Origin of the sequence: Comamonas sp. Z3 (genome assembly GCF_008121565.1) — a bacterium.
GTDB lineage: Bacteria > Pseudomonadota > Gammaproteobacteria > Burkholderiales > Burkholderiaceae_C > Comamonas > Comamonas brasiliensis.
The window spans coordinates 55,828-113,498 of sequence record NZ_VOQU01000004.1 but is presented as its reverse complement, the minus strand read 5'-3'; the positions used below and the strand labels follow the sequence as shown (position 1 = coordinate 113,498).

At 63.2% G+C, this 57,671-nt stretch carries 50 protein-coding genes (2 of these 50 only partly in view); 44 read left to right on the top strand and 6 right to left on the bottom strand.

All coding sequences use genetic code 11. The features are described from left to right. From FSY59_RS12690 to FSY59_RS12665, 6 genes are all read left to right on the top strand, one after another. Positions 1-493, top strand: partial view of a hypothetical protein gene (locus FSY59_RS12690; protein WP_255439393.1) — the 3' portion only. It extends 323 nt beyond the left edge of the window; 493 of the gene's 816 nt are visible here — the last part of the coding sequence; its start codon lies beyond the left edge, outside the window; it ends in the stop codon at positions 491-493. A gap of 988 nt (positions 494-1,481) precedes the next feature. Then, entirely contained in the window at positions 1,482-2,870 is a 1,389-nt protein-coding gene (locus tag FSY59_RS12685; RefSeq protein ID WP_050872443.1) for a sensor domain-containing diguanylate cyclase, read from the top strand. A gap of 45 nt (positions 2,871-2,915) precedes the next feature. Further along, positions 2,916-3,854 carry a membrane protein gene (locus tag FSY59_RS12680; RefSeq protein WP_019042999.1) on the top strand — a complete coding sequence of 313 codons (939 nt, stop codon included), beginning with the start codon at positions 2,916-2,918 and terminating at the stop codon, positions 3,852-3,854. Between the two features lie 151 nt (positions 3,855-4,005). Then, on the top strand, positions 4,006-4,875 hold the full coding sequence (nadC, locus tag FSY59_RS12675; RefSeq protein WP_148729056.1) for a carboxylating nicotinate-nucleotide diphosphorylase: 870 nt from the start codon (positions 4,006-4,008) through the stop codon (positions 4,873-4,875). A gap of 43 nt (positions 4,876-4,918) precedes the next feature. Next, positions 4,919-5,947, top strand: coding sequence for a tripartite tricarboxylate transporter substrate-binding protein (locus FSY59_RS12670; RefSeq protein ID WP_148729252.1), 1,029 nt, complete (start codon positions 4,919-4,921; stop codon positions 5,945-5,947). A gap of 291 nt (positions 5,948-6,238) precedes the next feature. Then, on the top strand, positions 6,239-6,931 hold the full coding sequence (locus tag FSY59_RS12665; RefSeq protein ID WP_019042998.1) for a hypothetical protein: 693 nt from the start codon (positions 6,239-6,241) through the stop codon (positions 6,929-6,931). A 42-nt stretch (positions 6,932-6,973) separates the two neighbouring features. Here the strand turns inward: FSY59_RS12665 and FSY59_RS12660 are convergent, their stop codons facing one another. Then, positions 6,974-7,486: a YqaA family protein gene (locus FSY59_RS12660; RefSeq protein ID WP_003051472.1), complete on the bottom strand. Its 513-nt coding sequence runs from the start codon at positions 7,484-7,486 to the stop codon at positions 6,974-6,976. Positions 7,487-7,641: 155 nt separating this feature from the next. Here FSY59_RS12660 and FSY59_RS12655 point away from each other — a divergent pair, with 155 nt between their 5' ends. The 8 genes from FSY59_RS12655 (at position 7,642) to FSY59_RS12620 (ending at position 15,558) form a co-directional block, all read left to right on the top strand. Further along, positions 7,642-8,433, top strand: coding sequence for a M15 family metallopeptidase (locus FSY59_RS12655; RefSeq protein ID WP_003051475.1), 792 nt, complete (start codon positions 7,642-7,644; stop codon positions 8,431-8,433). Between the two features lie 153 nt (positions 8,434-8,586). Further along, complete coding sequence (dusB, locus tag FSY59_RS12650; protein WP_043375099.1) at positions 8,587-9,651, top strand: tRNA dihydrouridine synthase DusB; 1,065 nt, start codon at positions 8,587-8,589, stop codon at positions 9,649-9,651. After that, entirely contained in the window at positions 9,648-9,881 is a 234-nt protein-coding gene (locus FSY59_RS12645; RefSeq protein ID WP_003051481.1) for a Fis family transcriptional regulator, read from the top strand. Before dusB ends, FSY59_RS12645 begins: the two co-directional genes overlap by 4 nt. A gap of 86 nt (positions 9,882-9,967) precedes the next feature. Next, positions 9,968-11,566 (top strand): bifunctional phosphoribosylaminoimidazolecarboxamide formyltransferase/IMP cyclohydrolase, encoded by a 1,599-nt coding sequence (gene purH / locus FSY59_RS12640; RefSeq protein ID WP_148729055.1) that lies wholly within the window; start codon positions 9,968-9,970, stop codon positions 11,564-11,566. A gap of 182 nt (positions 11,567-11,748) precedes the next feature. Then, positions 11,749-12,201, top strand: coding sequence for a c-type cytochrome (locus FSY59_RS12635; protein WP_003051487.1), 453 nt, complete (start codon positions 11,749-11,751; stop codon positions 12,199-12,201). Positions 12,202-12,315: 114 nt separating this feature from the next. Continuing rightward, positions 12,316-13,014, top strand: coding sequence for a phosphatase PAP2 family protein (locus tag FSY59_RS12630; protein WP_003051491.1), 699 nt, complete (start codon positions 12,316-12,318; stop codon positions 13,012-13,014). 285 nt (positions 13,015-13,299) lie between these two features. After that, positions 13,300-14,784: an amino acid permease gene (locus tag FSY59_RS12625; protein WP_003051494.1), complete on the top strand. Its 1,485-nt coding sequence runs from the start codon at positions 13,300-13,302 to the stop codon at positions 14,782-14,784. Between the two features lie 138 nt (positions 14,785-14,922). Next, complete coding sequence (locus FSY59_RS12620) at positions 14,923-15,558, top strand: DNA-3-methyladenine glycosylase I (protein ID WP_003051497.1); 636 nt, start codon at positions 14,923-14,925, stop codon at positions 15,556-15,558. A gap of 163 nt (positions 15,559-15,721) precedes the next feature. On the opposite strand, the gene hemL is transcribed toward FSY59_RS12620, so the two are convergent. Together hemL and FSY59_RS12610 are read right to left on the bottom strand one after the other, a co-directional pair. Continuing rightward, the gene (gene hemL, locus FSY59_RS12615) at positions 15,722-17,026 is read right to left on the bottom strand and encodes a glutamate-1-semialdehyde 2,1-aminomutase (protein ID WP_148729054.1); all 1,305 of its coding nucleotides are present in this window, start codon (positions 17,024-17,026) and stop codon (positions 15,722-15,724) included. Next, positions 17,010-17,978: a bifunctional hydroxymethylpyrimidine kinase/phosphomethylpyrimidine kinase gene (locus FSY59_RS12610; protein ID WP_003051503.1), complete on the bottom strand. Its 969-nt coding sequence runs from the start codon at positions 17,976-17,978 to the stop codon at positions 17,010-17,012. The genes hemL and FSY59_RS12610 overlap by 17 nt, the downstream gene beginning before the upstream one ends. A 115-nt stretch (positions 17,979-18,093) precedes the next feature. Here FSY59_RS12610 and FSY59_RS12605 point away from each other — a divergent pair, with 115 nt between their 5' ends. From FSY59_RS12605 to FSY59_RS12580, 6 genes are read left to right on the top strand one after another with little or no spacing between them, the layout of a single operon-like run. Next, on the top strand, positions 18,094-18,246 hold the full coding sequence (locus FSY59_RS12605; RefSeq protein WP_034399566.1) for a rubredoxin: 153 nt from the start codon (positions 18,094-18,096) through the stop codon (positions 18,244-18,246). A gap of 51 nt (positions 18,247-18,297) precedes the next feature. Beyond that, positions 18,298-18,702, top strand: a complete 405-nt coding sequence (locus tag FSY59_RS12600; protein ID WP_003051508.1) for a PleD family two-component system response regulator — start codon at positions 18,298-18,300, stop codon at positions 18,700-18,702. Continuing rightward, entirely contained in the window at positions 18,702-19,064 is a 363-nt protein-coding gene (locus FSY59_RS12595) for a PleD family two-component system response regulator (protein ID WP_003051510.1), read from the top strand. The genes FSY59_RS12600 and FSY59_RS12595 overlap by 1 nt, the downstream gene beginning before the upstream one ends. Before the next feature lie 15 nt (positions 19,065-19,079). Continuing rightward, positions 19,080-19,607 (top strand): chemotaxis protein CheW, encoded by a 528-nt coding sequence (locus FSY59_RS12590; protein ID WP_003051512.1) that lies wholly within the window; start codon positions 19,080-19,082, stop codon positions 19,605-19,607. 19 nt (positions 19,608-19,626) lie between these two features. Then, entirely contained in the window at positions 19,627-21,870 is a 2,244-nt protein-coding gene (locus FSY59_RS12585) for a methyl-accepting chemotaxis protein (protein ID WP_148729053.1), read from the top strand. A gap of 59 nt (positions 21,871-21,929) precedes the next feature. After that, entirely contained in the window at positions 21,930-28,631 is a 6,702-nt protein-coding gene (locus FSY59_RS12580; RefSeq protein ID WP_148729052.1) for an Hpt domain-containing protein, read from the top strand. A 201-nt stretch (positions 28,632-28,832) separates the two neighbouring features. Here FSY59_RS12580 and FSY59_RS12575 read toward each other — a convergent pair whose 3' ends face one another. After that, on the bottom strand, positions 28,833-30,323 hold the full coding sequence (locus FSY59_RS12575; protein WP_043375082.1) for a deoxyribodipyrimidine photo-lyase: 1,491 nt from the start codon (positions 30,321-30,323) through the stop codon (positions 28,833-28,835). Between the two features lie 22 nt (positions 30,324-30,345). On the opposite strand from FSY59_RS12575, the gene FSY59_RS12570 reads away from it, so the two are divergent. From FSY59_RS12570 to FSY59_RS12530, 9 genes are all read left to right on the top strand, one after another. Further along, positions 30,346-30,945, top strand: a complete 600-nt coding sequence (locus tag FSY59_RS12570; RefSeq protein ID WP_003051525.1) for a YqgE/AlgH family protein — start codon at positions 30,346-30,348, stop codon at positions 30,943-30,945. Then, entirely contained in the window at positions 30,942-31,454 is a 513-nt protein-coding gene (ruvX, locus tag FSY59_RS12565; RefSeq protein WP_003051526.1) for a Holliday junction resolvase RuvX, read from the top strand. Before FSY59_RS12570 ends, ruvX begins: the two co-directional genes overlap by 4 nt. Beyond that, entirely contained in the window at positions 31,451-31,981 is a 531-nt protein-coding gene (gene pyrR, locus FSY59_RS12560; RefSeq protein WP_003051528.1) for a bifunctional pyr operon transcriptional regulator/uracil phosphoribosyltransferase PyrR, read from the top strand. The genes ruvX and pyrR overlap by 4 nt, the downstream gene beginning before the upstream one ends. Positions 31,982-31,983: 2 nt before the next feature. Beyond that, on the top strand, positions 31,984-32,946 hold the full coding sequence (locus tag FSY59_RS12555) for an aspartate carbamoyltransferase catalytic subunit (protein WP_003051536.1): 963 nt from the start codon (positions 31,984-31,986) through the stop codon (positions 32,944-32,946). Positions 32,947-33,153: 207 nt separating this feature from the next. Beyond that, a complete protein-coding gene (locus FSY59_RS12550; protein ID WP_043375077.1) occupies positions 33,154-34,446 on the top strand; it encodes a dihydroorotase in 1,293 nt (430 codons plus the stop codon). A 189-nt stretch (positions 34,447-34,635) separates the two neighbouring features. Further along, positions 34,636-35,397, top strand: coding sequence for a 1-acyl-sn-glycerol-3-phosphate acyltransferase (locus tag FSY59_RS12545; protein WP_148729051.1), 762 nt, complete (start codon positions 34,636-34,638; stop codon positions 35,395-35,397). Between the two features lie 51 nt (positions 35,398-35,448). Further along, positions 35,449-36,357, top strand: coding sequence for a LysR family transcriptional regulator (locus FSY59_RS12540; protein WP_019042988.1), 909 nt, complete (start codon positions 35,449-35,451; stop codon positions 36,355-36,357). Positions 36,358-36,459: 102 nt separating this feature from the next. Further along, positions 36,460-37,848 (top strand): 8-oxoguanine deaminase, encoded by a 1,389-nt coding sequence (locus FSY59_RS12535; protein WP_003051548.1) that lies wholly within the window; start codon positions 36,460-36,462, stop codon positions 37,846-37,848. A gap of 286 nt (positions 37,849-38,134) precedes the next feature. Further along, the gene (locus FSY59_RS12530) at positions 38,135-39,487 is read left to right on the top strand and encodes a nucleobase:cation symporter-2 family protein (RefSeq protein ID WP_003051551.1); all 1,353 of its coding nucleotides are present in this window, start codon (positions 38,135-38,137) and stop codon (positions 39,485-39,487) included. 18 nt (positions 39,488-39,505) lie between these two features. Here FSY59_RS12530 and FSY59_RS12525 read toward each other — a convergent pair whose 3' ends face one another. Then, the gene (locus tag FSY59_RS12525) at positions 39,506-40,516 is read right to left on the bottom strand and encodes a tripartite tricarboxylate transporter substrate binding protein (protein ID WP_148729050.1); all 1,011 of its coding nucleotides are present in this window, start codon (positions 40,514-40,516) and stop codon (positions 39,506-39,508) included. Between the two features lie 122 nt (positions 40,517-40,638). Here FSY59_RS12525 and arsC point away from each other — a divergent pair, with 122 nt between their 5' ends. The 9 genes from arsC to FSY59_RS12480 all read left to right on the top strand — a co-directional run bounded on the left by arsC (position 40,639) and on the right by FSY59_RS12480 (position 50,407). Continuing rightward, positions 40,639-41,019, top strand: a complete 381-nt coding sequence (gene arsC, locus FSY59_RS12520; RefSeq protein WP_003051556.1) for an arsenate reductase (glutaredoxin) — start codon at positions 40,639-40,641, stop codon at positions 41,017-41,019. Between the two features lie 171 nt (positions 41,020-41,190). Beyond that, positions 41,191-42,726, top strand: a complete 1,536-nt coding sequence (locus FSY59_RS12515) for a Do family serine endopeptidase (protein ID WP_029158496.1) — start codon at positions 41,191-41,193, stop codon at positions 42,724-42,726. A gap of 283 nt (positions 42,727-43,009) precedes the next feature. After that, on the top strand, positions 43,010-44,563 hold the full coding sequence (locus tag FSY59_RS12510; RefSeq protein ID WP_003051559.1) for an ATP-binding cassette domain-containing protein: 1,554 nt from the start codon (positions 43,010-43,012) through the stop codon (positions 44,561-44,563). An 87-nt stretch (positions 44,564-44,650) separates the two neighbouring features. Beyond that, complete coding sequence (locus tag FSY59_RS12505; protein ID WP_003051562.1) at positions 44,651-45,055, top strand: hypothetical protein; 405 nt, start codon at positions 44,651-44,653, stop codon at positions 45,053-45,055. Positions 45,056-45,208: 153 nt separating this feature from the next. Continuing rightward, positions 45,209-45,868, top strand: coding sequence for a response regulator transcription factor (locus FSY59_RS12500; RefSeq protein WP_148729049.1), 660 nt, complete (start codon positions 45,209-45,211; stop codon positions 45,866-45,868). Beyond that, positions 45,865-47,232 carry an ATP-binding protein gene (locus FSY59_RS12495; protein ID WP_003051568.1) on the top strand — a complete coding sequence of 456 codons (1,368 nt, stop codon included), beginning with the start codon at positions 45,865-45,867 and terminating at the stop codon, positions 47,230-47,232. The genes FSY59_RS12500 and FSY59_RS12495 overlap by 4 nt, the downstream gene beginning before the upstream one ends. Positions 47,233-47,388: 156 nt before the next feature. Continuing rightward, the gene (locus FSY59_RS12490; RefSeq protein ID WP_003051571.1) at positions 47,389-48,411 is read left to right on the top strand and encodes a sensor domain-containing diguanylate cyclase; all 1,023 of its coding nucleotides are present in this window, start codon (positions 47,389-47,391) and stop codon (positions 48,409-48,411) included. A 120-nt stretch (positions 48,412-48,531) separates the two neighbouring features. After that, the gene (locus tag FSY59_RS12485; protein ID WP_003051574.1) at positions 48,532-50,001 is read left to right on the top strand and encodes a GGDEF domain-containing protein; all 1,470 of its coding nucleotides are present in this window, start codon (positions 48,532-48,534) and stop codon (positions 49,999-50,001) included. 121 nt (positions 50,002-50,122) lie between these two features. Next, a complete protein-coding gene (locus tag FSY59_RS12480; RefSeq protein ID WP_235214211.1) occupies positions 50,123-50,407 on the top strand; it encodes an MliC family protein in 285 nt (94 codons plus the stop codon). A gap of 127 nt (positions 50,408-50,534) precedes the next feature. On the opposite strand, the gene FSY59_RS12475 is transcribed toward FSY59_RS12480, so the two are convergent. Then, positions 50,535-51,425 carry a LysR family transcriptional regulator gene (locus FSY59_RS12475; protein WP_003051580.1) on the bottom strand — a complete coding sequence of 297 codons (891 nt, stop codon included), beginning with the start codon at positions 51,423-51,425 and terminating at the stop codon, positions 50,535-50,537. Between the two features lie 168 nt (positions 51,426-51,593). Here FSY59_RS12475 and FSY59_RS12470 point away from each other — a divergent pair, with 168 nt between their 5' ends. The 6 genes from FSY59_RS12470 to FSY59_RS12445 all read left to right on the top strand — a co-directional run. Then, positions 51,594-52,592 carry a tripartite tricarboxylate transporter substrate binding protein gene (locus FSY59_RS12470; RefSeq protein WP_050872428.1) on the top strand — a complete coding sequence of 333 codons (999 nt, stop codon included), beginning with the start codon at positions 51,594-51,596 and terminating at the stop codon, positions 52,590-52,592. 79 nt (positions 52,593-52,671) lie between these two features. After that, positions 52,672-53,955, top strand: coding sequence for a hypothetical protein (locus FSY59_RS12465; protein ID WP_148729048.1), 1,284 nt, complete (start codon positions 52,672-52,674; stop codon positions 53,953-53,955). A gap of 342 nt (positions 53,956-54,297) precedes the next feature. Then, positions 54,298-55,656 (top strand): chromate efflux transporter, encoded by a 1,359-nt coding sequence (gene chrA / locus FSY59_RS12460; protein ID WP_148729251.1) that lies wholly within the window; start codon positions 54,298-54,300, stop codon positions 55,654-55,656. Between the two features lie 150 nt (positions 55,657-55,806). Further along, positions 55,807-56,424, top strand: a complete 618-nt coding sequence (locus tag FSY59_RS12455; RefSeq protein ID WP_050872424.1) for a YdeI family protein — start codon at positions 55,807-55,809, stop codon at positions 56,422-56,424. A 224-nt stretch (positions 56,425-56,648) separates the two neighbouring features. Next, positions 56,649-56,993 (top strand): DUF4148 domain-containing protein, encoded by a 345-nt coding sequence (locus tag FSY59_RS12450; RefSeq protein ID WP_050872420.1) that lies wholly within the window; start codon positions 56,649-56,651, stop codon positions 56,991-56,993. 376 nt (positions 56,994-57,369) lie between these two features. After that, positions 57,370-57,671: the beginning of an NAD(P)H-binding protein gene (locus FSY59_RS12445; protein ID WP_148729047.1), read on the top strand. 370 nt of this gene lie beyond the right edge of the window; the window shows 302 of its 672 coding nt (coding positions 1-302); it begins with the start codon at positions 57,370-57,372; the stop codon falls past the right edge of the window.

Genomic DNA, 57,671 nt, shown 5'->3' with positions numbered 1-57,671 from the left:
TTCGGCAGATGCGCAAGCTGTCCTGCAAGGTGCACAACATCTGCCGGCAGACATGATTGCAGCGTTGGTATGGTTCCTAGACCTAGGGCGCTGCGATGTGCCGTGGGTACTGAAGTTTGCCAGGCGGGTGCTGGGTCAAGCCCCTGCGCATGGGCACATCATGCTGGCCATTCAGGAAATAGCCGAGGCCATGGGCCTGAGTGCCAGAGCTTTGGCCAGACGCATCGCGTGGCACGAACGGCTTTATCGGGCATTGGATGATGGGCCTGAACAGCGCCTTGCATGGTGGAGGTGCGTAAAGCGAACCTTGCAGGCTCAACTGACGAATCCCCCAAGCGTCAAACTGCAAGTGCAGGGCGTGACGGAGACTTTGCCGCTGTCACTGGCTGTGCACCTGCGACAAGGGCACCCGATGCTGGCAATTCAGCTGCCTCGTGCGTTTGGTGCCGCACCGGCGTGGCCCAACTTGACCATGGTGCAGCTAAGTCAATAGGGGTGGGGATCAGGGTTGGGCGTGCGCTTACGGCTGCAAGGCGAGGGGGTGCTGTCAGCCAATCTGCAGTTGGCGATCGCCAAACGTTGGAAGGCAGCACAACTGCACCCCCCGGTTTTTGAGCGGCTGAGTGCAGTCAAATGGGAGGTCAGTTGTTGCTGGTGCGATGGGTTGTGGAACCCTTCCTGCATGAGCTTGGCCGACGTCATCGAATGGGGCACGGACACGGCATTACAGGTTTTGGAGCACGTGCTGGCGTTCCAGGGCATGCTCGGTCCTGAAGGTGGTGGTTGACCAGGTGCGAGCCTTGCCATCGATGATCTTTGTTGCCGATCGCTGCATCCAGATTCGAGATGTCTGTAACTGACGTGGGGGCGTGAAGCCGGATGATGGCTGTCTAGCTATGGAATGAGCCGGCGTAGCACCATGCGTGCATCACCTGTCACCCTGCATTGTGGTGATAATGAAGCGATGGTGATCGGCCAGCGAAGGCTCGCTTACTCACTCAGCAATGAGAAGGGTTGGGGTCGCGCAGAGACCAAGCGATGTCACCTATTTTTTAGTGGGTACAAAAGCGGGTATGGATAGAGGTGGTATGACGGAGAATCGAGTGTTTTCAAGGGTTGTGGCCGTTGTCTTCCTGTTTAACGTCTGACGCCTGCTGCGCATTGCAGCGCTAAAAGCCCCGCCAGCCATGGCGGGGCTTTTTTTATGCGGGCTTTCGGCGGCAAGGGCCAGGATGCGGCTGCGTCTGGTCTCTGCCTCAAAGTCTCGCGGACCTCTGGCGGTCCGGGTGTTCTTGGCGCTGCCGAGCCTTGCTGACGCCGCTCAGAACAATATGCAGGGGCCAACCTGGGCTTTCGCCATCCATCAGGGCCGGCGGCGAGGCAGGGACCAGCGGAGCACAGAAATCTTTGATATACGCAAGTGACGCAAAGTAACGAATAATGAGCCCTCACGACTGCACAGCGCGCTCGAGGTCCCCAACATGATTCGTGCCAATGCCACCGCAAAGCGAACGATCACCGGCCAGCTGCTGGAGATCGCCATGGGCCAGTCCTTCTGTGCGGTGATGATTACCGATGCCAGTCTGGGCGGCGAAGGGCCGGTGATCGAGTACTGCAATGCGGCCCTGTGCGAGATGACCGGATATGCCGAAGCAGAGCTGCTGGGCCGCTCGCCGCGCATGCTGCAGGGGCCGCTGACGGACCTGATGGAGCTGCAGCGCCTGCATGACTCGCTGGAGCAGGGTCTGCCGTTCCAGGGCAGTGTGGTGAACTACCGCAAGGACGGCCAGAGCTACCACGTGGAGTGGAATATCTCTCCGGTGCGTGACGAGCGGGGCGTGATCCGGCATTTTGTGGCCGTGCAGCGCGATATCTCGGAGCGTGTGCAGGCCGAGCAGGAGCGCGCGCTGCTGGCCAGGGCCTTGAATGCGGCCAATGATGGCATTCTGATCACGGACCGCCACTCCACCATCGTCTTCGTCAACCAGGCTTTTGAAGCCCTGACGGGCTATAGCGCGGCGGAACTGCTGGGCCAGCCGACCGAGATGCTGCGCTCGGGTCTGCACGAGCCCGAGTTCTACGCCCAGCTGCAGGAGGCCCTGAGTCTGGGGCACAACTTTCGCGCCACCTTCATCAACCGCCACAAAAGCGGTGGCGTGTACTACGCCGAGCAAAGCATTGCGGCCCTGCGCGATGAGTCGGGCCAGGTCAGCCACTATGTGGGGGCATCCAAGGACATCAGCCGCATGGTCAAGCGAGAGATGGAGCTGCGTGAGCGCGCCAACCGCGACAAGCTGACGGGCTTGCTCAACCGCCATGCGGGAGAGGCCGAACTCAAGCGCGGCCAGCTGCAGGCCCAGAACCAGTTGCGGCCCTATGGGGTGATCCTGGGCGATATCGATCTTTTCAAGCAGGTCAACGACCGCTTCGGCCATGTGGCCGGAGACCGCGTGCTCAAGATGGTGGCGCAGGTACTTTCGGGCAAGGTCCGTCGTTATGACCATGCCGTGCGCTGGGGCGGCGAGGAGTTCCTGATCATTCTCTCGGATGCCAGCCTCGGCGTGGCCGTGAGCCTGGCCGAACGCATCCGTTGCGCCGTGGAGGCATGTTCGGACCCCGAGGCCGGGGGCTTCACCATCTCCCTGGGCGTGGGGCTCTGGGAGCCGGGCGAGACCGAGGACGATTTGCTCAAGCGCGCAGATGCCGCGCTCTACCGAGCCAAGCACCGGGGCCGCAATCAGGTAGCCATTGCCACGGGGTCGATGAACATGCCGCTGGTGCAGGCTCCCGAGGCACTTGCGCAGTGCGATGCCCTGAGCTTTTCGGGGCAGAGCCCGGATAAGCCGTGGACAGGGTCGGCCGCACCGTAGAATTTGTCTTTCTTCCCGACCTTGTCTCCAAAGCTTTTGAGTGGTTTGAACAATTCAGAACTGCATTCCGTGCAGGCCGATCTGGTGGCAGTGCTGGTCGCCGTCACGGGCGGCCAGCCCCGTATCCTGACCACCGGGTCCGGGCGGGCCTTGCCTGCCGGGCCCTTTACCAGCAACCACCGCTCGCTGCAGGCCAGCCTGCGCGCCTGGGTGGAGAAGCAGACCCACCATCCGCTGGGCTTTGTGGAGCAGCTCTATACCTTTGCGGATCGCGAGCGCTCGCAGCAACTGGGCATGCATGTCATCTCCATCAGCTATCTGGCGCTGACACAGGAGCTGGACGAGACCGGTGCCGCCCAGCCGGGCTGGCAGGACTGGTACCGCTACTTCCCCTGGGAGGACTGGCGCGAAGGCATGCCCGGCGTGATCGCCGAGCGCATTGCGCCAGCGCTGCATGCCTGGAGCGAAAAAGCTTCGGACAGCGTGGCCAGAAGCGCCAGATGGCAAAGAGCGGCCATGACTTTTGGTCTCGATGAGCACGAGTGGAACGAGGAGTTGGTGTTGCAGCGCTACGAGCTGCTGTTCGAGGCCGCCGTGGTGCCCGAAGCCTGGGGAGAGGGGGAGGGCGATGCTGCCGCTTCGCTGCTGCCCGGTGCGGCCATGGGCAATGACCATCGCCGCATTCTTGCCACCGGCATGGCCCGCCTGCGCGCCAAGATCAAGTACCGGCCCGTGGTGTTCGAGCTGATGCCCGAGGAGTTCTCGCTGCTGCAGCTGCAGCAGACCGTGGAGGCGCTGGCCGGGCGCGGTCTGCACAAGCAGAACTTCCGTCGCTTGATCGAGCAGCAGGCACTGGTGGAGGAGACCGGCCAGGTGACGGCCGTGGGTGCGGGCCGCCCGGCCAAGCTGTTCCGCTTCCGGCGCAATGTGATGCTGGAGCGCGCCATCGCAGGCAACAAGCTGCCGCTGGCAAGAAGTCATTGACGGCCTGATTCCTGCAGTGGATGGGGAACTGTTTTCACTGCGGCGACGGCTTGACTTAAGTAATGCTCAGATTTAGCATAAGTCGGTTTGCGCGAGGCGCGGCAGTGATCCGGATGCCTTCGCGTTTTTTATTGAACCATAAATACTCAAAATGAGCATTAATAAAATTGCGGCCTTGCCCATCCCCTCCTTGCCCGATGTGATGCTGGAGCCGCTGGTGCGCATGGCCTTGCTGGAAGATCTGGGGCGCGCCGGAGACCTGAGCACCGACACCATTGTTCCCGCCGATGCCGTGGATGAGCTGCGCCTGGTGGCCAGGCAGGAGGGCGTGCTGGCCGGACTCGATCTGGCACGCCTGGCCTTCGTGCTGATGGACGCTCGCCTGGAGTTTGACGTTCGCTGCGCAGACGGCACGCGGCTGCAGCCCGGCATGGAGATCGCCCGCATTCGCGGCAAAAGCCGGGCCATGCTCACGGCCGAACGCACGGCGCTCAATTACCTCTGTCATCTCAGCGGCGTGGCCACGGCCACGCATTCGATCGCCGAGGCCATCAAGCCCTTTGGCACGCGGGTGACCTGCACGCGCAAGACCATGCCGGGCCTGCGTGCCTTGCAGAAATACGCCGTGCGGGTCGGCGGCGGCAGCAACCACCGCTTTGGCCTGGATGACGCCGTGCTCATCAAGGACAACCATATCGCGCTGGCCGGCGATGTCGCCACGGCCGTGAGACGCGCCCGCGCCGGCGTGGGCCATATGGTCAAGATCGAGCTGGAAGTGGACACGCTGGCGCAGCTGGACGTGGCGCTGCAGCTGGGCGTGGACGTGGTGCTGCTGGACAATATGGGCCTGGAGGATCTGCGCACGGCGGTGGCCATGTGCAAGGGCCGGGCCATCACCGAAGCCTCGGGCCGTATCACGCCGGAGACCGCGCCGGCCGTGGCCGCCACGGGGGTCGAGCAGATCGCCGTGGGCTGGCTCACGCACAGCGCGCGCGTGCTCGACATTGGCCTCGACGCCTGAGATGGCGCGTCTCGCGGCAGGACCGGCCGCTCGCCGCATCGGGATGACTGCGGCGGCCACGCTGGCCCTGGCCGTCGTGGCTGTGGGCCTGTGGCAATCGCACAGGGGCGCTGCGGCCACGATGCGCTTTGACAAGCCCGTCACCATCGTCGTGACCTTTCCGCCCGGCGGCGGCACGGACCTGCTGGCCCGTCGGCTGGGCACGGCTCTGCAGGAGCGCATAGGCCAGAGCGTGGTGGTGGACAACCGCCCGGGCGCCAGCGGCAACATCGGTGCACGCGAAGTGGCGCGCGCTGCGGCCGACGGCAGCGTGCTGCTCATGGTCAACAGCTCGTTTGCCATCAATCCCGGCGTCTACCGGCAGCTGGATTTCGATCCGCAGCGCGACTTCCGCGCCGTGTTCAACGCGGGCACCATCGCCTCGGTACTGGTGCTGCCGCCGGAGGATGTCGCTCCGAAATATGCCCCGCAGGGCGCTGGCGCACAGAAGGGAGCCGCGCCCACCGGCGCGCAGGCTCTGGCGGATGTGCTGGCCCCGTCCGCGGAAGGGGCTGCCCAGGCCTTTGCGAGCTGCGGCAACGGCACGCCCCAGCACATGGCGGCCGAGATGCTGGCCCAGGCCCTGCACACGCGGCTGCAGCATGTGCCCTACAAGGGCTGCGGCCCGGCGGCCATGGCCGTGGCTGCAGGCCAGGTGCCGCTGGGCGTGGTGACCATCAGCAGCGCCGCGCCGCTGATTGCGGCCGGGCGTCTGCGCGCTCTGGCTGTAACCGGCCCGCAGCGCGTGGCCCAGCTGGCCGGCGTGCCCACCGTGGCCGAGCTGGGCGTGAGGGGTTTTGCCGTGGAGCAGTGGCATGGCCTGCTGGCGCCGGCGGCCACTCCGGATGGCGTGGTGGCGCGACTGCACGAGGAGCTGGCACGCATCCTGAATCAGCCGGCCATGCGCCAGGCGCTTCAGGAGCAGGGCTATGTGCTGGCCTCGGATTCGCCCGCGCAGTTCGAGGCGCGGATACAGGCAGACATGCAGCGCTACGCGGCGCTCGCACAGCATCTGGGGCTGGGGGTGGACTGAGGGTGAACCGATAATTTTGATAGCTGTAATCGCCAATAAATAAACAAATTCAGTTTGTTTTCATATTGAAATTGTTTATCAGAAGGCGACAGAAGCTATTAATTTATTAATCCCTGAGCCGACCAGAGACTTTGCCGTCTGCACATGCCACAGCGGCCCGTCCCTGAATCGGCGCGGCTTTGTTCAGGCCTGCCAAACCTGTGTCACAGTGCGGCGCTAAATTGTCGGGCTCGGAGCGTGAACATGCGCTTGCGCGGCCTCAGAAGAACCTATACAGACCAGGAAGAACCGATGCGCCCCATGACACTGTTGACCGCTGCCATGGCCGTACTGGCCGGCAGCGCCCATGCCGCGCGCCCGATGAACACCGACGATGCGCGCATTGTCGACGCCAAGGCCTGCCAGCTCGAGAGCTGGGTACGCCACCCCAAGGGGCATGCCGAGTTCTGGGCCCTGCCGGCCTGCAATTTCACAGGCAATCTGGAGCTGACCATGGGCGGCGCGCTCACGCGCATGGATGGCAGCACGCGCGCCAGCGCCCAGGTGATCCAGGGCAAGACCCTGTTCAAGCCGCTGGAGACCAACGGCTGGGGCGTGGGCCTGGTCATGGGGCTGGCACGCGACCCGCGCCGCGATGCGGGTGGCGGCCACGATACCTATGCCTATGTGCCGGCCAGCTTTTCCTTCCTTGACGACAAGGTGGTGCTGCACACCAATGTGGGCTGGCGGCGCGATCAGGGCGTGCACAGCAACCGCTTCACCTGGGGGCTGGGTTCGGAGACGCAGCTGACGGGCCGTACCTGGCTGATTGCCGAAACCTATGGCGGAGGCTCGGGCCGGCCCCTGGCGCAGGTCGGGCTGCGCCACTGGCTGGTGCCCGACCGTGTGCAGATCGATGCCACCTACGGCAATCGCTTCGGTGACGGTAGCCAGCGCTGGATCTCGGTGGGCTTGCGCCTGCTGACGGCCCCCTTTCTGCCCTGATGCGGCGGCAACGGCTGCCGGGCTTGGAACGCCAGCAGGTTCTCAGGGGATGAAGTGCAGTATGACCACCGTCATGATCAGATAGCGCAGGAATTTGCCAATGGCCATGTACAGCACGCAGGGCCAGAACGGCAGGCGCAGCCAGCCGGCCACGGCGCACAGCGGATCGCCCACCACGGGCAGCCAGCTCAGCAGGCAGGCCTTGGCGCCGAAGCGCCGCAGCCAGTAGCGTGCCAGACGGTGGTAGCGTGACTGCCTGTGGGGCGGCTTGTGCGGCGGAGCCGGCGCCTCGTCTCCCTGATGGCGGCGGCTTCGGGCCAGCTTCCAGGCCTTGTGGGCGCCCAGGCCCATCCACCAGCTGATGGCTCCGCCCACGGTGTTGCCGGCCGTGGCCACCAGGATGGCCGGCCAGAACAGGTGCGGATTGAGCGTGAGCAGCCCCGCCACCGCAGGCTCCGAACCCAGGGGCAGCAGCGTGGCCGAGACCAGGGCCACGATGAACACGGTACTCAAACCGAACTGCGGCAGGGCCAGCCACTGCAGCAACTGATGCATCCAAGCTTCCATAGGCTGGTGAGTTTAGGCGCTGCGCGATTTCCCTTGGACCGCAGCAGGGCCCGTGGGGCATGGCAGCGCGAGAATATTTTGCGGCGGGCAGGGCATGGGCTGAGGTATGGTGTGCACGCACAAGAACAAAGGAGTGAGTAGGAATGGCTTTCAACACAGCACGCGTGGCGATGGCCGGGCAATGGTTCAAGACGGGCCTGGCGGCCACGGCCCTGGGCCTGATCGCGGGCTGCGTCTCGTTCACGGGCGTGGCGCCGGGCACGCAGGCACCGGTCGATATCGGCACGGCGCGCCTGGTGAAGCTCTCCAGCGTGGCTCCGGGCGTGCGCCAGGATATGCGCTATGCAACACGCCACAACTTCCTGGGCCGTCCCGTGGCCGGCTATGAGGCCGGGGAATGTTGGCTCAGCCGCGCGGCCGCCGAATCCCTGGCCGCCGTTCAACGCGAGCTGGCAGGACAGGGCCTGGCCCTGAAGGTCTATGACTGCTACCGCCCGCAGAAGGCCGTCGACGACTTTGTGCGCTGGGGCCGTGATCTGGCCGACCAGAAGAACAAGGACATGTATTACCCGCGCGTGCCCAAGAGCGAGCTGTTCAAGCGCGGCTATATCGCCGAGAAGTCGGGTCACAGCCGTGCCAGCACCGTGGACATGACGCTGCTGGTGGTGGATGCCAGGCGCGCCAGCAAGTGGGTACGCGGTCCGCTGGCCGACAGCATCGAGGTGGACATGGGCACGCCCTTCGATCTGTTTGACGAGCAGTCGCATACCGACAATGCCCAGCAGTCGCCCGATGTGCAGCACAACCGGCGCTGGCTGCGCAGCCTGATGCAGCGCAACGGCTGGAAGAATCTGCCCGAGGAGTGGTGGCACTACACGCTGGTCGGCGAGCCCTATTCCGAGCAGTACTTCGACATGCCGGTGCGCAGCAACTGAGGCGCCGGGGCCGCAGCGCCTGATAGTGATTCGACCCGCAGGGTGATGCATGGTGTTTGGTTCTGCTGAAATTTTGGGCAGGTATAATCCGGCCCTCTTTTCCAGCGCCCGGTTTGCGCCAGACCCTGTCTGCCGCCGAAGCCAACTTTCTCCATGCCCGCCCTGCACATTGGTCATATTCCATTGGCAAATCGTCTGTTTGTCGCTCCCATGGCGGGAGTGACGGACCGGCCGTTTCGTCAGCTGTGCAAGGCCTTGGGGGCCGGCTATGCGGTCAGCGAGATGGTGACCAGCCGCAAGGATCTGTGGAACAGTCTCAAGACCAGCCGCCGTGCCAACCATGAAGGCGAGCCCGGACCGATTGCCGTGCAGATCGCCGGCACCGAAGCGCTCATGATGGCCGAAGCCGCCGTCTACAACATCGAGCGCGGCGCGCAGATCATCGACATCAACATGGGCTGCCCGGCCAAGAAGGTCTGCAACAAATGGGCGGGCTCCGCCCTGATGCAGAACGAGCCGCTGGCCGTGGAGATCGCCCAGGCCGTCGTGGAAGCCGCACGCCCCTACAACGTGCCCGTCACCCTGAAGATGCGCACGGGCTGGTGCGACACGCACAAGAACGCTGTCTTGCTGGCGCGCCAGTTCGAGGAGGTCGGCATCCAGATGCTGACGGTGCACGGGCGCACGCGCGAGCAGGGCTACAAGGGCTTTGCCGAGTACGACACGATTGCGGCCGTCAAGCAGGCGGTCCGGGTGCCCGTGGTGGCCAACGGCGATATCAACAGCCCCGAAAAAGCCCGCGATGTGCTGGCCTACACGGGGGCGGATGCCATCATGGTCGGCCGCGCAGCGCAGGGCAGGCCGTGGATCTTCCGCGAGATTGCGCACTTTCTGGCCACCGGCGAGCATATGGCTGCGCCTCTGGTGGCCGAGCTGCGCCGCCTGCTGCTCGAGCATCTGCAAGATCACTACAGCCTGTACGGCGAGGGAGTCGGCGTGCGCAGCGCCCGCAAGCATATTGCGTGGTATCTGCGTGCTCTGCCGGGCGGGGAAGAGTTCAGAAAACACATCAACACCATTGAGGACTGTGCGGTGCAATGGCAGGCCGTGGCCGACTATCTGGAGGCCCTCGGGCAGCAGATGGATCGTATCCCGGCGGCCACGGCCGCTGCTGAAGCAAGCAGCGAGCTGGATGAACCGGCAGAAATGACTGCATGAGCCATCAGAATTTAGAACAAGTCGTTCGCGATAGCCTGGAGGGCTATTTCCGCGATCTCGAGGGCGAAACACCGGCCAATGTCTACGACATGGTGATTCGTCTGGTTGAAAAACCGCTGCTGGAAGTGGTGATGGGCCAGGCCGACAACAACCAGTCGCGCGCTGCCGAATGGCTGGGCCTGAACCGCAACACCCTGCGCAAAAAGCTGGTCGATCACGAGTTGCTCTGAACGACGAGGCTACCGAATCCATAGCTGCAAGCGCCGATCCATCTGCACTTGCAGCTTGTTTTTATCCAAACTTTGAATTGACGCCCATGAAAGCTCTGATCTCCGTCTCTGACAAGACCGGTATCGTCGAATTTGCGCAGGCCCTGCACGCTCTTGGCGTGCAGCTGCTGTCCACCGGTGGCACTGCCAAGCTGCTGGCCGACAAGGGCCTGCCCGTGACCGAAGTCGCTGAAGTCACCCGATTCCCCGAAATGCTGGATGGCCGCGTCAAGACCCTGCACCCCATGGTGCACGGCGGTCTGCTGGCTCGTCGCGACCTGCCCGAGCACATGGCCGCGCTCAAGGAACATGGCATCGAGACCATCGACCTGCTGGTGGTCAATCTCTACCCCTTCGAAGCCACCGTGGCCAAGGCGGGCTGCACCCTGGCCGACGCCATCGAGAACATCGACATCGGCGGCCCCGCCATGGTGCGCTCCGCCGCCAAGAACTGGAAGGATGTGGGCGTGGTCACTGCCGCCGACCAGTACGAGGCCGTGCTGGGCGAGCTGAAGGCTGCCGGCAAACTGTCCGACAAGCTGCGCTTTGCGCTGTCCGTGGCAGCATTCAACCGCATCAGCCAGTACGACGGCGCCATCAGCGACTACCTGTCCTCGGTCAGGTTCGAAGACGAGAAGCTCAGCGAAGAATACGTGCCTGCACGTGATCTGTTCCCCGGCCAGAGCAACAGCCAGTTCGTCAAGATCCAGGATCTGCGCTACGGTGAAAACAGCCACCAGCAAGCTGCCTGGTACCGCGACCTGTACCCCGCACCCGGCTCGCTGGCCACGGGCGTGCAGCTGCAGGGCAAGGAACTGAGCTACAACAATATCGCCGACGCCGATGCGGCCTGGGAATGCGTCAAGAGCTTTGACGTGCCCGCCTGCGTGATCGTCAAGCACGCCAACCCCTGCGGCGTGGCCGTGGGTGCGAGCGCCTTCGAAGCCTACTCCAAGGCCTTCCAGACCGACCCCACCAGCGCCTTCGGCGGCATCATCGCCTTCAACCGCGCCGTGGACAAGGCTGCTGCCGAAGCCGTGTCCAAGCAGTTCGTCGAAGTGCTGATGGCCCCCGATTTCAGCGCCGAAGCCCTGGAAATCTTCAAGGCCAAGGTCAATGTGCGCCTGATGAAGATCGCTCTGCCCGCGGGCGGCGCAACCGACTGGGACAACGGCCGCAACGCCATCGAGTCCAAGCGCATCGGCTCGGGCCTGCTGCTGCAGACCTCCGACAACCACGAGCTCAAGCTGGCCGACCTGAAGGTCGTGACCGTCAAGCAGCCTACGCCCGAAGAGCTGCAGGACCTGCTGTTCGCCTGGAACGTGGCCAAGTTCGTCAAGTCCAATGCCATCGTCTTCTGCAAGAACGGCATGACCATGGGCGTGGGTGCCGGCCAGATGTCGCGCCTGGATTCGGCGCGCATCGCCTCCATCAAGGCCGAAGCCGCCAAGCTGTCGCTGCAGAACACCGTCGTGGCGTCGGATGCCTTCTTCCCCTTCCGTGACGGCCTGGACGTGGTGGTCGATGCAGGCGCTACCTGCGTGGCCCAGCCCGGCGGCTCCATGCGCGATCAGGAAGTGATCGATGCGGCCAATGAGCGTGGCGTGGCCATGGTGTTCACCGGCGTGCGCCATTTCAGGCACTAATTGCTCCCCCTGAGGCGCTATCGTGCCTTCCCCCTCTCTGGCGCTGAGCGCCGGAGGGGGGCGACACCCTCGGTGCGCGGCGGCGCTTCCTTGGTGTCTCTGGTTTTAGGGCGCGCCAGTTTTGTGCTTTGTGCTCTGTGGCCGGCATCTGCTGGCCATTTTTTTTCAATCTGGTGCTTGGTATGACAGATCCCATCGACGACGAAGAAAACTATCCGCCCAGGCCGCGCTGGATGGGCTGGCTGATCGGGCTGGTCATGGTGGCTAGCGCCTTAGGCGTGGCCAATATCGGCTGGCGCATCATGCGGGTCAGCACGGCCGAGAAGGCGGCGGATGCGCTGGTGGCTGCCAAGCCCGAGCTGGCGGCGGCCCGAAAGCTGGTGGAGGGCGCAGATTGCATGCGCTGCCATGGTCTGGACCGCAAATTTGTGGGCCCTGGCTTTACGGAGATCGCACAGAAGTATGGCTCGCAAGCCGATGCCCAGAGCTATCTGGCAGACAAGATTCGCAGTGGCAGCGTGGGTGTCTGGGGCAATGTGATCATGCCGCGCCACCCGCAAATCAGCGAGGCCGATTCTCTGCAGATGGCCCGTTGGGTGCTGTCGGCTCAGGCGCCAGCGGCTGCGGCTCAATAAGCCCGGTTGCCGAGATCCTGCGTGAATTCAAAGGCTGCCGGCGCTTTGCGCTGGTGGCCTTTTTTTGCTTTGCAGCCTGCGCAGGGTGGCCGGCCTTGCTTTCATAATCCGCACATGAGAAAACCGCCCGCGCCCGTTCCTGTGCTGAGTCAAGCCGATCAAGCCCTGCACAGGCCTGTGCATGCCCCGGCGCGTCAGCGTGGCTTTGTCTTCTGGGCCATCTGGGTGAATATCGCCACCTACGCGATCTATCCCACGGCCAACTGGCTGGCCAGCCTGCGCGATCAGCGCTATGACTTCATCACGCGCTGGGACGCGATGATTCCGCTGGTGCCGGAATTCATCTTTGTCTATTTCTCGTTTTTCCCGTTTCTGGCCCTGCCGTTCTGGCTGGTGGGCCAGCCCGATACGGCGGCGCTGGGCAAGCGCCAGGTGCTGGCCACGCTGATCTGCGGTCTGGTCTTTGTGCTGTTTCCGGCGAATCTGGCCTTCGACCGCGTGATCCCCGAGGTGGAGCCCTATCGCAGCATTTTCTCGACCATGTTCTTCGTGGACCAGCCGCACAATCTGCTGCCCTCGCTGCACATTGTCTACACGGCGCTGACCTGTCTGGCCATCTGCCAGGCGCAATGGCCGCGCGGTCGCCGCGCGCTGTGCGTGCTCATGGTGCTGTGGAGTGTGGCCATCTGCGCCTCCACCATGCTGGTGCACCAGCACCATGTGCTGGACGTGGTCACGGCATTGCTGCTGACAGCCGTGCTCTGTGTGCTGATTCGCCCGGCCGATGTGCCGCCGCAGCCACCGCGCATCTGAGCTCTCGGGGCAGGCCCGGCCCATTGCGAATCCTGCGTCAGTGATCGCTTGCATGCAGTTCTGCGGCGCTGTTCCTGCGCCCTGTGCAGGCTTCGTGAAGCACGCGACTGGCTAGTCGGTTTTGCGAAGGCTGTGCTGCCAGGCTTGCACAAAACATGCAAACGGACTGGTGATGCTGCAGGGAATCTGCGCGTTATTGGTGGAATCCCTAGGATGCCGTTTTGAACAAAAGGACCGGGCCGAAGACGCCGCACCACCAATGCGGCCAAGAGTCCGGAGATATGCATGCAGTGGCTGAAAACCAAAACCATTGAACAGGCGCTGGCCGATTCGGACGAGCCGGGCCGTCAACTTCAACGCAGCCTGGGCGCGTTCGACCTGATGATTCTCGGCGTGGCCGTGGCCGTCGGTGCCGGCATTTTCTCGGTCGGCGCGCGTGCGGCGGGCAGCTTTGCCGGGCCGGCCGTGATTTTTTCCTTCATCCTGGCGGCCGCCACCTGCGCGCTGGCCACCATGTGCTATGCGGAGTTCGCCTCCAGCGTGCCGGTCACGGGCAGCGCCTATACCTATACCTATCTGACGCTGGGCGAGGGCGTGGCCTGGATCATCGGCTGGAATCTGCTGCTGGAGATGATTGCCGCCGGCGCGGTGATCGCCAAGTACTGGGGCATCTACCTGTCCACGGTGTTTGCCACGGCAGGCGTGGACATTCCCAGCACCCTGCATCTGGGAGCCATCAGCCTGGAGTGGGGGCCGTTCTTCATCGTGGCGGTGTTCACCGGGCTGCTGATCCTGGGCACGCAGGAGTCGGCTCGGGTCAACAATGTGTTCACCCTGATCAAGATCGCCATCACCCTGTTCGTGATCGTGGTGGGCTTCACCTATATGGACCTGAAGAACTTCACGCCCTTTGTGCCGCCGGCCCAGCCGCCCGTGGCAGGTCATGGCGTGACCGCCGATGTCTGGGGCCAGCCCATGCTGGCCTGGCTGTTCGGTGCCCGCCCCAGCCAGTACGGCTGGCTGGGCGTGATCTCGGGTGCATCGCTGGTGTTCTTTGCCTTCATCGGCTTCGACGTGGTCGCCACCTCGGCCGAAGAAGTCAGGGAGCCACAGAAAACGCTGCCGCGCGGCATCTTCGGCGGCCTGGCGCTGGTGACTCTGCTCTACATCCTGGTCACGCTGGCGCTGACCGGCATGGTCCCTTATACCGAGCTGGCCAAGGCCGAGAATCCCTCGCTGGCCACGGCCTTCATCAGCGTGGGCGCCAACTGGGCCGCCCAGGTGATCGCCGTGGGCGTGCTGCTGGGCCTGACCACGGTGGTCATGGTACTGCTCATGGGCTCGGCCCGGATCCTGATGGCGCTGTCGCGCGACGGCCTGCTGCCGCGCAGCTGGAGCGTGACCTCGGCCAGGCGCAAGACGCCGGTACGCCTGCAACTGATGGTGGGTGCCGTGGTCGCGGTCCTGGCAGGGTTCACCAAGGTGGAGCTGCTGGAGGAGATGATCAACATCGGCACGCTGTCGGCCTTTGTGCTGGTCAGCATCGGTGTGCTGCTGCTGCGCAAGAAGCGCCCCGACGCCGGCACCGGCTACCGCGTGCCCTGGGTGCCGGTGCTGCCCCTGCTTTCGGCCCTGCTGTGCTTTTATCTGATGCTGAATCTGACCACGCTGACCTGGCTGCGCTTTGTGGGCTGGATGGCGCTGGGTGCGGTGATCTACATGGCCTATGGCATGCGCCATTCGCGCCTGGCTCAGTCGGATAAAAAGTGAGCTATAAACGCATGATATTGCTTGATTTCAATATGTTTTATATCTGAAATCGTTTTATATCAAGCGTAAGTAGCTATTAATAAGAGAGCTCTGCACGGAACGTCCTGCAGGGCTTTTGCATTGGTTAGAGTGCTGGGCATGAGTACCGAACCCACCGAGACCACGCCGACCCGCTCCCCCACCCAGTCCGCCGAAGATGGCCAGCAGCGCTGCCGCTGGTGTCTGGCCACGCCGGGCTATGTGCACTATCACGACCGCGAATGGGGATTCCCGGTGGACAGCGATCAGCGCCTGTTCGAGAAACTCTGCCTGGAAGGCTTCCAGTCCGGCCTGAGCTGGCTGACCATTCTCAACAAGCGCGAGAACTTCCGGGCCGCCTTTGCGGGTTTCGACTTCCGGCGCGTGGCGCAGTTCGGCGAGGCCGATGTGCAGCGCCTGCTGCAGGACGCGGGCATTGTGCGCCACCGCGGCAAGATAGAGGCCGTGATCAACAACGCCCGGCGGGCCATCGAAATGGTCCAGGCCGAAGGCACGCTGGCCGCGTTCTTCTGGCGCTATCAGCCGGCTGTGCCCTCGACGGGCACGACCATCCAGGCCCAGACGCCGGAGTCGCAATCCCTGTCCAAGGAGCTCAAGAAGCGCGGCTGGAAGTTTGTCGGGCCGACCACCATGTATGCGCTGATGCAGGCCATGGGCATGGTCAACGACCACGCGCCGGGCTGCATCACCAGAGCCGAAGTCGAGCGCGCCAGAGCCGCTTTCCAGCGGCCCTGAGCAACTGCCAGATTGCGCCCTGGCAGCTGTCCCTGGCGTGCAGCTTGCCGGGCATCGAGGGCTGGGCCAGGCTGGCCGGCTGCCGAGGTGTGGTCACCGTCTGCCGCAAAAAACAAAAAGCCCTGCAGACATAGACTGCAGGGCCTGGTGGGCGGGCTGGGAACTACAGTGTCTTGAAGACTTCGCGTGCCGCTTCAATGGTGCGGTCGATGTCTTCGTCGCTGTGCGCGGCGCTGACAAAGCCTGCCTCGTACAGTGCCGGAGCAAAGTAGTGGCCGCGCTCCAGCATGCCGTGATAGAACTTGTTGAAGACCTTGCCGTCGGTCTTCATGACCTGGGCGTAGTGCGTGGGCAGCTCGGGCAGGAAATAGAAGCCGAACAGCCCGCCTTGCCAGTCCACGCTGAAGGGAATGCCGGCGGCATTGGCTTCGGCCTTCAGGCCCTGCATCAGGTGGCCGGTCTTGAGGTGCAGCTCGGCGTGGAAGCCGGGGCGGCTGATCAGCTCCAGCGTCTTCAGGCCGCAGGCCGTGGCAATCGGGTTGCCCGACAGCGTGCCGGCCTGGTAGACGGGGCCCAGCGGCGAGAGCTTTTCCATGATCTCGCGGCGCGCACCGAACGCCGCCATGGGCATGCCGCCGCCGATGACCTTGCCCATCACGGTGATGTCGGGCGCAAAGCCTTCGATCTCCTTGGCATACAGGCTTTGTGCGCTGCCCAGGGCGACGCGAAAGCCGGTCATGACTTCGTCATAGATCAGCAGCGCGCCATGCTCGCGGGTCAGCTCGGAGATGCGGCGGGTGAAGTCCACCGAGGCGCGCACAAAGTTCATATTGCCGGCAATCGGCTCCATGATGACGCAGGCGATGTCGCTGCCCATCTTGGCAAAGGCCTCGTCGAGCTGGGCGATGTCGTTGTACTCCAGCACGATGGTGTCCTTGGCCACATCGGCGGGCACACCGGCCGAGGACGAGGCGCCGAAGGTAGCCAGACCCGAGCCGGCCTTGACCAGCAGCGAATCCGCATGGCCGTGGTAGCAGCCGTTGAACTTGATGATCTTGTTGCGGCCGGTGTAGCCGCGCGCCAGGCGCAGCGCGCTCATGCCGGCTTCGGTGCCGGAGCTGACCAGGCGCACCATGTCCATGCTCGGCACGAGGGCGCGGATCTTCTCGGCCAGCACCACTTCGCGCTCGGTGGGGGCGCCAAAGCTGAAGCCTTCGAGCACTGCGGCCTGCACGGCCTCGACCACTTCGGGGTGGCCATGGCCCAGGATCATGGGGCCCCAGCTGCCGATGTAGTCGGTGAACTGCTGATCGTTCTGGTCCCAGAAATAAGCACCTTGCGCACGCTTCACGAAGCGGGGAGTGCCGCCCACGGCGGCAAACGCGCGCACGGGCGAGTTCACGCCGCCGGGGATCACGCCCTTGGCGCGCTCGAACAGTGCAGTATTCAGATCAGTGTTTTGTGTCATGGGAAGGAATCACAAAGCCTTCAATCGGCTTGGAGTCGGGTTCGTCATCGGTGGAGTCTTCGGCCTGCTCGTCTTCGGACTCCTCGTCCTCGGTGGGCTGTGCCCAGAAAAGACGATCCGGCAGATAGTGGCCCATGCCGGGGCGAAAGCCTGCATCCAGGCTGTGGTCCAGGTATTCCAGCGCCTCCAGGGTCGCAGCACCCAGGTCGTTGCCGGTGGCCAGCAGGGCCGTGATCGCTGCGGACAGCGTATCACCGGCACCTGTGAACGTGGCGTCAAACATCTCGTACTTGCTGTTGCCCAATACGGACTGGGCCGTGGTCAGCACGTTGTCCACGAACTGGTCGGGCAGGGGGATGCCGGTCACCAGCACATAAGGCACTTCCAGTGCCTCGGCGGCCATGGCAATGTCGCGCGCCGTGGGCGCACGGCTGTTTTCCCAGTCCGGCAGCAGCCAGCGCCACAGCGTGTTGTGGTTTCCAACCAACACCGAGGTTTGAGGCAGGACAAGCTCCTTGAACGCATCGAGGTACTGATCCTGCTTGTCGTCCTCCCACCAGGACAGGTCCGGCATGTAGCTGATGATGGGAATGTCGGGGTAGTCCGAGGAGATCGTGGCAATGGCGGCCAGGTTGGCAGGACTGCCCACGAAGCCGACCTTGATGGCGGTGACGGCAATGTCCTCCAGCACCATGCGTGCCTGCTCGGTCACCGCGTCGTCGTCGAGTGCAAAGTGCTCGTAGATGCGCGCCGTGTCTCTGGCGTAGGCGCCGCAGGCCACCGGCAGCGCATGACCGCCGATGGAGGAGATGGTGGCGATGTCGGCCGAGAGTCCGCTGGCTCCGCTGGGGTCACTGCTGTTGAAGGACAGCACGCAGACGGGAGCGGATTCTGTCGCTTCTTCCTGGCGGGTGCGGCGAGGGGGGGGGGAGGAGATGGGATTCAATGCCATGGCGCACCCCAGTTTGCACCCGGGAATGCAAGGGTGGGAGCCGGGGTTGTGACTAGATACAATCGTTGCATTCTATGTGAAGCCCCTTTAAGCTGTGACTGACCCTAAAACCTGGATGTGTTTGACCTGTGGCTGGCTCTATGACGAAGCCCAAGGCTGCCCCGAACATGGAATTGCTCCGAACACCCGCTGGGAAGATGTGCCCATGAACTGGACATGCCCGGAATGCGGTGCGCGCAAAGAAGACTTTGAAATGGTGGAAATCTGAGTGCCTCAGACACTCGATTCCATTGACGACCGAATTGGGAGGGATTTCACCGTGACAGCATCTGCTGCGCCTTTGCGCGTTCTGGTCGTGGATGACAGCAATACCATCCGCCGCAGCGCTGAAATTTTCCTCAAGCAAGGTGGTTACGAGGTTCTTCTGGCCGATGACGGCTTCGATGCCTTGTCCAAGGTCAACGACTACCAGCCGCAGCTCATCTTCTGCGACATTCTGATGCCCAAGCTCGACGGCTATCAGACCTGCGCCATCATCAAGCGCAATGCGCGTTTTGCCAATACGCCCATCGTGATGCTGTCATCCAAGGACGGTGTCTTCGACAAGGCCCGTGGACGCATGGTGGGCTGTCAGGACTATCTGACCAAACCCTTCACCAAAGATCAATTGCTGCAAGCCGTACAACAGTTCGCGCTGCAAGCTGCAGATGTGGGAGCTGCATGATGACAATTCAAAAAGTTCTGGTCGTTGACGATTCCAAGACGGAGCTGATGGCTCTGAGCGATATCCTGCAAAAGCAGGGCCTGCAGGTGCGCACTGCGGAAAACGGCGAGGAAGCCATGAAGCGCCTGGCCGAAGACAAGCCAGACCTGATCCTGATGGACGTGGTCATGCCCGGACAAAACGGCTTTCAGCTGACGCGCGCCATCTCGCGCGATCCCCTGTATGCCGATGTGCCCATCATCATGTGCACCAGCAAGAATCAGGAAACCGACCGGGTCTGGGGCATGCGTCAGGGCGCACGTGGCTATATCACCAAGCCCGTGGATGCCGCCGAGCTGCAAGCCAAGATCGCCGCTCTGTAACGAGCTGCGCTGCTTATGGCGAACCGCGAAGCCCTCCGAGATCTTCAATCCCGTCTGGCCGGGCGCCTGCAGGCAGCACGCAGCGAAGGCGTCAGCGTGGCTGCCTGGCTGGCAGTGCAGGCTGGCGGACGGGACTATTTGCTGCCGCTGAACCAGGCGGGAGAGATCTTCCCCTGGACCGGCGTTCAGCCCGTCCCCTACACACAGGCCTGGTTTCTGGGCATCGCCAATCTGCGCGGTTCCCTGATGGGCGTGGTGGACCTGGCTCAGTTGCTGGGCCATGGCAATGTCCGCAATGAGCAGGAGCTGATGGATTGCAGCCTGCTGGCCTTCAACCCGGCTCTGGAGGTCAACGCGGCCCTGCTGGCCGATCGTCTGCTGGGCCTGCGTGCCGCCGACGCTTTTTCCAGGTCCGAGCCCGCGCCTGAGCACTCCCCGAGTTTCTTTGGAGCCGTCCATATCGATGCGAGCGGCCGCCGCTGGCAGGAGCTGAAATTGCAGCCCCTGTCTCAAACCGCCAAATTTTTGAGCATTCGTGCTTGAGGTTCCTGGATACAGCGCTATGTCCTTTGCACAGAAAATAAATCAGTTGTTCCGACGCAAGCCCATCGCGGCAGCCGCCAGTGGTGATAGCAGCATGATGGGAGACACGGTCGTACAGGATCTGTATGACGGCTCGCTCAACAGCGTGCAGGGGGCACCTTCCGTCTTCGGCGTCGAGGAAGCCGGTCGTGCGGACGAGCTGGTGAGCCTGCCCATTCTCGGCACGGCCACGACGGCCAAGCACCAGCGCACCCTGTTCACCCTGCTCGGTGGCTCGGTGCTGGTGCTGGTGGTGCTGTCGGCCTGGATGCTGCGCGAAGCCAGCAACTCCAACCAGCAGCTGGCGGCAACCGGCCAGGCGCTGATGCAGTCGCAGCGTCTGGCCAAGTCGGTCTCCATCGCCATGACGGGGGCCGCTCCTGCGTTTGCCGACGTCAAGGACAGCGCCGGCGTTCTGGCGCGCAACGTGCGAGCGCTGGCTGCCGGCGATTCCGACCTGGGCGTGAATGCGCTGGGCGGCGGCTTGCAGGACGAGCTCAGCTCCATCAGCACCCTGATGGAGCGCGCGGAAAAGAGTGCGGGGCTGATTCTCGGGCAGCAAAAGACGCTGACCCAGGTGGGCGACGCGCTGCGCACCATCAACCGTCAGTCCTCCGATCTGCTGGAAACCGCGGAAACCATTTCTTCGCTGAAGCTGCAGCAGGGTGCCGGTGCGGCCGAGATCTCTGCTGCCGGCCAGCTGGTGATGCTGACCCAGCGGATTGCCAAGTCTGCCAATGAATTCCAGACCCTGGAGGGCGTGAGCCCCGAGGCTGTGTTCCTGCTTGGCAAGGACTTGAACTCGTTCAAGGAAATCTCCGAAGGTCTGCTCAACGGCAGCGCCGAAATGCGGCTGTCGGCGGCACGCGATCCCCAGGTGCGTGAACAGCTCGAGACGCTGATCAAGCAGTACGACGACACGCGCACGCAGGCCAGCGCCATTCTGGGCAATCTGCAAGGTCTGGTGTCGGCCCGTGAAGCGCAGGCCAGCATCAACAACGACAGCGAACCGCTGCGTCAGCAGCTGGAGCAGCTGCAGACGGCTCTGCAGGGACTGGGCGGAGCCAGCATGCTGCAGCTGGCGCTGCTGGCCGTGGCCATTCTGGCCGCAGTTCTGAGCGGTATCGGCATCTCGCGCGTGCAGCTGCTGGACAGCCGTGCGCGCCAGCAGGAAGCCGAGCGCCATCAGGTCGATGCCCGTTTGCAGGAGCAGGAAGCCAAGCGCATCAACGACGCCAACCAGGCCGCCATTTTGCGTTTGATGAACGAGCTGCAGTCGGTGGCCGAAGGCGACCTGACGCAGGAAGCCACCGTGACCGAGGACATCACCGGCGCGATCGCCGACTCGGTGAACTACACGGTGGAAGAGCTGCGCGCGCTGGTGGGTTCGGTGCAGAACACCGTGACCCGAGTGGCCCAGACCACCGAACAGGTGGACGTCACCTCGACCGAGCTGCTGGCTGCATCGAACGAGCAGCTGCATGAAATTCGCGAGACCGGCAAGTCGATTCTGGACATGGCCGGCCGTATCAACAACGTCTCGGCCCAGGCGCAGGAATCGGCCCAGGTGGCCCGCCAGTCGCTGCAGGCTGCGGACTCGGGTCTCAAGGCCGTGCAGAACGCCATCGGCGGTATGAACTCCATCCGCGATCAGATTCAGGACACATCCAAGCGAATCAAGCGCCTTGGCGAATCGTCCCAGGAGATCGGTGAAATCACCGAACTGATTTCGGACATTACCGAGCAGACCAACGTGCTGGCGCTGAATGCCGCCATTCAGGCCGCGTCCGCCGGTGAAGCCGGTCGCGGCTTCTCGGTGGTGGCCGAAGAAGTGCAGCGTCTGGCGGAGCGCTCTGCCGACGCCACGCGACAGATTGCCGCGCTGGTGAAGGCGATTCAGACCGATACCCAGGATGCCGTGGCCGCCATGGAGCGTTCTACCCAGGGTGTGGTTGAAGGAGCCCGTCTGTCCGACTCGGCGGGTACCGCACTGTCTGAAATCGACAGCGTGTCGCGCCGACTGGCCGAGCTGATCGAGCAGATTTCCCACTCCACTTCGCGTGAAGCCAATATGGCCAACGGCGTGGCGGAAAACATTCAGCACATTTTTGCCGTGACCGAGCAAACCGGCGAGGGCACTCGTACCACGGCACAGCAGGTGCGCGAGCTCTCCCATATGGCCGAAGAGCTGCGTCAGTCCGTTTCCCGATTCAAGATTGCCTGATTTGACTGGCTCTTTCTCTCGTAAAAATGCACGACCCTTGAGGGTTAAGGAACTAGAGCATGTCAGTGGTTGACGACTCGCCAATACGTGCAGCCATGTCTGCAACAGCAGAGCAGGATCTGGGGCCGCTGGCCTGGGTGCTCGATGAAGTGCGCAAGTCGCTGGAGGCAGCGTCCAAGGCGGTGAACCGTTTCATGCGCGATGCGGATGCAGCCCGTTTGTCTGATCTTGAGGAGTTGGATACATCGGCGCTGCGCATTGCTCGCCAGCAACTGCACCAGGCCTGCGGCGCCCTGGAGATGGTGGGCGTCACCGCTCCGGCGCAGGTGATGCGCAGCATGGAAGCTGCGGTCAACCGCTTCGTGCAGCGCCCCGAATACTGCACGCAGGAAGCGGCGACCACGCTGGAGCGCACGCATTTTGCGCTGATGGAATTCCTGGAGGCCGTGCTGGCCGGTCAGCAGGTCTCTGCCGTAGCCTTGTTCCCCCAGTATCGTGAGACCCAGGTGCTGGCCGGCAACGACAAGGCACACCCGGCAGACCTGTGGCCTGCGGAGCGCCGTGCGCGCGAGCCCCGCTGGAGCGGAGCCATGCCCGAGCCTCTGGCCTATGGCCCGCATGCACGCGCCATGCTGGACGGCGTGGTGCTGCGCATGGTCAAGAGCGACGACCGGGAGGCAGCTGCGCAGATGTGCGAGCTCTGCCGGCGCTTTGCCGCCGCTCAGTCCGAAGATGTGGCAGCGCGCAGTTTCTGGAAGATTGCCGCAGCTTTCTTTGATGCTCAGGCTCGCGGTCTCATCACTGCCGACATCTACGTCAAGCGCATGGCCTCGCGCGTGCTCATGCAGTACGCCAGCATGGCCAAGGGCGACAGCCTGCCGCCCGCCCGACTGCTGCAGGATTTGATGTTCTTTTGCGCGCAGGCCAGGCCCCGCGAGCAGGCCGGCGAGAGCCTGAAGGCCGTGCACGAGGCCTATGCCATGGAGCACATGCCGGTGGTGGACTACCACGTGGCGCGCTATGGGCGTTTCGATCCCTCGGTGCTGGTGCAGGCGCGCAAGCGCATTGCGGCCGCCGCCGAAACCTGGTCAGCGGTCGCCGGTGGCGACCGCAGCAAGATCCGGTCCATGGCCGAGCAGTTCGGGCTGGTGTCCGAGTCGCTGGTCAAGCTGCAGCCTGTCAGCCACGGTCTGGCGCGCGCGCTGATTCGTGTCGCCGAGACGGTGGAACGCATCGGCGAGCCACCACCGGCCGAGCTGGCCATGGAGGTGGCGACCGCAGTGCTCTATCTGCAGGCCAGCTTCATGACCGCCGGGCATGACGACGAGATACAGGCCGCCCAGTCCAGCGTGCTGGTCCAGCGTCTGGATGCGGCGCTGCATGGCGCGCAGTCCGAGCCGCTGGAAATCTGGATGGAGGAGCTCTACCGTCAGGCCAGCGACCAGCAGACCATGGGATCGGTGGTGGGCGAGCTGCGCATCACCCTGGGTGAGGCCGAGAAGCAGCTGGATCTGTTCTTTCGCAACCCCTCCGATACCTCGGTGCTGGCCTCGGTGCCGGGCCAGATGGCGCAGATGCGCGGCGTGCTGTCGGTGCTGGGCTTCGAGCAGGCCGCGACCGCCATGCAGCGCATGCGTGACACCGTCGAGCATCTGATGCTCGGCGAGGTGACGATCGAGAATCAGCCCCGTATCTTCGAGAAGCTGGGCAGCAGTCTGGGTGCCATGGGCTTTCTCATCGACATGCTCAGCTACCAGCGCAATATGGCGCGCAAGCTGTTTGTCTATGACGAGGAAAAGGACGAACTGCGCATCGTCATGGGTCACAGCCGCAGTCGCGGCCCCGAAGCTTTCCGGCCGACCGTGGATATTCCCATGGAGGGCGTGCCGTCTGCGCAGCCTGCGGCCGCAGCGGTTGCCACAGCGGCCATCCCAACAGCTGCAGCGGCCATCGAGCCTTCGGTCGCTGCACCGCCGCCGCCCGCCGAATTGCGGCCTGCGGCGCAGCCGCAGCCCTTGCAGGCGCGGCTCACAGACGACGAGGACACCCCGGCCTGGGCCGCAACCGAACCAGGTGCCTTGCCCGACTTCGAGGCAATGCCTGCACCTGTTGTGGCCGAGCCGGCGGTGGCAGGCTCCGATGCCCTGGCCGATGCCATGGCCCAGGTGTTTGCGGACATGCAATCGGGCAGGCCGGCAGCGGATGATGCCGTCACCGCCTCCCATTCCGGCCAGGATCTGGCCGGCCCGAGCAGCGCAGCAGTTGCTGCGACAGAGCCCCTGTCTGCGTCCGCCGAGCTGAGTGCCGAAGCGCTGGACGGCGACGATGAACTGCTGTCGATCTTCCTGGAGGAAGCCCGTGAAGTCGTGGATAACGGCTTGCAGGCCCTTCAGGCTCTGGCCGATGAGCCCGGCAACCTGAGCGAGCAGACCACGCTGCGCAGGGCGTTTCACACGCTCAAGGGCAGCTCGCGCATGGTGGGGCTGGATGAATTTGGCGAAGCCGGCTGGGCCATGGAGCAGATGCTCAATGCCTGGCTGGCAGAGCAGCGGCCCATGCCGCAGGCCATGCAGCAACTGGCTCAGGATGCCCTGAAAGCCTTTGCCGCCTGGGCCCGGGATATTGAGAGCCGGCAGGCGCAGAACTGGTCGGCCACGGCCTTCCGAGCTGCCGCCGACGCCATGCGTCTGCAGGGCGAGCGTGCCGACGTGGCCCTGGTTCCTCGTCGCGCGGAGCGCATGGAGCCGGTGTGGGACGCAGCCGAGGCGCAGGCCGCTGCAGCGCACGCGCACGCGCCAGTGCCAGTGCCAGTGCCGGAGCTGCCCCCCGCGCTGGCCGCCGAAGTGCAGGAGTGGCCGCAGGAGTTCGAGGCCGAGGCTGCAGAGCACGGCTCCGATGCCCTGACTGCCCGGAGCGAGCCCGCATTTGCCATGCCGGAACTGGACTTCTCCCTGGAGGAGCTGCCTTCCGTGCCCGGGCAGGAGTCTGTTCCTGAACCCGAGGCGGCAACGACCGACTTTGCCTTGCCGCAGCTGGATATTCCCGACGATCTGCTGCTGCAGCTGGCGGCCCCGGAGCTGCTCGACGCATCCGCGCTGCCCACGCTGGAGTCGGAAGGCGAGCCTGCGCCAGAGCGGACCGAAGATGCGGCTGCCGATGCTGTGATCGAGGCTCAGTCGTCGCCAGAGCAAAGCAGCAGTGCGGACGAGGTGCAGGAGCTGGACTTCGCCGCCTTCGAAGCGGCCATGCGCGAAAGCGAACAGGCTGCCATCGCCGTGCAGACCGCGCTGGAGGCGGATACGGCCCCCGTGGATACGGCCTCCGCTGAGACAGCCTCCTTTGAGACGGCCTCTGCTGAGGCGGCTTCCATGGACACGGTGGCCGAGTTGCCGTCCGCAGAGGCCGTGCTTGAGCTGGAGGCGATTGAAGCCTTGCTGGATGGCGTGCCCGAGCCAGTCATGGTCGAAGAGCCGCTTCAGGCGGCAGAGCCCGAAGTCCCGGCGACGGAGCCGTCGCCCGAGCAGACAGCCGAGCCGGACGACGGCTATCGCAATATCGACGGCCTGCGCATCAGCGCAGCGCTGTACAACGTCTATCTGAACGAAGCAGACGACTGGTCCGAGCGTCTGGGCGAGGTGTTGCAGCAGTGGCTGCAGGAGCCCGGCGAAGCCATTCCCGACGATGCGATCGCGCTGGCGCATTCGCTGGCAGGCAGCTCCGGCACCGTGGGCTTCAAGGCCTTGTCGGAGCTGGCACGTTTGCTCGAGCATGCACTGCTGCATCTGCAGCCTCAGGGCTACGCCAGCGCGCTGCAGATTCAGCAATGCCTGAGCGCGTCCGATGAGGTGCGTCGTCTGCTGCATCAGTTTGCGGCGGGCTTTCTCAAGGAGGCCTTGCCGGCCGTCGAAGAAGTGCTGCGCGAAATTCTGGACACCCCCATCGATGCCAGCGCTCTGGGCGAGTCGGTCGATCTCGAGCCAGTCGATCTGGCCGGGCTGGACGAGGCAGAGTGGCCCGAGGTGCAGGTGCTGCAGCAGCCCGCCGACCTCAAGGATTTGCCGCTGGATTTTGCCGCCGAGCTATCTGGGGAAGCGGCTTTGCCCCAGCTTTGCGATGCGGGTGCCGTGGAGCCCGCCGAGGAAGCCGTGAATGCAGCGGCCGCCGATCCGTTGCTGGATGTGGCGCCGCCTCCAGCCCAGCAGCCGCCGTACTCCATGGTGCCTGCCGGAGGCAGCGTGGAGCATGAGGCCGAGCTGCAACGCCGCATTGATGAAGCCATCGCGCTGGCGGTGCATGCCGGTGATGACGAAGACGACATCGATGTGCTCGATCAGGTCGATCCCGACCTGTTCCCCATCTTCGAGGAAGAAGCCATCGACCTGTTGCCCAAGCTCGGCGCTGCACTGCGCCGCTGGCATGGTCGTCCGGCGCTGGATGAAGCCCGTAACGAAGTCCTGCGTGCCCTGCACACCATCAAGGGCAGCGCCCGCCTGGCGGGTGCCATGCGCATGGGCGAAATGGCCCACCGCCTGGAATCGGCGGTGGAACGCATCGATCAGGAGCGTCCCGCTGCCGACGCGATAGAGCCGCTGCTGAGCAGTTTCGACGCTTTGCAGGCCAGCTTCGATGTGCTGCGCATGGCCGGCGAGCAGGAGCCCGAGCAGCCGCTGGCGCAGCTGGACGACCACCTGGCACAGGCAGCGCTGCATCTGGGTGCGGCAGAGACCGAGGCGACGCCGACCGCGACGGCTGCCGGGGCCGGCGAGAAGAGCGCCGCAGAGACCGCGCAGGCGATTCAGCTGCCGGCGCCGGTGGTGCCACGCGCCGCCTCGCAGCAGACCGTGCGCGTGCGTGCCCAGCTGCTGGACCGCCTGATTTCCCAGACCGGCGAAGTGTTGATTGCGCGCTCGCGTGTCGATGCGCGTCTGTCGCAGGCCCGCTCGGCGCTCCATGATCTGACGGGCAACCTGGAGCGTCTGCGCACGCAGCTGCGAGACATCGAGGTGCAGGCCGAAAGCCAGATGCAGTCGCGTCTGGCCCTGTCCAAGGACACGGCGGCCGGTTTTGACCCGCTGGAGTTCGACCGCTTCACGCGCGTGCAGGAGCTCACGCGCATGATGGCCGAGTCGGTCAACGACGTGGCCACCGTGCAGCGCAATCTGCAGCGGGATCTGGCGGCAGCCGAAGACGATCTGGTGGCCCAGGGCCGGCAGGCGCGCGATCTGCAGCGCGATCTGCTGCGCACGCGCATGGTGGAGTTCGACTCCTTTGCCGAGCGACTGTATGCCGTGGTGCGCCAGACCTCCAAGGAGATGGGCAAGCAGGTGCGCCTGAACATTCTGGGCGGCACCATCGAAATGGACCGCGGCATGCTGGAGCGCATGATGCCGGCCTTCGAGCATCTGCTGCGCAACTGCGTGGCTCACGGCATTGAATCGCCCGAGCAGCGCGAGGCGCTGGGCAAGCCGGCTGTCGGCACCATCGAGATCGTGCTGAGCCAGGAGCGCAACGACGTGGCACTGTCGGTGGAAGACGACGGCGCCGGGCTGGACCTGGAGCGGATTCGCAGCAAGGCCCTCAGCCTCAAGCTGTGGACTGATGAGCGTCCCATGACGCTGGAAGATGCGGCGCGCCTGATCTTCGAGCCGGGCTTTACCACGGCCAGCGAGGTGACGGGCGTTGCCGGTCGCGGCATCGGCATGGATGTGGTGCGCTCCGAGGTCAACGCCCTGGGTGGTCGTATCGAGACCCATACCGAGCCCGGCAGAGGCAGCGCCTTCCGTCTGGTGCTGCCGCTGACGACGGCCGTGACCCAGGTGGTGATGCTGCGCATGGGGGCCGTGTCCATGGGCGTGCCCGCCAATCTGGTGGAAATCGTGCGCCGCGTACCTGTCGATGTGCTGGAGCAAAGCTATCGCAGGCAGGAGTTCCAGGACGGCAGCGAAGTCATGCCTTTTTACTGGGCCGGCGCGCTGTGGCAGACCTCGCTGCGCAGCGAGGAGAACCTCGGCCGCACGCGCCCGGTGGTGATTGTGCGCAGTGCCTCGCAGCGCGTGGCGCTGCATGTGGACGAAGTGCTGGGCAACCAGGAAGTGGTGATCAAGAACCTGGGCCCGCAGCTGTCGCGCCTGCCGGGCCTGACCGGCATGTCCGTGCTGCCCTCGGGTGCTGTCGTGCAGATCTACAACCCGGTGGCGCTGGCCAACGTCCATGGCGAGCATGTGCGCGCCATGCTGGCCAGGGCCGAGCAGGCGGCCGCCGAAGGCGGCCAGCAGGCCGAGGCCGGGGGTGTCGATCTGTTGGGCGCCGATGCCGCGCAGACCACGGTGCCGCTGGTGCTGGTGGTGGATGACTCCATCACCGTGCGCCGCGTCACCCAGCGTCTGCTGCAGCGCGAAGGCTACCGCGTCACGCTGGCTGCCGATGGCCTGCAAGCCATGGAGCGTCTGCAGGACGAGCGCCCGACCCTGGTGCTGTCGGACATCGAAATGCCGCGCATGGACGGTTTCGATCTGCTGCGCAATATCCGCGCCGATCAGACGCTGGAAGGCCTGCCCGTGGTCATGATCACTTCACGCATTGCCCAGAAGCACCGTGAAATGGCCCGTGATCTGGGCGCCAATCACTATCTGGGCAAGCCCTATTCCGATGAGGAACTGCTGGGCCTGATCCGGCATTACGCGCTGCAGCGCAGCGGTCCTGCACCCGAGCGCAGCCCGCTTGGCGGGCCTGCCGAGGAGCCAGGAGTGGCGGTCGAATAAGCGCTGCTCCTGATAAGGAAGCGGCTTGCGCCAGTCAGTATTGCATTTCAGGTTGATATAAGTCTGAAATGTAGGATAGGCTTGCGCAAGCCGCTTCTTTTTTTGAACGGGTGCCGACTGAGCACCTGACAGCCTCGTGTAAAGCAGCATGTACTGTGCCTTGGGGCAGGACCGTCACAGGGCCGGAAGGCAGGAGGCAGATCAGGACTCCTTCTTGAGGATTCCGTAGCGTGCCAGGGTTTTCTCCCGCGCTGCCGCATGATCCACGACGGGCAAGGGATAGTCGCGCCCCAGTGCGATGCCTGCTTCGGCCAGTTCCAGCGGCTTGGCCAGCCAGGGGGCATGCCGCAGTTTGGCCGGCAAAGGCGTCAGCTCGGGGACGTAGCGCACGATGAACTTGCCCTCCGGATCGAACTTCTCGCTCTGGGTCACCGGGTTGAAGATGCGGAACCAGGGCTGGGCATCGCAGCCCGTGGAGGCCGCCCATTGCCAGCCGCCGTTATTGGCCGCCAGATCGAAGTCATTGAGCTTTTCGGCGAAATAGGCTTCGCCCCGGCGCCAGTCCAGACCCAGGTCCTTGACCAGAAAGCTGGCCGTGACCATGCGCAGCCGGTTGTGCATATAGCCGCTGGTATTGAGCTGGCGCATGGCGGCATCGACCAGCGGGTAGCCGGTGCGGCCTTCGCACCAGGCGGCAAAGAGGGCGTCGGCTTCGGCTCCCGTCTCCCATTCGATAGCGTCATAGGCTGGCTTGAAGCTGCGTTCCACGACATAGGGCTGGTGGGCCAGGATCTGGAAGTAGAAGTCGCGCCAGATCAGCTCGCTGAGCCAGGTGGCCGCCCCTTCACGCGCTGCGGCAGACCAGTCCTCGTGGTGCGCCGCCTCATGGGCGAGCCGGGCCAGCTCGCGTATCGAGACGGTGCCGAAGCGCAGATGGACGCTGAGATAGCTGGGCCCCTTGAGGGCAGGAAAGTCGCGCGCCGCCTTGTACTGCGGCAGGCGCGGCAGAAAATCGGCCAGCAACCGGCGTGCTCCGCTGACTCCGGTGGGCAGGCGCAGGCCGGCCAGCGTGTCCGGAGCGAATCCCAGATCCGCAGCCGAGGGAATCGTGCGGCGCTCGGTGTCCGGCAGGTCGGCCAGCTTGCTCGCCAGATCGCGCTCGCTGGGGTAGGCCGAGAGATAGAACGGCGTGATTTTTCGCAGCCAGGCGTTCTTGTAGGGCGTGAAGACCGAAAACGGCGACAGGCTCTGGGTCAGCACCTCGTCGCGCGCAAAGATGCGGTGGTCCTTGAAGCGCAGCAGCAACTGCCCCTGGCTCTTGAGGCTGCGCGCCACCTGGGCATCGCGGGCAAGAGCCGCCGGCTCGTCGTCGTCGTTGCAGAAGACCGCACCCGCGCCCAGCTGCCGGGCCAGGGCCGGGATGATGTCCTGGGGCAGGCCGCGCCGCGTGATCAGCCCTGTCTGCGGGCGCCCCGTGGTCTCGCGCAGGGCCGCATCCAGCTCGGCCAGACTCTGGCAGATGAATTCCACGCGGCGGTCGGCGCGTGGCAGGGCGGCAAGAATGCTGTCGTCGAAGACAAAGACGCAATACAGCTTTTCACATTGCTGCAATGCATGATAAAGGGCCGCGTTATCGGCCAGGCGCAGGTCGCGCCGCAGCCAGATCAAGCCCACAGGGTAAGAAGGAGTCATGGATCGCCAGTAAAATCGCTGTATGTCTGCAGAATCTGCGCCTATCAACTTGACGCACCACTTCCTGATTGCCATGCCCGGCCTGGAAGATGAGTCGTTTTCGCGCAGCGTTGTTTACCTGTGCGAGCATAGCGAGCGTGGCGCGCTCGGTCTGATTATCAACAAGCCCTCCAAGCTCAGCCTGCAAGGCCTGCTGCAAAAAGTGGATTTGGGTCTCAAGCGCGATGATTTGCGCGATCAGCAGGTCTTTACCGGTGGCCCGGTACAGACCGATCGCGGCTTTGTGCTGCATGAGCCCATGGTCATCGAAGGTGCGCCCGAGAACGAATCGGCCTATGCCTCGACCATGACCATTCCAGGCGGTCTGGAGATGACCACGTCCAAGGATGTGCTCGAAGCCCTGTCGGACGGTGCCGGCCCCAAGCGCGTGCTGGTCACGCTGGGCTATTCCTCCTGGGATGAAGGCCAGCTCGAATCCGAAATCGGCGAAAACGCCTGGCTGACCGTGGAAGCCGACCCCGAGGTGATCTTCAGCACCCCGGTGGACGAGCGCTATGACCGTGCTCTGGGCCTGCTGGGTCTGCAGCGCTGGATGCTGTCCCCTGAGTCGGGTCGCGCATGAACGATATTTCCTCTTCCAACAAGGCCGCCGATGCGGCCTTTTCCTCGACTTTTTCCTCGGCCGACAATGCGGCTGCCAGGCCTGCAGCGGCGCCCGCACCGCAAAAGCCCGAGGTGCCGGCCCATTTCCAGCAGTTCCTGGGCTTTGACTTCGGCATCAAGCGCACGGGCTGCGCCTCGGGCAACCGCGTGCTGGGCGGCGCCAACCCGCTGCCCACCATCAGGGCCGACGGGGCGGATGCACGCCTGGCCGCAGTGGAAAAGCTGATCCGCGAGTGGCAGCCCAATGCCCTGGTGATAGGCGTTCCCTACCATCCCGATGGCGCGGCGCACGAGAACACGGCACGGGCCCTGAAATTCGGCCGCCAGCTCAGAAGCCGCTTCAAGCTGCCGGTGTATGAGGTGGACGAACGCTACAGCACGACCGAAGCCCTGGCGGGTGGCGCACGCGACGCCGACGCGGCTTCGGCCTGCATCATTCTTGAACAGTTTTTGAGGAGTCTCCCATGAGTGAAACCATTGCAGGAAACCAGCCGGGACAAGGCAGCCTGATCCTGGACGCCGAAGCCCTGTATAGCGAGCTGCTGCGCGGTGTGCAGCGCATCATGGGCCCCAATACCCGTCTGGCGGGCATCACCTCGGGCGGTGCCTGGCTGGTCGAGCGCCTGCACAAGGATCTGAATCTCAAGGGCAAGCCCAGCGTGCTGTCTTCCTCGCTGCACCGCGACGATTTTGCCCAGCGCGGCATGGCTTCCAGCGCTCAGACCCAGATCGCCTTCGATGTGAACGGCGCCGATGTGCTGGTGCTGGACGATGTGCTCTACACCGGCCGCACCGTGCGTGCCGTGCTCAACGAACTCTATGACTACGGCCGTCCCGCCAGTGTGCGACTGGCCGTTCTGGTGGACCGGGGAGGGCGCGAGCTGCCCATCCAGGCCGACTTTGCCGCAGCGCGCGTGGCGCTGCCGGCCGACCGTTCCCTGGCGCTGGCGCGCGACGAGAGCGGTGTTTTCCACTTCCGCATTCAAGAGGCCTGATCGTGCTGTACAAGCGCAACCCACAACTCAACAAGAACGGCGAGCTGATCCACCTGCTCTCCACCGAAGGCCTGTCCAAGGACATCCTGACCCAGATTCTCGACACGGCCAGCAACTTCGTCAGCGTCAACGACCGTGAAGTCAAGAAGGTGCCTCTGCTGCGCGGCAAGAGCGTGTTCAATCTCTTCTTCGAGAACAGCACGCGTACCCGCACCACCTTCGAGATTGCGGCCAAGCGCCTGTCGGCCGACGTGTTCAACCTGGACATTGCGCGCAGCTCGGCCAGCAAGGGCGAGACCCTGCTGGACACCATCGACAATCTCTCGGCCATGGCGGCCGACATCTTTGTCGTGCGCCACAGCGAGTCCGGTGCTCCCTATCTGATCGCCAAACATGTGGCGCCGCATGTGCATGTGGTCAATGCCGGCGACGGCCGCCATGCCCACCCCACCCAGGGTCTGCTGGACATGTACACCATCCGCCACTACAAGCAGGATTTCTCCAATCTGCGCGTGGCCATCGTGGGCGACGTGCTGCACTCGCGCGTGGCGCGCTCGGACATCCACGCCCTGACCACGCTCGGCGCTGCCGAGGTTCGCGTGGTCGGCCCGCGTACCCTGGTGCCCTCGGACATGGCCAGCATGGGCGTGCGCGTCTTCCACAATCTGGAGGAGGGCATCAAGGACTGCGACGTCATCATCATGCTGCGCCTGCAGAACGAGCGCATGAGCGGGGCGCTGCTGCCTTCGAGCCAGGAATACTTCAAGAGCTTCGGCCTGACCGAAAAGCGCCTTGAGCTGGCCAAGCCCGATGCCATCGTCATGCACCCCGGCCCCATCAATCGCGGCGTGGAGATCGACTCCGCCGTGGTGGATGGCCCGCAGGCCGTGATCCTGTCGCAGGTGACCTTCGGTATCGCGGTGCGCATGGCCGTCATGTCCATCGTCGCGGGGAACGAGGCTTGAACACCCCCTGAGCCGCTGTGCGGCTTCCTCCTCTCTCGCAAGGCGGGAGGGGGACGACATCCTCGCGTCGGGACGGCCCTAGCTCGGTGTCCCGTGCGAAAGTCGACGAAGCAAACGGCAGTTGCTGGTGGAGACGGTTTTTAGAGATATTTTTATAGCTGCTGGCGCTTATGGGATAAGGGCTGGTGGCCAATTTGGTGCCAAACCATGAAAATTCTGATTCGCAATGGCCGGGTGATGGACCCGGCACGAGGTTTTGACCAGCAGGCCGATATCGCCATCGATGGCAGCGTGATCGTCGCCATCGGCACGGTGCCCGATGGCTTTGTGGCCGAGCGTGAAATCGACGCCTCGGGCCAGTGGGTGCTGCCCGGTCTGGTGGACCTGGCCGTGCGCCTGCGCGAGCCCGGCCACGAGCATGAAGGCATGCTGCAGTCCGAGATGGCGGCTGCCGTGGCAGGCGGCGTGACCAGCCTGGTCTGCCCGCCCGATACCGAGCCTGTGCTCGACGAGCAGGGCCTGGTGGAAATGCTCAAGTTCCGTGCCGAGAAGCAGCACAAGTCGCGTCTGTTCCCCATGGGGGCGCTGACCGTAGGCCTCAAGGGCGAAACGCTGACCGAGATGGCCGAGCTGACTGAGTCCGGTTGCGTGGCCTTCGGCCAGGCGGACGTGCCGCTGTCCAGCATCACCACGCTGAGCCGTGCGCTGAGCTACGCCAACACCTTTGGCTATGCCGTGTGGCTGCGCCCGCAGGACAAGGATCTGGGCAAGGGCGTGGCCGCCAGCGGCGCGCTGGCTACCCGCATGGGTCTGGCCGGGGTGTCCGTGGCGGCAGAGACGATTGCGCTGCACACCATCTTCGAGCTGATCCGTGGCTCGCAGACCCGGATTCACCTGTGCCGCATCTCCAGCGCCGCAGGCGTGGAGCTGGTGCGTCGAGCCAAGGCCGAAGGCCTGAACGTGACCGCCGACGTGTCCATCAACTCGCTGCTGTTGACCGAGAACGATATCGGCTACTTCGACAGCAGCGCCCGTGTGGTGCCCGTGCTGCGCCAGCAGCGCGACCGCGATGCACTGTCTGCCGCACTGGCGGACGGCACCATCGATGCGCTGGTGTCCGATCACTGCCCGGTGGACGAAGACGCCAAGGTGCTGCCTTTTGCCGAAGCCGAGCCCGGTGCGACCGGCGTGGAGCTGCTGCTGTCCATCGCCGTGAAGTGGAGCCGCGACTACAAGGTGCCGCTGAACCGCGCACTGGCCGTCGTGACTTCGGCGCCCGTGGCCGTGCTGGGTAGTGCGCTGGGCGAACAGCAGTCCCTGCTGGGACGGCTCAGCGTGGGCGGCGTGGCCGATCTGTGCATCGTCGACCCCGAGGCTGAGTGGACGGTCGATCCCAAGGCGCTGCAAAGCCAGGGCAAGAGCACTCCCTTCAATGGCTACGAGCTGCCCGCGCGCGTGGTAACGACTATCGTTGACGGCGCTGTCGCTTATCAGAGATAAGCACCCCCTGAGGCGCTTTGCGCCTTCCCCCTCTCTCTACGCGCTTCCCGCTAGGGGAGGGGAACGACAGCCTCGCTGCGGGGCGGCCCTTGCTCGCTGTCACTTTGTTGGTGTGCGTCGGTTTTAGGCGTTATCCGTTTCAAGTTGCTGCATCTCCTCTGAGTTGAGTCGCTAAACTTCCTGGAAATCATGGCAAACGGCTTGCACAAAATCAGAACCGGCTTGCGCGCAGTCTGGCGCGGACTGCGTCTGCTGGCCCATGTGGCCAAGGGCACCTGGATCGTGGCGTTTCGCTTTCCGCAGCTGCACTACCAGCAGCAGCACGAGCATGTGCAGGCCTGGGCCGCAGCGCTGCTGTTGCGCGCCGGGGTGCAGCTGGAGGTCAGAGGCCTGCCGCCAGCCAAGGGGCCGGTGCTGATGGTCAGCAACCATATCTCCTGGCTCGATATTCCCCTGCTGCATGCGGCACGCCATTGCCGCTTTATCTCCAAGTCCGACGTCAAGGGCTGGCCCATCATCGGCACGCTGGCGACGGCAGCGGGCACGCTCTACATCCAGCGCAGCTCGCGCCGCGATGCAGTGCGCATGGTGGGCGCCATGGAAGAGGCCTTCAAACGCGGCGAAATCCTGGCCGTCTTTCCCGAGGGGACGACGGGCGACGGGCGCAGCCTGCTCTCGTTTCACTCCAATCTGCTCGAGGCTGCCGTGCAATGCGATGCGCCGGTGCAGCCCGTGGGGCTGCGCTTTGTCGACGGCACAACCGGCGGCACCAGCTATGCCGCCACTTATGTGGGCGACGAGACCCTGCTGGGCTCCATCTGGCGCGTGCTTTGCTCGGAACAGCTGATTGCCGTGGTGCATTACGGCGAGGCAGAGACTGCCCAGGGGCGCGACCGCCGCGCCTGGGCCAAGGACCTGCACACCGAGGTGGACAGGCTGCGCCAGAACTAGGTGCTCTGCCGGCGCTTTCCGCAGCCGCTCAAACCCGTGTAGGCTGCGCGCATGCACGCCAGAGTTTTGCGCTATCTCGATGAAGTGGTCCGCCGCGGCTCCATCCGCAAGGCGGCCGAGTACCTGCATGTGGCTCCCACGGCCGTGAACCGGCAGATCCTCGATCTGGAGGCCGAGCTGGGTGCGCCGCTGTTCGACCGCATCCACAATCGCCTGCGTCTGACGCCTCTGGGTGAGATGGTGCTGACCCATGTGCGCAGCACCTTGCGCGAACATGCAGCGCTGTGCGAACGCATTGCCGACTTCAAGGGCATGAGACGCGGCGAGATCACGGTGGCGGCGACGTCCGGCCTGGCGGGCTCCTTGCTGCCATCGCTGGTGCATGACTTTCGCAGCAGCCATCCGGGGATGGTCGTGCGTGTCATCGACCTGCCCATACAGGCCATTGTGTCTGCCGTGGAAGCAGGGGAGGTGGACCTGGGTCTTGCCTACGATCTGGCTCCGAGACCCGGTTTGCGCATGCTGGCAGCCAGCGAATGGCAGATCGGAGCCATCCTGCCGGTCAAGCACCCACTGGCCCATCAGTCGTCGCTGCTGCTCAGCGAATGCGTGGGTCATCCGCTGATTCTGCCGGCACCGGCCCTGACCATACGCAGTCTGCTCAACGAAGCCTTCGCGCGCAGTGCCATCGAGGTGACGCCGGTGGCCGAGTCCACCTCCATGGCCCTGATACAGCGCCTGGTCATGCTGGGCGAAGGCATTGCCCTGCTCAACGCGCTGGATGTACTGGAGGAGCTGGATCGCGGCTCGCTCAGTTTCGTGCCTCTGCGCGACGCACATCTGCAGCGCCAGACCCTGATGCTGTTTGTGCGCAAGGGCGCGGAGCTGAGTGCCGCCGCAGCACTCATGGCGGCAAGCATCGAATCCGCGCTGGCGCGGCTCTACGCGAGAAAACACTGATTCTTTGTCCACATTTTGTGGACATGGTTGGCGGAATTCAGCGCTATCGCGCGCTTGGGCGGCTCTCTAGACTTGCGCTTCTTGTTTAGAGAGAAAGAAACCATGACCCTGATAGCCCTGAATGCCGACGTATTGGTCACCATGGATGCGCAGCGCCGCGAGATCAAAGATGGCGCGCTGGTGGCGGACGGCCCAGCCCTGCTGTGGGTGGGCGCAACGGCCGAACTGCCGGCGCAGTACCGCCGCATGGCAGACGAGGGCCAGGCGCGCGTGCTGGACATGCGAGGCAAGGTCGTGACGCCGGGCCTGGTCAACACCCACCACCACATGTACCAGAGCCTGACGCGTGCCGTGCCGGCCGCTCAGGATGCCGAGCTGTTCTCGTGGCTGCAGAACCTCTACATGCTGTGGTCGCACCTGACGCCCGAGATGATCCATGTCTCGACCCAGACCGCCATGGCCGAACTCATGCTGTCGGGCTGTACCACGACCAGCGACCATCTGTACCTGTTTCCCAATGGCTCGCGCCTGGACGACTCCATCGCGGCTGCGCAGCAGATGGGCATGCGCTTTCACGCCGCGCGCGGCTCCATGAGCCTGGGCCGCAGCAAGGGCGGCTTGCCGCCCGATGTGGTAGTGGAGGAGGAAGAGGCCATTTTGCGCGACAGCCTGCGCTTGATCCAGCAGTACCACGACGGCTCGCGCCACTCCATGCTGCGCGTGGTGCTGGCGCCCTGCTCGCCGTTCTCGGTGACCCGCGATCTGATGCGCGAATCGGCGGTGCTGGCGCGTGCGCATGGCGTATCGCTGCACACCCATCTGGCCGAGAACGACAACGACGTGGCTTTCTCGCGGGAGAAGTTCGGCCTGACCCCGGCGCAATATGCCGAGGACCTGGGCTGGGTAGGGCGCGACGTCTGGCATGCGCATTGCGTCAAGCTCGATCCCGAAGGCATTGCGCTGTTTGCACGCACCGGCACCGGTGTGGCGCACTGCCCATGCTCCAACATGCGCCTGGCCTCTGGCATCGCGCCCATTCGCAGCATGCGCGATGCGGGCGTGCCCGTGGCCCTGGGTGTGGACGGCAGCGCATCGAACGACGGGGCCCACATGCTGGGCGAGGCGCGCCAGGCCATGCTGCTGCAGCGCGTGGGCTACGGCCCGGCGGCCATGAGTGCCCGCGAGGCGCTGGAAATTGCCACGCTGGGCGGTGCACGCGTGCTCAACCGCGACGACATCGGTGCGCTGGCTCCCGGCATGTCGGCCGACTTCGTGGCCTTCGACATGGAGGCTGTCGGCTATGCGGGCGCAGGCCATGACCCCGTGGCGGCGCTGGTGTTCTGCACGCCGGCCAATGTGTCCAGCAGCGTCATCAACGGCCGTGTGGTGGTCGAGGATGGACGCCTGCTGACCGCCGATCTGCCCATCGTGCTGGGCCAGCACCGCCATCTTGCGCGCAGCCTGTTCGAGCGGGCTGCAGCAGGGCATTGAGACTTTCCGATGACGGTCATCGTGGGGCCATTGCGATGGCCGGACATCGGTGTGAGAGAGATTCCAAGCCTTTGTGGCACTGGAAGAAAAGTGGGCTCGGGACTGGTGTCAGGTGACTTGGAGTGCCAGAAATTCTTTCTCGATTCCGGACAAGCTATACGGCGCCGCGCATGGGCTGTATCGGCAACGGCATATGAGAGCTCCCGGTTGCGTGCTTAGTCTTGTGGCCTTCGCGGGGAAGCCTATTCCCCGGCGATTGCATACCTAAAAAACAGGAGACAAGACCATGGAAAAACTGCTTTACGGGGTGGAAGACCGTCCGCCCAGCCTCATCACCACCACGCTGCTTTCGCTGCAGCACTTGCTCGCCGCGCTGGGCGGCATCATCGCCGTACCGCTGGTGTTCGGCGGTGCGCTCAAGCTGCCGGCCGACCAGATCGTGGCCCTGGTCAATGCGGCTTTGCTGGGCTCGGGCGTCGTCACCATCATCCAGTGCCGCGGCGTGGGACCTGTCGGCATACGCCTGCCTTGCGTGATGGGTACAAGCTTTGCCTTTGTCGGCGCGGGCATCAGCGTGGGGCTGGAGCATGGCGTTCCCGGCATCCTGGGCTCCTCACTGGTGGGCTCGCTGGTGATGATCATCGGCAGCTTTTTCATGCCGGTGATCCGTCGCTTCTTTCCGCATACCGTGACCAGCGTGGTCGTGACCATGATCGGGCTGTCGCTCACGCCCGTCGCCGTGGACTGGGCCGCAGGCGGCGTGGGCAGCGGCAGCTACGGCGCCGTGGGCAATCTGGCGATTGCGGGCTTTGTGCTGGCGCTGGTGATCGGCTTTGTGCAATGGGGCAAGGGCGTGATCTCTGCATCGGCCGTGGTGCTGGGGATTGCCTGCGGTTATCTGCTGTGCCTGGCCCTGGGTCTGATCGACTTCACCCAGGTGCGCGAGGCGCCGATCTTCGCGATTCCGCAGCCGTTGCATTTCGGTATGAGCTTTCCGGTATCGGGCATCGTTGCCATGTCCATCGCCTTTCTCGTGACCATTGTCGAGACCACCGGCACTTTCATGGCATTGGGCGCGGCAACGCAGACGCCGATCCGCGGCAAGCGCCTGGCCAGCGGCATGTTGTGTGACGGCGTGGGCTCGGCCTTTGCTGCCGTGATGTCGAGCCCGCCGGTTTCCACCTTCGCGCAGAACGTGGGCGTGGTTTCGCTCACCGGCGTGGCCAGCCGCCATGTGGTGATGCTGACCGGCGTGATGCTGCTGCTGGCCGGACTGTTCCCGGTGCTTGGCGCGCTGGTGGTGACGATTCCCCAGCCCGTGCTTGGCGGCGCGGGTCTGATGATGTTCGCCATGATCATTCTGGCCGGCATCCGCATGCTCAGCAGCGCAGAGCAGACGCGTCGCAGCGGCCTGATCATTGCGGTCTCGCTGGGCTGTGGTCTGGCCGTGACGGTGCGGCCCGATCTGCTCTCCAAGATGCCAGCCTTTGTACGCGAGGTCTTTGGTTCAGGCATCACCGTGGGGGCGCTGGTGGCCGTAGGCCTGAATCTGCTGCTGCCGGGGCGCGAGCTCGATGCGCATGAGGAAGAGCTGGAGCCGGCGACGGCTGCCGTGACCGCCACTTCTGCTGCGGCCTGACGCCTCAGTGCTGCCCGCTCACAGCGTCATCTTGCTGTCGATGATGACCTTGCGCCAGCGCGCAAGGTCCTTGACGATCAGATCGCCAAAGACCTTGGGCGTGCCGGGCATGGGCTGGGCGCCTTCACTTTGCAGACGTTCCAGAATGGCAGGGCTTTTGAGCGACGCGTTGATCTGCTGATTGATCCTGGCGACCACATCGGCAGGCATGTTGGCCGGGCCGACCACGCCATACCATTGGTCGGCCTCGAAGCCGGGCAGGCCTGCTTCGGCCACGGTGGGCACATTGGACAGCGCAGGGATGCGCTGCGGTGACGACACGGCAATCGCCTTGATCTGGCCTGCGCGGATCTGCGCAAGCACGGCGGGAATGCCGGTGAACAGGGCCTGCACCTGACCGGCCACCAGATCATTGACGGCGGGGGCCGTGCCCTTGTAGGGCACATGCTGCATCTTCAGCCCTGCTTGCAGACTCAGATAGGCCATGGTCATATGCGCGGCGCTGCCGTTGCCGCCCGAGCTGAAGTTCACCGCTCCGGGATTGGCCTTGGCATAGCTGATGAACGATGCCAGATCATGGACCGGCAGCGAAGGATGCACGACCAGCACATTGGGCACACGCGCAACCCAGGCCAGAGGCGTAAAGCTCTTGATCGGGTCGTAAGGCAGCTTGGGGTAGAGCGTGGGTGTGACGGCCAGCGTGCCCACATGGCCCATGAGCAGGGTGTAGCCATCTGCAACGGCCTTGGCCACGCGGTCGGCGCCAATGCTGCCGCCTGCGCCGGCAACGTTTTCCGGCACCACACTCTGGCCCCAGGCCAGGGTCAGCTCGTGACCGATAGCACGTCCAAGAATGTCGGCAGAGCCGCCGGGAGTGAACGGGATGACCAGGCGTATGGCCTTGGCGGGGTATTTGGCATCTTGCGCCAGGGCTGTCCCGGCCGGCCCTCCCAGTGCGGCTGCTGCAGCCCATTGGCTCCACTGGCGACGGGTCAGCGCCAGGGGCTCGTGCTCGGTGAAAGCGGTCATTGATGTCTCCTCTTGATGTTTTGCAGACAGTCTATGAGATGGCGCACAGCCTGGCTCTGGCGCTGCCGGCATAGCTGCTATGCAGCGACTGCGGGCAACGCCGGGCTCGCTACACTGCCGCCATGAGTACAAGTACAGACACCCCCGTGAATCGTCCCGATGTCACCATCTTCCACAACAACCGCTGCAGCAATTCGCGTGGCGCTCTGGCATTGCTGCGCGAGCGTGGCATCGAACCCAATATCGTGGATTACCTCGCCACACCACTGACTGCGCCAGAGCTGGCCGAGCTGGTGGCGCATCTGGGCGTGCCTGTGCGCGACTTGCTGCGCAGCAAGGAGGCCCAGTTCAAGGAGCTGGGTCTGGACAGCGCCGCTGTCGGCGATGTGCAGCTGATTCAGGCCGTGGCTGCGCATCCGGTGCTGCTCAATCGCCCCATCGTGGTCACGCCCAAGGGCGCCAGACTTTGCCGTCCGCCGGAGCTGGTACTGGAGCTGATCTGAGTGAGGCGAGTCTCAGGCGCAAGAGGCCTGGGTCACGGGGCGGCAAGCGGCGGTGGATGCCGATTCAGGTGCCTTGCTGAAAACCGAGAGCGCCTAAGTCTCGCCTAAGTGTGGATGGTCAAACTTCCCTTCAATGACACCGATCCGGTGCTTTTCTTTGAAAGGATGACCATGAACACAATTCTGTCCACGCCTCGCCGACTGGTGATGGCCCTGGTGGCTGCTGGTGCGATTGGCGCACTGGGCGCCACCGGTGCCGGTCTGGTGGGAACCCGCAGCGCAGCCCAGGCCACCGAGTCTGCAGTGGTTGTGCAGCCCGCAGCGCCTAACCTGCCTGCGGTGAATGCTCCCAATTTTGCGGATATCACGGCGCGTAATGGCGCGGCCGTGGTCAATATCAGCGTGGTGGGTTCCTCTCGTGCCATGAGCGACGATGAAGGCGACCAAGCCAGCGAACGTCAGCCACAGGGCCCAGGCATCAGCCCTGACGATCCCTTCTTTGAATTCTTCCGCCAGTTCGGCATTCCAGGCATGCCCGGTGGTCAAGGCATGGGGCCGCGTGCGCAGCAGCCCGATACACCCATGCGCGGACAGGGCTCGGGCTTTATCGTTTCCAGCGATGGCGTGATTCTGACCAATGCCCATGTGGTGCGCGGAGCCAAGGAAGTGACGGTCAAGCTCAACGACCGTCGCGAGTTCAGGGCCAAGGTGCTGGGAGCCGATCCCAAGACCGATGTGGCGGTACTCAAGATTGACGCCAGCGGTCTGCCCACGGTCAAGCTGGGCCAGACCAGCCAGCTGCGTGTGGGGGACTGGGTGCTGGCGATAGGCTCGCCCTTCGGATTTGAAAACAGCGTGACGGCCGGTGTGGTGAGTGCCAAGGGGCGTTCTCTGCCTGATGACTCCTTTGTGCCTTTTCTGCAGACGGACGTGGCAATCAACCCCGGCAACTCCGGTGGCCCGCTGTTCAATGCCCAGGGCGAGGTCGTGGGCATCAACAGCCAGATCTACACCCGCTCGGGCGGCTATCAGGGGGTTTCGTTTGCGATTCCCATCGAACTGGCAACCCGTGTGCAACAGCAGATTCAGACAACAGGCAAGGCACAGCATGCCAAGCTGGGCGTGAGCGTGCAGGAGGTCAACCAGGCCTTTGCCGACTCCTTCAAGCTGGACAAGCCGGAAGGTGCATTGGTGGCCAGTGTCGAGAAGAACGGCCCCGCCGCCAAGGCCGGTCTGGAGCCTGGTGATGTGGTGCGCAAGGTGGATGGCAAGCCTGTGGTCGGCTCCGGCGATCTGCCAGCCTTCATCGGCCAGGCCCTGCCCGGGCAGAAAGTGACACTGGAAGTCTGGCGCAAGGGTGAATCCAAGACCCTGAGCGCAACTCTGGGCGATGCCAGTGACAAGGCGGTGAAGGTGGCCAAGTCTTCACCCGATGGTGACAAGGGCAAGCTGGGTCTGGCGCTGCGCCCCCTGCAGCCCGAGGAGAAGCAGCAGATCGGCGTGGATTCCGGTCTGCTGGTGGCCCAGGCCAGCGGTCCGGCTGCTGCCGCAGGCATCAGCCAGGGCGATGTGCTGTTGTCCATCAACGGCGCGCCTGCCGGGAATGTCGACGAGGTGCGGGCCGCAGTCGCCAAGGCGGACAAGACCGTGGCCGTGCTGATCTGGCGCGATGGCAACAAGATCTTTGTGCCGGTGCGACTGGGTTGAATGGCGCCTTGACTACGCAGAAAACCGCAACCGCTCCGGTTGCGGTTTTTCTTTATCCGCTTTTTATTGATTTAAAACAAAAAACATCTAAATAAATGATTTTAAAGTGGATTTCCCCATGTTGTTGTCATGTTTCCAGAGGTAACGAGTTGCTGAGGATGTAATGCCATAGACTGCCGGCCAAACATTCATTCGCCTTTTCTGGCGCCATGCGGTGGCGATTCGGTGTGGCCGCAAACAAATCGTGACGGCCCTCGAAGCAGGCGCTGCGAAGGGGACATTCTTGGATCAGCAACACAGTCTGCAAGTGCAAGGCCTGGGCGCTTCATTCGGTCCACGAGTGGTTCTGGCCGAAGTGGATTTCACGCTGCCGCAATCAGGCGTAACCGCTTTGCTCGGTCCTGCGGGCACGGGCAAGTCCACGCTGCTGCGCACGCTGGCTGGACTGAATGCGAGCAATCCGCGCTTTCGCAGCTGGGGGCAGGTGGTCTATGCCGATCAGCCATTGCACATGCCTTTGAGCGCCGATGGCGAGCAGGTCTTGCCTCGCCTGGTGCAGCAGCATGCCAGGCTGATGCGCGCCAACACCCTGGATGCGCTGATCGAGAAGGCGCGCCAGAGCGAGCCACGTGCACCACTGCAATGGCGCCATTGGGTGAGCGAGCAACTGCAGCACTATGGCCTGGCCGAGCTGGCCCAGGTGCTGGACAAGCCCACCATGCTGTTGAGTGCGGTGCAGCAGCGTGCCGTGGCCATTTTGCGCGAGGCCTGGGCCAGGCCGGCAGTGTTGATGATCGATGAGCCCACGGCCGAGCTGGAGGGTTATGAGGCATTTTTGCTGCTGGACGTGATCAAGCAGATCGGTCAGCACCGCAGTGTGCTGCTGGTCACGCACCAGCAGCAGCATGCCCAGGCTGCTGCGCAGCAGATGCTGTTGCTCGCCGGTGGGCGTATCCAGGAAGCTGCGGCAATGGCGCAGTTCATTCAGCATCCGCTCAGCGCTGCCGGTCAGCAGTTTGTGCGCAGCGGCAGCTGCGCCGTCCCCATGCCGGGAACGCCTGTGCATGAGCTGGCCGACGATGTGCTGCCGCCGCCTCCCTTGCCTGCTGCAGCCCTGGTGGCCATTGCTGAATTTTCCGACCTGCGCATATCGTCTTCAGCCGTGAGCGAGGTCGTGGAACCCGTGCTGCCTGCGGCAAAGCCTGTATCGGCATCGGAGCCTGCGGCGCCTAGGCCGGTTGCGGCCGCAGGGCTAGCGGCATCTGGCACGACCGCTAGAGACCGTTATCAGCCTCGCCCCGTCAATGCGGCCGTGCTGATGGAAATGCAGCCATTGCTGGCCGCTGAAAATGCCGTGCCAGCCAGCCGTGGCCCGAGCGGATTTTCCTGGCTGGTGCCAGGGCGGCTGGCAGGTACGCCCTGGCCGGGCGTGGTGCACGACATGGACGCCGATCTCAAGGCCTTGGGTCGCTGTGGCGTCACCATGCTGATCACGCTGACGGAGAGAGATTTCCCGCAGGAGGCGCTGGCCCGCAACGGGCTCAGGAACTTTCACCTGCCTGTCTATGACCACGAGCCGCCCACGGTGGCACAGATGCAGATGCTGCTGGCGCGCATGTCTGCCGCCCTGCGTCGTGGCGAGGTGCTGGCCGTGCACTGTCTTGCCGGATTGGGTCGCACCGGCACCGTGCTGGCGGCCTGGCTGGTGCGCGAGGGCCTGACTGCCGAAGAGGCTTTGCGTCGTGTGCGATTGATTGACGCGCAGTACGTGCAGTCCGAGACACAGGAGGCGCTGCTATATGAATTCGAAAACGCATTGCTGCAGAAGATGGCGTGATGTTTTCAAGACCGCTTTGACATGTTCCTTGCCGACTGGGTAAGGGTGCATGACGCCAAAGATAAGCAATAGGAAAGAGAGAACCCAATGAGTTTGGATGCTGTGTTGACGCAGGCCGTGGCTTCGGTGCCTGAATGTCTGGCCGCTGGTTATGTGGATGCTGCCTCGGGCATGCTGCTATCGATTCGCACCGTGGATTCCCACCCGCGCGAAGTGATTGATCTGGTGGCGGCCGCCACGGCCGATCTGTTCAACGGCCCCAATGTCTCGATGATCGAGACCTTGTTCAAGCGTTCGCGCGGCATCAGCGATGATGGCCATCACTACTTTCAGGAAATCATCATCAACAGCGATAACCTGATTCATGTCTTTCTGCGCAGCAAGGCCGTGCCCGACTATGTGGCCGTCTTTGTCTGCCGCCGTACTGCCAATCTGGGCATGGCGTTGACCAAGGCGCGCATGGCCATGCCGGGCATCGAAGCTGCGGTGTAACCGGCAGCCCTTCATGTGAGGCGGCGGCTTGCCCGCTCAGGGCGAGGCTGCATCGCTTGCCACCTTTCGCCTTGCGGGCATGCAGGCGGCTTGCGATGCACCCTTTGTTTCTGGTACTGGGCATTCCCGCTTTAGCGGCGCTATCCTTGCGCCATGCGTTTACTGCTCGTTGAAGATGACACCATGATCGGCCAGGCCGTGCAGGCACTGCTGCGTGGCGAAGGCTATGTGGTGGACTGGGTTCAGGACGGAGCCCGGGCCGATATGGCCTTGCGCGGACATCAGTACGATCTGGTTCTGCTCGATCTGGGGCTGCCGGAAATGGACGGCCTGCAGGTGCTGCGTCAGCTGCGCGCGCGCAAGGACGCAACGCCCGTGCTGGTCGCCACGGCGCGTGATGGGGTGCGTGATCGCATTGCCGGCCTGGACGCAGGGGCCGATGACTATGTCATCAAACCCTATGACATGGATGAGCTGCTGGCCCGCATTCGTGCACTGGCACGCCGCGCGGCCGGGCATCTGGAGGCTGTGTACGAGCATGGCGGCATCATGCTGAACCCCAATACCCGCGAAGCCAGCGTGAATGGTCAGCCGGTCACCCTGTCAGGCCGTGAATGGGCGGTGCTGCAGGCATTGCTGGCAAGGCCCGGGGCCACGCTGTCGCGCCAGCAGCTCGAAGACAAGCTTTACGGTTGGGGCGATGAGGTCAGCAGCAATGCCGTGGAGGTCTATATCCACGGGCTGCGTAAAAAGCTCGGCGCCGCAGCGGTGCTCAATGTGCGCGGTCTTGGATATATGGTGCCCAGACCATGAGCAAAAACCATGCATTGAAGCGGCCGAGGCTGCCTGGTTCGCTGGGCGGACGCCTGTTGCTGTTCATCGGCATGGCGATTTTGCTGGTGGCTGTTCTGCAGGGGGCATTTGCATATCGCAATGCACTGGAGCAGACCGATACCTTGTTCGATTACCAGATGCAGCAGACGGCGTTTGCGCTGCGGGCGGGTCTGCCAGTCGATGTCAAAGGCCGGGCGCAGGGGGCACCGCCCGAAGATGAGAACAACGAATTCATCGTGCAGGTCTGGACCAATGAGGGCCTGAGAATCTTCGAGTCGGCCCTGGGCGAGGCTCTGCCCCAGATGGCCGTGCTGGGCTTTGCCGATGTGCCGGCGCGTGGCACCACCTATCGTGTGTTCTCGCTGCAGACACGCTCTCAGGTGATTCAGGTTGCCCAGGACATGCGCGTGCGTCAACTTCTGGCGCGCGCTGCGGCCTGGCGCAGCCTGCTGCCTGTGGTGTTGCTGCTGCCGCTGCTGGCTCTGGCCGTATGGTGGGTGATTCGGCGTTCGCTGACGCCCGTGCAGCGGGTGCGCAGGGAGTTGGCCCTGCGTCAGCCCCAGGATCTGGCGCCGGTTGCGGAGCATGATTTGCCGGATGAAATGCGCCCTTTGGTGCAGGAGTTCAACAGCTTGCTGCAGCGCGTTCGCGAGGCTTTTGAGACTCAGCAGAATTTCGTGGCAGACGCAGCACATGAGTTGCGCTCGCCGCTGGCCGCCTTGCAGCTGCAATTGCAGCTGCTGCGCAAAGCTACGGACAGCGTCGAGCGCGAGGCGGCACAGGCTCGCCTCGCGGAAGGCATCGAGCGCGCCAGGCGCCTGGTGGAGCAATTGCTGGCATTGGCCAGGCAGGAGGCCAAGCCGCAGGCCGAAGGCGCGCCGCTGGCTGACTTGCGCTTGCTGGTTGAACAGGCTCTGGTGGATGCCGCACCGGCAGCCCAGGCCAAAGGGCTGGACATGGGTTTGAGTGAGGAGCCGCAGCAGCAGTCCTCATTCAGCGTGCCTGCAGACGCGGAGGCGCTGGCAGTACTGCTGCGCAATCTGCTGGACAACGCGATCAAGTACGTGCCTGCAGGCGGGCGTGTCGACGTGGGCTGGCTGCAGGACGAGCAAGGGCGGGCGCTGGTGGTGGAGGATTCGGGCGCGGGCATCGCCGCGGCCGAGCGCGAGCGCGTTCTGCAGCGCTTTGTGCGTGGTCAGGGTGCTGGTGGGATGGCCGGCGGCAGTGGACTGGGGCTGGCAATTGTGCAGAGCATTGCAAAAAGCAGTGGTGCTGAGCTTTTGCTTGACGAGTCACCGCAACTGGGCGGCCTGCGTGTCCGGGTCCTGTGGCCTCAGGCCTAGTCCGACAATCGATTGCTTGAAATGACAGGCGCTGAAATCCGGCTTTCATTGCATGATTGGCGAATTGTCTGAGCCGCATGCAAGCGATGATGTCGAGACTTCAGACCTTGTTTGAGCAGCCGCACTTGTCGTGTGTTCCTTCCCTCCAATTGCACCATGCCATCAATTATTCAGCGCCTTTCCCAGACCGTATCCAATTCTCAGAATCTGCCCAGCTTCACGCGGCCTCTGCTGGAAATCATGGTGGAAGTGACGGATCTCGATTCGGCCTATCTCACCACGGTGGATGAGGCACGCGGTATTCAGAATGTGCTGTACTCCCTCAATACGGGAGGGATGACGATTCCTGAAGGACTGGAGGTTCCCTGGCACGACACCTTGTGCAAGCGCTCGCTCGATGAAGGGCGTACCTTTACGGACAATGTTGGCGAGTGCTGGGGCGACTCGGATGCCGCGCGCCAACTGGGCATCCAGACCTATGTGAGCACGCCCGTGCGCTTTTCCAATGGGGCATTGTTCGGCACTTTGTGTGCCGCCAGCGATCACTCCGTCGCGCTGGCGGGCGAGGCCGAGGATTTGCTGCGCCTGTTCGCCAAGATCATTGCAGGCTTTGCCGAGCGCGAGCAACTGGTGCGCTCGCTGCAGCATGCCAACGAGGAGCTGGCTTCGCTCGCCATGCTTGATGCCCTGACCGGATTGCCCAATCGCCGCTGCGTGACCGAGGAGCTCAACCGGCTCATCGCCCATTGCCGACGTACCCGTGAATGGGTGCTGGTGGGATTCGTGGATCTTGATCGCTTCAAGCAGATCAATGACCAGTTTGGTCATGAAGCCGGGGATGCGTTGCTGCGTTCCATGGCCGAGCAATTGCGAGCCGGCCTGCGCAGCAGTGACATGCTGGCTCGCTTTGGCGGCGATGAATTCGTCATGGTCGGCACAGGGCCCTTGCTCGATGAAGACGGTGACAGCGTGATCAGGGAGATGCAGCTGAGGCTGAGCAAGGCCTCTGCCACCAGCTTGCAACTGTCCGACGGGCGCAAGATCGACTATGCCGGAGCCAGCGTGGGCATGGTCTGCTTGATGCCCGATGAAACCGATGTGGACGATGCCCTGCAGAAAGCCGATGCCGCGATGTACAAGGTGAAAGCCACGCGGCAGAGACTGCCCGAGGCGATCTGAGCCGAGAGACTCCCACGGGAGTCTTTTTTCATGGCGTCGGGACAGCCCATCGATCCTGCGCAAGAGGGCATGCGCACAGGCCTGTCGTCTCGGTAATAATTGTTGGCGGAGGTATCGTTTGTGAAAAATTCTCTCGCTGAAGGTCTGGACTTCGAGGATATGTTCAACCTGGCCCCGGTATCGCTCTGGATGGAGGATTACAGCGGCCTCAGACAGATATTCGATCAGTGGCGAGCGGATGGGGTAAGCGATCTGCTGAGCTTCCTCAGAGAGGATCCGGAGCGGCTCAAGCTGTGCAGTCAGTCCTACAAGGTGCTGCGGGTCAACCAATACACGCTGGATCTGTTCAAGGCCGCAGACGAGCAAACCCTGAAGAGCCGGCTGAGCGAAGTCTTTCGCGGCGACATGCTCGACAGCATCATGAATGAGCTGCTCGCCCTCTGGGACGGGGTGCTGAGTTTCGAGACCCGTTCGGTCAACTATGCACTGGATGGGCGGCGACTCGATGTGCAGGTGAGGGCACGTGTGCTGCCGGGCTACGAGCAAAGCTGGAGCCGGGTGCTGGTCTCCCTGGAGGATGTGACGGCCGAAGTGCAGAGCACGACGCGGCTGCAGAGCAGCGAGCAGTACGCCCGTGACCTGTTCGAGTACTCACCGGTGTCGCTGTGGGTCGAGGACTTCAGCGTGGTCAAGCGCCTGATGGACGATGTCCGGGCGCGCGGGATCACCGATTTCAGGACCTTTCTGAAGGTGCACCCGGAGTTCGTGACGCGCTGCATGCAGGAAATCCAGGTCCTTGATGTGAATCGCCAGACGCTGCAGATGTTCGGTGCCGAGAGCAAGCAGCAGCTGCTGCAGAACCTGTCCAGGGTTTTCAGGGGCGAAATGTATGACTCGTTTGCCGAGCAACTGATAGACCTTTGGGACGGCAAGCTGGTGCAGCAGCGGGAAGTGGTGAACTACGGGCTGGCCGGTGATGTGCTCCATATTCACATGGAGTTCGCCATCATGAGCAGCCACGCGGAAAAATGGGGCTTGGTGCTGCTGTCACTGGTGGATATCACGGCGCGCAAGAAGGCAGAGGCTTATCTTGAATATCTGGGCAAGCATGATGTACTGACACAGTTGCGCAACCGTGCTTTTTATACCGAAGAACTGAACCGGCTGTCGCGCAAGGGCCCCTGGCCCTTGTCCATGATCGCCATAGATATGAATGGCCTCAAGGTCGTCAACGACGAACATGGCCATACGGCAGGCGATGCCATGCTCAGGCGTATGGGAGAGGTTCTGACCAAGGCCGTCGATGCGCCGGCCTGTGCAGCCCGTATCGGCGGCGACGAGTTTGTCGTGCTCCTGCCGGGAACCGATGAGCGCGGTGCCATGGCATTGCAGGAGCGCATCTTGTCCTTGCTGGAGTTGAACAATCAGTTCTATCCGGGCCACAGTATTCAGGTCTCGATGGGCCATGCCTGCGGCCAGGAGGGCACCTCTATAGAGAGCATTGTTCAGGGGGCCGACAAGGCGATGTATGCTGAAAAGGCGCGCCTGTATCGGGACAAGGAGCGCGACAGGCGTGTGAGCCCTGCCTGAATCAGGTTGGGGGTGGCGCGGTCCAGATCGCTCGGCAGACGTTGGAACTGGCATCGACCGGCTGCCTCAGTCCTGCTTTGAAATGTCAGGGGAGAAATCTATGAGAGTCACTGGATCCGCCTTGTTCATCGCCATCGCTGTCAGTGCCTGCAGTGCTGTGCCACCTCGGGATGCGGAGCGTGAAGTGGCCTTCGCCTGTAGCAATGGAGAATCGATCTCGGTGCGCTTTTTGCCGGCCAGCAGCAAGGCAGTCCTGATACGTGGCGGTCAAAGCGTTGAGTTGTCGCAGCAACCCAGCGGTTCCGGGTTTGTATACAGCAACGGGCCCAACACCATTCGAGGCAAAGGGCCGGAGCTGACGGTGGAGATCGGCCGCATGGTGCCGATTCAATGCAAGGCCCGTTGATACCGCGCTTGCCTGTCATCACTCCATTCCGGTCTATGTGCTGGGTAGAGGGTACAGACCTATGGCCGCACCGTCTCTGATGCGCAGGCCGGGTGAAGGGCCGGCCTTTTTCGCGAATCTGATCGCCTTATGCTGTCAGCTGCTTTTGCAACTCCTCGATAAAGCGTTGCGTGCGCTCCGAAGGCGCGGAATGCCCTGGCAGCGCCAGCACGACTTCTACGGAGCATTCGGGCAGAAAGGGCTTGATGCAGAGGCTTGAGGCAAACGTTGCCGCCACATAGGGATTCACCACACCCAATCCCGTACCTTGCGCAGCTAGGCAGCAGATGGTGGAGGAGTAGGTGGTTTCGACGGTTGAGCCTGGACGGACGTCATGCTCGAGCATGGTTCGCTGAAGCTGCAGGTAGATGTTGTCGTCCGAATTCAAGGTCAGCAGCAGCTGGCCCTCCAGATCTTTGACATGCAGGCTGCTGCGCTGCGCCAGCGGATGATCTGGATGCATCACGCACACTGCCCGCGTCTGATGCAGCACGCTTGCGTTGAGTTCGGGCGAGCCAATGGCCATGGTGCTGACCACCAGATCGAACTGGCCGTGCAGCAGCCCTTCCCGAAGATGCGTGGTGCCTAGCGTCTGCAGGCTGATGTGGGTGCCCGGGTAGTAGGGCAGAAAGTTGTGCAGTGCAGCAGGAACAATGGACAAACCCAGTGCCGGAGTGCAGCCTATGCGCAAGGTACCGGCACCGAATTGCCGCAGTCCCTGCAGGTCGTGCTCTATGCGCTCCAGACCGACGAAGTGCTGCTGCACGGTCGAGAACAGTTCCCTTGCCTCTGCGGTCGGGCGCAGCCGTCCTTTGTGCATATCAAACAGCTTCAGGCCCGCACCTGTCTGCATCTGAGCCAGCAGGCGGCTGATGGACGGCTGCGTGGTGTGCAGCAACTGGGCCGCAGCGGTCGTGGTGCCGGTTTGCATCACGGCACGAAAGGCTTCGATTTCCTTAAAACTCAAAGGGCGTGGCATGGCGCAGGCGGTTCGATGGTGAGATGAAAGGGTATACCAACTGCGTATAGGTAGGTTTGAAAAATGAATTTTTCTGAGTAGGGCTGGCTTTCTACACTGACTTCCAACGAAACAATGCATGCGCTTTCAGGCATCGAGAGCGCAGAAATAAATCCAAGGAGTCATTAGATGGTTTGCATTAGCGCTCGTCGCTCTCTGTGTCTGGGTGTGCTGGCTGCCGCAACGCTGGCAGGCGTCGGTTCTGCCTGGGCTGAAGGAAGCTCTGCATATCCCAATCCTGCTCGTCAGATTCGCATCATCGTGCCGTTCACTGCAGGTGGCAGCTCGGACGTGCAAGCCCGCATGCTCGCCGACAGGCTGGGTCGCCTGTGGAACCAGCCGGTGGTGGTGGAAAACAAGCCCGGGGCGGGCGGTCATCTGGGCGGGAAATATGTGTCCGACCAGCCCGCAGATGGCTATACGCTGATGGTGGGGTCCATAGGGCTGCATGCTGCTTACGCGGTCTACAAAAAACTGCCTTACGACCCCGCCAAGGAGCTGCGCGTTGTCACCGTGCTGGCAGAGATGCCTCATGTGGTGGTGGCAACCCCCAATCTGCCAGTGAGAAATCTGCAGGAACTGACCGCGCTTGCCAAGCAGGAGCCAGGCAGCATCAACTTTGGCTCTGCCGGCGTGGGCTCGTCGGTTCACATGATGGGGGAGCTGTACAAGCTGCAGTCCGGTGCGCCTATTGTTCATGTTCCTTATCGTGGCAGTTCTGCCGCGCTCAACGATCTGCTGGGTGGCCAGATCCAGCTGATGTTCGAGAACCCTCCGACGGTGCTGGCGCATGTCAAGGGCGGCAAGCTCAAGGCGCTGGCGGTGACCGGCAATGAACGCCTGGCGGCATTGCCGGAGGTGCCGACGGCCAGCGAGGCCGGAATGAAGGACTATGTGGCCACGTCATGGACAACGGTCGCCGTGTCTTCCAAGGTGCCTCAGGCCGTGGTGCAGAAGCTCAGCGAAGACATCCGCAAGGTGGTCAATACGCCCGAGTTCCGCAAGGGGCTGCAAGAGCAGGGGATGAGTGCCGTGGCCAATACCTTGCCAGAAGCGCAGAGCTTTGTGGCCAGGGAAAAACAGCGCTGGGATCAGGTGATCGCCGCCGGAAAGATCACGGCGAACTGACCAGAGCCGGGCCTCTGTGCCGGACCGGAACCGCTTTCGAGTCGCAGCCCGACGCTGCGACGCTACTGCTTGACATCCAATGACTACTTCCTTTGACTCTTCCTTTGTTCCCTGCCGCCGCGTGGGCAGCAGCAGCCTGCATCACTTCTTCGGCTATTACAACAAGTCCAACTGGGACAGAAGCAATAGCCTGCTCGCGGCGCAGCAGACCCCCTGGATGGACATCTATCTGACGCCGCAGGTCAAGGCCACGATCGGCTATTTCGACACCCAGGACGGCGACCGCTTTCACGTCGTGGGCGAGACCGGCGCCTGGAATTTCCAGATGGGCAGTCAGCTGCAATGGCTGGACGGTGCCTCGGGCAGAAAGTTGATCTATAACGATCGCACGGGCGATATGTCCGCTCCTTACCCGGGCTTTGGCGCCGTGGTGGTGGATGTGGATACGCAAGAGCGCCGTGTTCTGCCCATGCCTGTGTACGTGGTGGCACCCAGCAGTGCCTGGGCACTGTCGGTCAACTACCGGCGTCTTTACATCACGCACGAGACCATTGGCTACAGCGAGCCGGGCCAGCCGTTTGAGTTGCCTCTGGCACCCGCCGACGACGGTATCTGGCGCATGGAGCTGGCGACAGGCGATGCCCGGCTGCTGGTCAGCTATGCGCAACTCAAGGCATTCCATCCTGTGGCGTCGATGGAAAAGGCCATTCATTGGGTGAGTCATATCGAGGTCAACCCGGCCTCCTCACGCATGCTTTTTCTGCATCGCTGGACAGAGCGTGTGAAAGATGAGACCTGCTTTCTGCACCGCCTGATCACCATGAATCCGGACGGATCCGAGATGCGCTTGCTGGAGTGCTCCGATCATCCGCTGCCGCAACTGGCCGACGACTTCGACCCCGATGCCGTAGGCACGTTTGACTATGAAAAGTCGGAGTACCAGATCTCTCACCCCCTGTGGCAGGACAACGAGCACATCATCGTCTGGGGGCCGCATGCCGGCGAGATCCACTACCACCTCTATCACGATGTCGACGAAGGCGAGGTGCAGGTGATCGGCCGCGATGTGCTGGTGGAGAACGGCCATATGACCTTCTCTCCTGTCAGCACCCGCTGGATGCTCAGTGATACCTATCCCGACGACAGCACGCACGAGCGCTTTCTGTTCCTGTTCGACATGCAGACCGGCCAGCGTCGCAATCTGGGGAGCTTTTATGCCACTCCCGAGCTGAGCAAGGAAAACCGCTGTGACCTGCACCCACGCTGGAGTCGGGATGGCAAGCAGGTCTGCATTGACTCGGTGCACGAGGGGCAGCGCCAGATGTATGTGCTGGATGTCTCGTCGATTGTGGGCGCCGCCTGAAGATTGCAAGCAGCTCTACGGTGATGAAGTTCTGGTGATCCGAGCTGCACTGTGCCTCGAGGGAGTGGAAATTCTGGCAGCCTGGTGGCTGCGTCTGCAGGAGAGATCTGAGGCGAAGAAGCCCTGGGCGTAGAGGGCTGTCCTGCAATTTTTGGTGGAACAGAGCAAGTGCGGCTGTGTTCCATGTGCTGGCGTTGCTCTCGGTGACTGCAGACTTTGTCCTCGGCGTGTACGAGTGCCCGGGCGACTGGGCTAGAATTTCTGCATCGGGAAAGCAGCCTCCCGTCCCGCAAGGGTAGACGGTGTCCCGTCCAAGAGCTGGATATTCCCTATGGAGCTTTTATGGACACCGCTTTGCCCAGGCCCACCGATCCGGTTGCGCCCACCTCTCTTGCGCTATCAGAAGCGCTGCGTTTTTGGTTGAAGCTGGGCTTCATCAGCTTTGGCGGCCCCGCAGGTCAAATAGCACTCATGCATGAGGAGCTGGTAGATCGGCGTCGATGGATTTCCGAGAAGCGATTTCTCCATGCCCTGAACTACTGCATGCTGCTGCCGGGGCCCGAGGCTCAGCAGCTTGCCACTTACCTGGGGTGGTTGCTGCACCGGACATGGGGCGGCATTCTGGCAGGGGTTCTCTTTGTCCTGCCATCGTTGTTCATCATCATGGCTCTGGCCTGGCTGTATATGGTCCATGGCGACATGCCGCTGATTGCGGGCTTCTTCTACGGCATCAAACCTGCGGTGACGGCGCTTGTGGCACAGGCCGCCTGCCGGTTGGGCTCCAGATCGCTCAAGAGCAGCTGGCACTGGGGCATTGCGGCAGCTGCCTTTCTCGCCATATTCACACTCAATATTCCGTTTCCGCTCATCGTCATCGCGGCTGCAGCCATCGGCTTCGTAGGGGGTAAATTGCATCCCGAAGCCTTTGGTGGCTCCAGCCATGAAAAAGGCAATGCGTATCGGTCACTCGGTGCTGCATTGATCGATGACGACACTCCCACTCCGCCGCATGCGCGATTTTCCTGGCGAGGATTCTGGCGGGTATCGCTGGTCTGCCTGACGCTGTGGGCCAGCGTGATGGGCGTGCTCGCCACGGCGTTTGGTCTGGAGTCTCCTTTGGTGCAAATGGGGTGGTTCTTCACCAAGGCTGCGCTGATGACCTTTGGGGGCGCATATGCGGTGCTGCCCTATGTCTACCAGGGGGCGGTGGAGCACTTCCATTGGTTGACTGCAACACAAATGATCGATGGCCTAGCTTTGGGAGAGACCACTCCAGGTCCTCTCATCATGGTGGTGTCCTTTGTGGCCTTTGTAGGTGGCTGGACCAAAGCGATCTTCGGTGCGGATTCGCTGCTGCTGGCCGGAGTCGTCGCAGCAGTGATCGCGACCTTCTTCACTTTTCTGCCGTCGTTCTTTTTCATTTTGCTGGGCGCTCCCTTCATCGAGTCCACCCACGGCAAGCTGAAGTTCACTGCGCCATTGGTCGGTATCACCGCTGCGGTGGTGGGAGTCATCCTGAATCTGGCCGTCTTCTTTGCCTACCATGTCATTTGGCCCCGAGGCTTTGCAGGGCACATGGAGTGGCCCTCGATTGCCATCGGGCTGGCAGCGGGCATCGCCTTGCTCCGCTTCAAGATCAATGTCATCTACGTCATCATCGCGGCCGGGATGATGGGGCTGCTTGTTCAATTGTGGAGATAGGCCAAGACCTCGCACTGGGCGAAGTCATGGGCGTTCAGCGACTGCCACTGGCCGGGAGCTCTGGTTAAACTTGACCTCCCGTACCATCCACCAGGCGCCAGTCTCCTTGCCACGAGCCGCGCTGGCGCCCATGCCGCATAGGTCCAGGTGATGCCTTCCGTCAAATCCGTCATCCCGCTCGAACGGGCTCCGACCCTGTTCAAGAGTGCCAAAGCCTTCGAGGTCTGGCTGAAGAAGAATCACGCTGCTTCCGGCGGACTCTGGCTCAGGATCGCCAAGCGAGGTGCCAATGAGCCCAGCGTCACCTATCCCGAGGCGGTGGAGGTTGCGCTGTGCTGGGGCTGGATCGATGGACAGAAGAAAAGCCTTGACGACCAGCACTATCTTCAGCGCTTCACGCCCAGGCGCGCGCGCAGCGTCTGGTCAAAGATCAATGTCGAGAAGGTGCAGGCTCTTATTGAAGCGGGTCGAATGCAGCCAGCGGGTCAGGCTCAGATAGATGCAGCGAAGGCTGACGGACGCTGGGAGCGGGCCTACGATGGGGCGCGTACGTCGACGGTCCCTGAAGATCTGCAAGCGGCGCTGGAGGCAGAGCCTGCAGCCAAGGCCTTTTTTGCAACCATCAATGCCTCCAATCGCTACGCGATACTGTGGCGTATCCAGACAGCCGCCAAGGCCGAGACACGTGCCAGGCGCATCGAGCAGCTGGTGGCGATGCTTGCCCGCGGTGAGACCATCCATATCTTCAAACCCCGTCCCAAGGCCTGATGGCGCAACACGCGTGCGCCCTTGTTTTGGGCATTGAGCTGCCCGTGCTCGGGCGGCGGTGGCCAAGCCTCCGAGTCATGCGCCAAGGCTGCGGCAGAGCTGACAAGAATGTCATCGCGCTGTCCCGATTTTGATGGGCTCCGATCTCTAGCATCAACACATCTTCTCCTCAGCCTGAAGCAGGCCAAGGAGTTGTGTTCCCTAGACTTTTTCTGGAGCCAACCATGTCTCAACATCGCATTTCACTGTCCCTTGCACTGGCCGGTGTGGCCACAGCCATCACACTTGCTCTTCCGGGTATGGCCTCTGCTGCCTATGAGCATCCGGCGAACAATGAGCAAGGGGTGAGCGTTCACCCGGATCATTTCGTGAGCCAGAAAACCAGGGCTCAGGTCAAAGCCGAAACCGAGGCGGCCATCAAGCAGGGTGGTCTGTCGTTTGGCGAAAGCAGTTTTCCGAGAGAGATTCCCCGCAGCGGGTCCAGCAAAACCCGCGAGCAAGTGATTCAAGAATTGCGTGACGAATCGCCATCCGAGCGAGAGGCGCGCCTGCAGTCCATCTCGGGCTAGGGAAACCTGGCGCCAGTGCCAGCAGCAAGTGCGAGTGTCTGGCTCAAGCAAACTCTCATTCAGCGGCAGAACGGATGTCTGCACATCAGGAAGTCGGTCTGCAGTCCTCGGGCATGTCCGCGCCAGTCTGGGCGACGGGGCATGAGCAGTTGCTCGTTCCTGGATAATGAAACGTGCTGGCTCAGCTCGCCGCTGCTATGAGAGTATTGGCGATGCGATGCGATGCGATGCGATGCGATGCGATGCGAGGATGAGCGGTCGCCTTGTGTGCTCGACGCTGAGAATTACTGAGCTTGTCCATCGACGGTTTTACGGCTGGAGTGGACAGGCGCCCGAACCGCCGTCATACGATGCGTTTGAGTTGAGAGCTACTGTCATGACCACACATTCCAATGGAAGAAGAGTGTTGCTGGCGGGCGCGACAGGGCTGGTCGGCAGCATGCTGCTTCAAGCCTTGCTGGCCGACGGCCAGGTCGAGCAGGTACATGCACTGAGTCGTCGGATGCTGAACATCAGCCATCCCAAGCTCCAGGTGCACATCGTCGATTTCAACCACCTTCCCGCGCTGCCTGAGGTCGATGAGGTCTATCTGGCTTTGGGAACGACCATCAAGGTGGCAGGCAGTCAGGACGCATTCCGTGCCGTCGACCTGAACGCGAATCTGGCCGTAGCCAGGGC

Excerpts from the sequence above, each read along its gene's own strand:
- nadC (WP_148729056.1), top strand. The coding sequence starts at position 4,006 with ATGAGCATTAATAAAATTGCGGCCTTGCCCATCCCCTCCTTGCCCGAT.
- arsC (WP_003051556.1), top strand. The coding sequence starts at position 40,639 with ATGAGTACAAGTACAGACACCCCCGTGAATCGTCCCGATGTCACCATC.
- FSY59_RS12670 (WP_148729252.1), top strand. The coding sequence starts at position 4,919 with ATGACTGCGGCGGCCACGCTGGCCCTGGCCGTCGTGGCTGTGGGCCTG.
- FSY59_RS12575 (WP_043375082.1), bottom strand. The coding sequence starts at position 30,323 with ATGACTCCTTCTTACCCTGTGGGCTTGATCTGGCTGCGGCGCGACCTG.
- chrA (WP_148729251.1), top strand. The coding sequence starts at position 54,298 with ATGGACACCGCTTTGCCCAGGCCCACCGATCCGGTTGCGCCCACCTCT.
- FSY59_RS12660 (WP_003051472.1), bottom strand. The coding sequence starts at position 7,486 with ATGCATCAGTTGCTGCAGTGGCTGGCCCTGCCGCAGTTCGGTTTGAGT.
- FSY59_RS12455 (WP_050872424.1), top strand. The coding sequence starts at position 55,807 with ATGCCTTCCGTCAAATCCGTCATCCCGCTCGAACGGGCTCCGACCCTG.
- FSY59_RS12465 (WP_148729048.1), top strand. The coding sequence starts at position 52,672 with ATGACTACTTCCTTTGACTCTTCCTTTGTTCCCTGCCGCCGCGTGGGC.
- FSY59_RS12535 (WP_003051548.1), top strand. The coding sequence starts at position 36,460 with ATGACCCTGATAGCCCTGAATGCCGACGTATTGGTCACCATGGATGCG.
- FSY59_RS12610 (WP_003051503.1), bottom strand. The coding sequence starts at position 17,978 with ATGGCATTGAATCCCATCTCCTCCCCCCCCCCTCGCCGCACCCGCCAG.
- FSY59_RS12580 (WP_148729052.1), top strand. The coding sequence starts at position 21,930 with ATGTCAGTGGTTGACGACTCGCCAATACGTGCAGCCATGTCTGCAACA.
- dusB (WP_043375099.1), top strand. The coding sequence starts at position 8,587 with ATGCCCGCCCTGCACATTGGTCATATTCCATTGGCAAATCGTCTGTTT.
- FSY59_RS12605 (WP_034399566.1), top strand. The coding sequence starts at position 18,094 with ATGTGTTTGACCTGTGGCTGGCTCTATGACGAAGCCCAAGGCTGCCCC.
- FSY59_RS12450 (WP_050872420.1), top strand. The coding sequence starts at position 56,649 with ATGTCTCAACATCGCATTTCACTGTCCCTTGCACTGGCCGGTGTGGCC.
- FSY59_RS12620 (WP_003051497.1), top strand. The coding sequence starts at position 14,923 with ATGAGTACCGAACCCACCGAGACCACGCCGACCCGCTCCCCCACCCAG.
- FSY59_RS12505 (WP_003051562.1), top strand. The coding sequence starts at position 44,651 with ATGAGTTTGGATGCTGTGTTGACGCAGGCCGTGGCTTCGGTGCCTGAA.
- FSY59_RS12635 (WP_003051487.1), top strand. The coding sequence starts at position 11,749 with ATGACAGATCCCATCGACGACGAAGAAAACTATCCGCCCAGGCCGCGC.
- FSY59_RS12515 (WP_029158496.1), top strand. The coding sequence starts at position 41,191 with ATGAACACAATTCTGTCCACGCCTCGCCGACTGGTGATGGCCCTGGTG.
- FSY59_RS12470 (WP_050872428.1), top strand. The coding sequence starts at position 51,594 with ATGGTTTGCATTAGCGCTCGTCGCTCTCTGTGTCTGGGTGTGCTGGCT.
- FSY59_RS12625 (WP_003051494.1), top strand. The coding sequence starts at position 13,300 with ATGCAGTGGCTGAAAACCAAAACCATTGAACAGGCGCTGGCCGATTCG.
- FSY59_RS12500 (WP_148729049.1), top strand. The coding sequence starts at position 45,209 with ATGCGTTTACTGCTCGTTGAAGATGACACCATGATCGGCCAGGCCGTG.
- FSY59_RS12570 (WP_003051525.1), top strand. The coding sequence starts at position 30,346 with ATGTCTGCAGAATCTGCGCCTATCAACTTGACGCACCACTTCCTGATT.
- FSY59_RS12685 (WP_050872443.1), top strand. The coding sequence starts at position 1,482 with ATGATTCGTGCCAATGCCACCGCAAAGCGAACGATCACCGGCCAGCTG.
- FSY59_RS12545 (WP_148729051.1), top strand. The coding sequence starts at position 34,636 with ATGGCAAACGGCTTGCACAAAATCAGAACCGGCTTGCGCGCAGTCTGG.
- FSY59_RS12490 (WP_003051571.1), top strand. The coding sequence starts at position 47,389 with ATGCCATCAATTATTCAGCGCCTTTCCCAGACCGTATCCAATTCTCAG.
- FSY59_RS12655 (WP_003051475.1), top strand. The coding sequence starts at position 7,642 with ATGGCTTTCAACACAGCACGCGTGGCGATGGCCGGGCAATGGTTCAAG.
- FSY59_RS12525 (WP_148729050.1), bottom strand. The coding sequence starts at position 40,516 with ATGACCGCTTTCACCGAGCACGAGCCCCTGGCGCTGACCCGTCGCCAG.
- FSY59_RS12540 (WP_019042988.1), top strand. The coding sequence starts at position 35,449 with ATGCACGCCAGAGTTTTGCGCTATCTCGATGAAGTGGTCCGCCGCGGC.
- FSY59_RS12590 (WP_003051512.1), top strand. The coding sequence starts at position 19,080 with ATGGCGAACCGCGAAGCCCTCCGAGATCTTCAATCCCGTCTGGCCGGG.
- FSY59_RS12630 (WP_003051491.1), top strand. The coding sequence starts at position 12,316 with ATGAGAAAACCGCCCGCGCCCGTTCCTGTGCTGAGTCAAGCCGATCAA.
- FSY59_RS12665 (WP_019042998.1), top strand. The coding sequence starts at position 6,239 with ATGCGCCCCATGACACTGTTGACCGCTGCCATGGCCGTACTGGCCGGC.
- FSY59_RS12530 (WP_003051551.1), top strand. The coding sequence starts at position 38,135 with ATGGAAAAACTGCTTTACGGGGTGGAAGACCGTCCGCCCAGCCTCATC.
- FSY59_RS12585 (WP_148729053.1), top strand. The coding sequence starts at position 19,627 with ATGTCCTTTGCACAGAAAATAAATCAGTTGTTCCGACGCAAGCCCATC.
- FSY59_RS12495 (WP_003051568.1), top strand. The coding sequence starts at position 45,865 with ATGAGCAAAAACCATGCATTGAAGCGGCCGAGGCTGCCTGGTTCGCTG.
- ruvX (WP_003051526.1), top strand. The coding sequence starts at position 30,942 with ATGAACGATATTTCCTCTTCCAACAAGGCCGCCGATGCGGCCTTTTCC.
- hemL (WP_148729054.1), bottom strand. The coding sequence starts at position 17,026 with ATGACACAAAACACTGATCTGAATACTGCACTGTTCGAGCGCGCCAAG.
- pyrR (WP_003051528.1), top strand. The coding sequence starts at position 31,451 with ATGAGTGAAACCATTGCAGGAAACCAGCCGGGACAAGGCAGCCTGATC.
- purH (WP_148729055.1), top strand. The coding sequence starts at position 9,968 with ATGAAAGCTCTGATCTCCGTCTCTGACAAGACCGGTATCGTCGAATTT.
- FSY59_RS12645 (WP_003051481.1), top strand. The coding sequence starts at position 9,648 with ATGAGCCATCAGAATTTAGAACAAGTCGTTCGCGATAGCCTGGAGGGC.
- FSY59_RS12595 (WP_003051510.1), top strand. The coding sequence starts at position 18,702 with ATGACAATTCAAAAAGTTCTGGTCGTTGACGATTCCAAGACGGAGCTG.
- FSY59_RS12550 (WP_043375077.1), top strand. The coding sequence starts at position 33,154 with ATGAAAATTCTGATTCGCAATGGCCGGGTGATGGACCCGGCACGAGGT.
- FSY59_RS12475 (WP_003051580.1), bottom strand. The coding sequence starts at position 51,425 with ATGCCACGCCCTTTGAGTTTTAAGGAAATCGAAGCCTTTCGTGCCGTG.